We start from the raw sequence: 55,850 nt of genomic DNA on the forward strand, positions 1-55,850 counted from the left end.
TGTTCTTTGAAAGATGAGGGAAGGGAAAGAAAGACTACTTGAAGGTGAGTTTTCTTGATATTAAAGGGGAAATGAGCTGGAGGGTAGGAAAATAAGGTGAAGAGAATAAGCTTAAGATAGCTGTGGAATTGAGTTTTTTCCGGTAAGGGGAAAGATGAGAGGAAAGAGCTACGTTTAAGAAGAGAAAATAATATGGTCAAGCGAAGAATAGGTTTATGGTGGATGTCTTGGAGCCGACCGGCGAAGAAGGCCGTGATAAGCTGCGAAAAGCTTCGGGGAGGAGCACATATCCTGTGATCCGGAGATAGCCGAATGGGGTAACCCGATAGAAGTAATTCTATCATTACGCTCTTGAATAAAATAGAGAGGTAAAGCAATACTGAGTGAACTGAACCATCTAAGTAACTCAAGGAAAAGACATCAAACGAGATTCCGAAAGTAGTGGCGAGCGAAATTGGAAGAGCCCAAACCCGGTAAACGGGGGTTGTAGGGCTGCACGGGCTTACGTACAGCAAGTTTAGAAAGCGAATGTATAGCGGAAAGGTTTTGGGAAAGCCTGACAGAGAGGGTGAAATCCCCGTACGCGAAATACAGTCGTCTTGCCGGTGCAGTACCTGAGTACGGCGGGACACGAGAAATCCTGTCGGAATCCGGGTCGACCACGATCCAAGGCTAAATACGAGTTGGCTACCGATAGCGGACAAGTACCGTGAGGGAAAGATGAAAAGAACCCCGGTGAGGGGAGTGAAATAGAACCTGAAACCATAAACCGACAAGATGTTACAGCCCTTTATGGGTGGTAGCGTGCCTTTTGTAGAATGAGCCTGCGAGTTACGGTATGTAGCGAGGTTAAGGAATAGGAGTTCCGGAGCCGGAGGGAAACCGAGTCTGAATAGGGCGGAAGTAAGTTGCATGTCGTAGACCCGAAGCCAGAGTGATCTAGTCATGAGCAGGTTGAAGCAGCGGTAAAACGCTGTGGAGGACCGAACTACAATCTGTTAAAAAAGGTTTGGATGACTTGTGACTAGGAGTGAAAGGCTAAACAAACCTGGAAATAGCTGGTTCTCCCCGAAATGCCTTTAGGGACAGCCTTATACAAAATTACCGGAGGTAAAGCACTGGATGGACTAGGGGGCTTCACCGCCTACCAAACCCAATCAAACTCTGAATGCCGGTAATCAACGTATAGGAGTGAGACTGCGTGCGACAAGGTTCGTAGTCAAAAGGGAAACAGCCCAGACCGTCAGCTAAGGTCCCGAAATACTGCTTGAGTGTAAAATGAAGTGTGGATACAAAGACAGCCAGGAGGTTGGCTTAGAAGCAGCCATTCCTTAAAAGAGTGCGTAATAGCTCACTGGTCGAGTATACATGCGCAGATAATGTAACGGGGCTAAGCAGTATACCGAAGCTACGGGTCTTATGCATTAAGCATAAGGCGGTAGGGGAGCATTCCATGGACTGATGAAGGTGTACCCGTCAGGGGCACTGGAGGGGATGGAAGAGAGAATGCAGGTATAAGTACACGAAAAGAAAGGTGAGATTCCTTTCCGCCGAAAACCTAAGGTTTCCTGGGTAAAGGTCATCTGCCCAGGGTTAGTCGGCCCCTAAGACCAGGACGAAGGTCGTAGTCGATGGGAAATCGGTTCATATTCCGATACCTTTTATAATTTCGATGGCAGGACGCATGAGGCGACCCCCGGCCGGAGAACGGTTGTTCCGGTCGAAGCTTTCAAGCCGTTATAAAGGATAGTAGGCAAATCCGCTATCCAAGGTGAGAGGTGACAGCGAGTGGATCGATGAGAGAAGCGAAGCGGGGATGAGTCATGGTGCCGGGAAATACTGTCTAAGGTTAAGATTATAAAAGACCGTACCGTAAACCGACACAGGTAGGTAGGATGAGAAATCTAAGGCGCTCGAGAGAACTCGCGTTAAGGAACTCGGCAAAATGCACACGTAACTTAGGGAAAAGTGTGGCCTCTGTTTAGTAATGAGTGGAGGTAGCATAAAGCAGGCCCAGGCGACTGTTTATCAAAAACACAGCCATCTGCGAATCAGTAATGAGACGTATAGGTGGTGACACCTGCCCGGTGCCGGAAGGTTAAGAGGAGCGGTTAGCAGTAATGCGAAGCTGTCAATTGAAGCCCCGGTAAACGGCGGCCGTAACTATAACGGTCCTAAGGTAGCGAAATTCCTTGTCGGGTAAGTTCCGACCCGCACGAATGGTGTAACGTATCTGGGCACTGTCTCAACGCGAGGCTCGGTGAAATTTATATACCGGTAAAGAAGCCGGTTACCCATAGTTAGACGGAAAGACCCCGTGAACCTTCACCGTAACTTACTATTGGGACTTGGTTTATCATGTGTAGAATAGGTGGGAAACTGTGAAACTTGCTCGTTAGGGTGAGTGGAGTTGAAAAGTGAAATACCACCCTTGATGAATTAGGTTTCTAACCCGTTCCGTGAAGCCGGAATGGGAACAGTGGTAGGCAGGCGGTTTGACTGGGGCGGTCGCCTCCTAAAAAGTAACGGAGGTGCGCGAAGGTCTCCTCACGTCGGTTGGAAATCGACGCAGTGAGTGTAAAGGCACAAGGAGGCTTAACTGCAAGAGTGACAGCTCAAGCAGATACGAAAGTAGGTCTTAGTGATCTGGCGGTAGCGAGTGGAAGCGCCGTCACTTAACGGATAAAAGGTACTCCGGGGATAACAGGCTGATTTTCCCCAAGAGTTCACATCGACGGGAAAGTTTGGCACCTCGATGTCGGCTCATCGCATCCTGGGGCTGAAGTAGGTCCCAAGGGTTTGGCTGTTCGCCAATTAAAGCGGTACGTGAGCTGGGTTCAGAACGTCGCGAGACAGTTCGGTCCCTATCTGCTATGGGCGTTGGATATGTGAGAGGAGCTGCTTTTAGTACGAGAGGACCGAAGTGGACGAACCTCTGGTGTACCAGTTATCCTGCCAAGGGTAAGTGCTGGGTAGCTAAGTTCGGAAGGGATAACCGCTGAAGGCATCTAAGCGGGAAGCCCGCCTCAAGATTACATATCCCTCGGGGTTTAACCCCGCTAAAGACTCCTTGCACACTACAAGGTTGATAGGTTGCAGGTCTAAGCATAGTAATGTGTTCTAGCCGAGCAATACTAATAAGTCGTGAGGCTTGACCATATTATCTTCTCTTCTTTATCTCCTTTACTGTTCTTTCTTTCCACACGCTTAACGTACTTAATATAATAAAGCGCTTCCCACTTATTTAATAAATTTCGTTCCTTTTGTTTCGTCTTTTATTGCCCGGTGGCCATAGTGGAGAGGTCATACCCGTTCCCATCCCGAACACGGAAGTCAAGCTCTCATTACGCCGATGATACTGCTCTTTCAGAGTGGGAAAGTAGGTAGCTGCCGGGCTTTTTTTATCCTCAGCCCAAGAGAATAGTGCTTCCCTTCGCGAGATATTTCGATATTCCCCTATAGTTTTTTTTCTCTGTTTTGTATATAATATTCCTTATGAATCCCCAAGTTTCTACATTTGATAAATTGGTTAATTCTCTCTCGACAGAAGAAGCACAGACGATGCTTGCAAATATTGCAGAAAATATGAAGATGTCTGAAGAGCTGCAGACAGATTCAAAAACCGAGCCGTTGCTGATTGATGCCCAAGTAAAGAAAGGCATTAAAATAAACGATGAACCTTTTTTTATCCGTTTATGGCTGCACTTAAAGTCTTTTTTTAAATCATTGCCTGTTGAAACGGTATATGAGGAAGAACTGATTCGGCGGCTTGGGAAAGATTTGCAGCACAATTACAAACAATATATCAATATCAAAGCAAATACCTTTACCAAAGATTTTTATGAATTGTTGCGCGAATTACGCAAAACGCAGCTTTTTTTTACATCTCTTTTATCCGCTTATGATGTAGATAAAGGAAATTTTTATTTGCTGGTAAGTTCGTTTGTTGCCCCAGACGTGTATTTAAAATTAATGCATAATACGGATCCGTTTAACTGTGTTCCGACTGCACAAGCAAATGCAAATCTTCGCTCCGAATTATTAAAGAAGATAGATGAATCTTTTTCTCTTATGACGACGGAATATAAAACGGGAATGTATCAAGCTGCTAATGCAATTGAATGGATGCGGCATTTTTGTGAATTGTCGATTGATAAAGCTGTTTTACGTTTTACCGTAAACCCATCCATTGAACCTTCATGTTCCGTTTATCTGCTTGCCGCAGAGATAGGGAGCCTTGCATCGGTACTTACAACAATAAAACCAATTCCGGATGTGGTACTGCAAGCTTTATTTCTGTTATCAAAACAAGATAAATTTAATGATAAGGCTGTTAATATGAATGAGGAGTCGGTTGAGTTTGTCTCCCAAGCTTCTCATGCTTTGGAAGCGATTAAACAATTTGCGGTGAAAATTCCAATTTTAGAATTAGCTCGGTATACGTTAAAATCTATCCACTGGGAACCTCAAAGACTTGAAGAAGGTGAAGATTGGTTTCAACTTTTTAAAGTAGCGTGGAAAAAGCGATTTAATGAACGGTGGCAATTGTGGTCTGCAGAGCAAAAACGCGCACAATTAACTCGCAAAATGCTGGATTTGTTAAAGATTGATAAACTGGAACCTTTACTCTATCGTCCATGGGAAGATTTATGGCTTGTTCTTCGATTTAAACGTGAATTCTCATTTAGCTTTCTTGCTACTTTTTTTTCAACATTATATGTATCTTTTGTCCAGCCGGTATTAAAAATCCTGTTGATGGAAGGTAATTTTTATCGTCGAGAAAACCTCGCGGAATATACGAGTGCTTTTACCGTATTGGAAAAACAGCAAAGCTGTATCAGTACTTTTGAGTCCCGTTTATCTCCTGAAGGGGAAATCGGTGCGGCTTTTATTCAATTAAAAGAAAAAACAATGGCGAGTTTAAAGAGTAAAAACAGTCTTGAAGCATTAATGAAGAATATTGAAACCGAGGCTAAGCAAATTATTACTTCTTCTCAAAACGCATTTAAAACGTTGATAGCTTTATTAAACGGCTTTATTGACGGTAATAAAAACAGTGTTTATGCACCGCTTGTAAATTGGTCGATTATTCAAGGAAATGATAATGTAGACTTTAGGATGCGTGTGGAAGGTGTAAAAAACTTCTTGCAAGAAGTAACAAGTATTCTTACGGACGCCGATAAGATTGAAGGGGATGTTTAAGATATTTCTAAAAAAGGAAATTTTTAATAATGTCCTTGCTTAATGCTAAGCATGAAAACACTGTTTGCTTGACAAAAAAATATAGCAACATATACTCTATTAGGAGGAAAATATATGGCAGAATTTCTAAGTGACCGCAATTTTGAGCTTTTTAAAAACTTAATATACAACGAAAGCGGTATCACTTTTTCTGTAACGAACCGATCCATTTTAGAAAGCCGTCTGAAAGACCGCTTGCGCGAGAATAAAATGGATGATATTGATGCGTACTATAAAATTCTGACATCAAATAAAGAAGAACTTAAAATCATGTTGGATTCGGTTACTACCAATCTGACACGATTTTTTAGAAATCAACCTCATTTTGATGCTTTAATTCATTATGTTATTCCTGAAATAGTGAAAATAAAACAAGCTGCGGGACAAAAGCAAATTCATATTTGGAGTGCGGGGTGTTCCACCGGAGAAGAACCTTATACTATTGCTATGGTTATGAAACGGCATTTGCCGCCGGGGTTTACAGCTGATATTCTTGCTTCCGATTTGTCTTTTAAATCACTGATTGTCGGAAAACAAGGCTTTTATCCGGAAAACCGTGTTGTTGGGATTCCTGATGATTATCTTGCTCAATATTTAACAAAGCAAGGCAATGGTTATCAAATGAATCCTGAAATTATGCAAATGGTTAAATTCGATTATCATAATTTAAAACACGATGCTAATCGGAATAACATCGATATTCTTTTTTGCCGTAATGTGATTATTTATTTTGATGAACCTGCCCAACAGGCTGTTATTAATCGTTTCTGGGATGCGATGGCTCCCCACTCATTTCTTTTTATTGGACATTCCGAATCCTTATTTGGTATGAATACAAAGTTTGAGTTTCTTAAAACCGAATGGGCATGCCTATACCAAAAAAATGTTAAGTAGCGCGTTGATAGTACAATTATATACGGGAGTGCATATGAAAACTTTAGTGTACCTTAATGAAATGTGGGAGGTTGCTTTAATATGGAAGATATAAAAGTTTTAATAGTTGATGATTCTGCTTTGATGCGGAGTTTAATTGGAAAGATAGTAGATGGAACAGCCGGATTGACTGTTGCTGATAAAGCAATGAACGGCCGATTCGCCTTGCAAAAGTTAGAGCGAGTCCAGCCGGATATTATCGTGCTTGACCTTGAAATGCCGGAAATGAACGGAATAGAATTTTTGCGCGAACGAAAAAGGCTTAATATTGATATTCCTGTCATTATTCTTTCCAGTATTGCAAAAGAAGGTGCTCGTATCACAATGGATTGTTTGGAACTCGGTGCGAGCGATTTTGTTACTAAACCTTCCGGATCGGAATCGGCAAACTTAGCAACTGTTGCCAATCAGCTTGTTGAATTTTTGCAGGCTTATGGTAGGCAATATCAATTGAAGAAGCAAGCTTCTTCAGGGGTTAAAACGCCTTCAATGGCTCCTATACAGCATCCCTTGAATTCAACGCATTTGCAGACAATATCCCAACCGCATGCAACCGCTTCAATTTTTACAACACCTACACAAGCTACCGCAAAGCCGACGCAAGTTCGTCAGCCGGGAAAACTTGAAATTATCGCAATCGGTATTTCAACCGGCGGCCCGAATGCATTGCGTGAGGTCTTTGCAGACTTGGATCCTCAACTTCCGCAGCCTATTGCCGTTGTTCAGCACATGCCTCCGGGATTTACGTATGAATTTGCAAATAGTCTCAATAAGATATGCCCGCTGGAAGTGAAAGAAGCACAAGAAGGTGATCTTGTAAAACCGGGGCGCATCCTTATTGCGCAGGGAGGTAAACACCTTTTAGTTGAGAAAAAACCGCTTGGTGTTATTGCCCATATTTCAGATGCGCCTCCCCAAAGCGGACATCGGCCAAGTGCGGACGTATTGTTTGCTTCTGTGGCGGAGCAATTCCAAAATCATGCACTGGGAATTATTATGACCGGTATGGGAAAAGACGGAGCTGCGAGTCTTACACGGCTTTATCAAGAAGGTTCCCGTACCATTGGGCAAGATGAAGCCTCTGCTATTGTGTACGGTATGCCTCGCGTTGCCTATGAAATGGGAGGTGTTATGGAGCAAGTTTCTTTAAGCAACATGGCATCCGTTATTAACCGCTATGGAAGAGAATTTGCATAATAGTAAATAGACGAAGAGTTCTAAAACCGATGTTTTTAGAACTCTTTATCTTCAAGATAATTAAAAAATAGTTAAACCTAAAATATCCTCTATTCGGTAACAAATGATACCGTTTTTTTATCCCTTTATGATATACTTCTAACATCCCTAAAAAAATTTATGAAAATAAGAGTTTTTAGAGATGTTAACCAGCAGAGTTGGTTATGCAAGCTCTTCGAGTTTATTGATATTAACGCTTACGGTATCTTTGGAGATAGTGAGCAGTTTATCTTTTTGCATATTCATCAATTCGCGGGATAGGGAAGGACGGGGAACGGCAAGGTATTCCGCCATAGCTTCCCGGTTCAGTTTAAGCGTTATCTTAGGCTGACCGTGCGCTTGCTGTAATAGATACACAGCTATTTTTTTGCGCAGTGTAAACGAAGAAAAGATCAGCAGCTTCTGGTTTAAAAAATAAGCTTTATGCGCCAGAATAGATAAGAGGTTCCGTGTGATTTTTGTTTGTACGGATGCTAACGCTGCAGAATCTGAAAATATCGTTGCCGGAATACTGAGAATTTCAGCATCGACAATTATTCTGCACGAATAATCGTACGGGGTAGATTGCAGGAAGGCATACACTTCGCCGAAAACGGTTTCAGGTGTTTCAAAACGGTTCATGATAATCCGCTTGCCGTCGATGTCATTTTTTTCGATTTGGACAATACCTGATTTTAGGATGAACAGTGCTTTGGGAAGGTCTCCTTCAAAAAAGATAAAACTGTCTTTTTGATAGACGGCTGTTTTTGCGTTGACGGCAGTAAGATAGTTTTTAAGCTCCTCTGTAGGAATGTCTTTGAATAGCGGATTCATAGTGTCCTTCCTTCGCTGGTATGCGGTTCTGTTTTTAGTATCGGCTGCAAATATGCTGTTATAAGTTTTGATGGTTGTTTTTATAGGGGAAACGTATATGAATAATTACTTTACGATGGACGAAACGGTTTTTGATGTTACGGAGCGGTATCCTGAAATAATCCGCTATTTAGCGGGCAAGGGGTTTACGCCGCTGACGAATCCTATGATGCGTAAATTAATGGGAAAGAAAATTACGCTTGAGAAAGCTTTTTTATCAAAAAAATTGGATGTTGATTCTTGTGAGCGGGAGCTTGTCGAAATTATCGAACAAAACGCTTCAACCGGTTTTGCGCATATTGACCTCAGTTTAAAGACAAGAAACGATAATCGTATTGAACCGGAAGACGGAAAAAAAACGGTAAGGATTGAAGGTGTGTTACCGTGCCCGATACGGATTCCGTTACTGGAAAGTTTTGAATCGTTTTATTCCGGCTATGTCAAAGCACATAAAGAAGATATGGAAAAGAAAAACTATAAAATCCGGTATGACCTTAGATCGGCTAATCTCGGTATTGATTGGATAATCGACCAAGCAAGAACGGGAAAAAAAGAAAACCTTCCGGATGTGCTTCTTTCTGCGGGCTTTGAGCTGTTCTTTGATAAAAAGCTGATGGGTTCTTTTATTGAGAACAAGGAATTCCATTGCGCACTCGATACGGTCAATAAAGACTTTTGCAATGATTATATAGACTTGAGGGATGAGAAAAAGAATTATGCAATTATCGGTGTTGTTCCCGCTATTATGATTGTTAATACTGCTTTGTTAAACGGGAGAAAGGTACCGGAAACATGGGAGGATATTTTATCTCCCGAATTTGAACACTCCGTCGCTATTCCGTTTGGTGATTTGGACTTGTTTAATTCGGTCGTTCTGAATATCTATGCACGTTTTGGTGATGCGGGCATTAAAAAATTGGGTAAGGCGTGCAGTACCTATATGCACCCCGCACAAATGGTCAAAGGCGGAAATGCAGCCGCCGCTCAACCGGTTGTCAGCATCAGCCCTTATTTTTTCTCTCAGATGATAAAAGAACAAACAGCTCTTAAAACAGTTTGGCCTAAAGACGGCGCAATTGTCGCTCCCATTTTTATGTTGGTAAAAAAAGATACCGAAGAGCTTACGAAGGATTTTGTGTCGTTTTTCCTCTCCGAAAAAACAGGTATGGTTTTTGCACGGAGTGGCTTTTTCCCATCTACCAATCCGGCCGTCGATAACCGTTTATCGGACGATAAAAAATTTTCGTGGGTGGGCTGGGATTTTATCTACCGAAATGACATCGGCGCCTTATTGGAAAAAATTAAAACCGATTTTGAAACCGCTGCTGGGAGTTCCGGCAGCCGTCTTTAAAGACTCGCCGGTGTTGTAGCAATGTCGATCTCTACAACACCGATTGCGGTACATGCGGTTTAGCCTTTTACCGAGCCGATTGTCAGCCCCTTTACAAAGTATTTTTGCAGGAAGGGATACAGCAGAATAATCGGCAAGGTTGAAACGATAATGACGGCGGCTTTAATCGAAATACCGATAACCGACATATCTGCACTGCCGGCCCCATCCCCCATTGTGGCAGTACCGTTGACGATATTGCGTAAGAACAGCATAACGGGAAATTGAGATGACTTTAAGTAAATCAATCCGTTAAACCAATCATTCCAAAAGAATACTGCCGTATAAAGGCCGATTGCCGCCAAAGCGGGGGTTGAAAGAGGTACGACAATCTGCGTAAAAATTTTAAAGTAGCCGAGTCCGTCTATCAATGCGGCTTCTTCCAATTCGTGCGGAAAAGCTTTAAAAAAGTTTATTAAGATAATCAGGTGGAACTGATTGATGGCAAAGGGAAGCAGTATCGCGAATACCGTGCCTGTTAAATGCAAAGAAGAGACAAGCAGGTAGGTGGGAATTAAGCCGCCCGAAAAGAACATCGAAAAGACTACCAGCTTCATGATGATGCCGGTTCCGCGTAAAAACTTTTTTGAAAGCGGGTACGCAAAAGTAGAAGTAAAACAAAGCGCAATAAGGGTACCGAAAAAGGTATAGAAGATAGTATTACCGTACGCCTTAAAGAAATTCGGGTACGTGAATATTTGCTTATATGCTGCCGTCGTAAATCCCACCGGTAGAAACGATACTTTGTTCTGCATAATGGCTGCGGGGTCGGAGAACGACAGCGCAATCATATATATGAACGGTACAATGCAGATGAGTACGACAAACGCCATCACAATGAACAGGATAAGGTTAAACAGACCGAACGATTCTTGTCTTGAATGCATAGATCACTCCGTATTAATAGATACTTTCGTCGGTGAGGCGTTTACTGGCTGCGTTCGCAGAGGCGACGAGAAAAATTCCGATAACGCCGGTAAATAATCCGATAGCCGTTGCATACGAATAGTTTTGATTTGCCAAGCCGGTACGGTATACGAGCGTTGCGATAATGTCGCTAACGTCTGCATTGTTCGGTGTATACATAAGCAGTATCTTTTCAAAACCGAGGGTCAGCAATCTGCCGATTTCCAAAATCAGCATAACCATAATAGTCGGTAAGATGGACGGAATGGTGATATACAGGATCTGCTGCAGCTTTCCCGCTCCGTCGATTTTTGCCGCTTCGTACAGTTCTTCGTTAATTCCCGTAATCGCGGCGAGATAGATAATTGCAGTCCATCCCATATACTGCCATGTGTCGGTAAAAATATACAATACCCTAAAATAAGAAGGTTCATTCATAAAATAGATCGGCTGCATATCAAAAACATTTTTTAAAAAAAGGTTTAAAATACCGGTACTCGGCGAAAGAATTTCAGCCGCCATTGCAATGACGACGACAGTCGAAATAAAACGCGGCATATACGAAACCGTTTGCACAAATTTCTTTAAAAAAACGGAGCGTATTTCGTTTAATAGGAGCGCAAAGATAATCGGTATCGGGAAGTTGATGAGTAAATTCATCAGCGATAACGTCAGCGTGTTTCTAAATGCCCGCCAAAAGGCAGGGTCTTTAAAGAACATCGTAAAATAGCGCAATCCTACCCATTCGGTACCGAAAGCGCCGAGTCCCGGACGGTACCGCCTAAATGCAAGAACATTGCCGAAAATCGGAACATACTTGAATATGATAAAATAAAGCAATGGCAGCAGAAGCATCGCATAGAGCTGCCAGTATTGATGGAAATAGCGTTTTGTTGTGTTATTCATAAAGCATAAAAATACGCCTGCAAAGCGATGCTTATGCAGGCGCTGCAAGGGGTTATTTCCTTACGTGCTCGTTATAGAGCGTAAGGTATTTTTCAATGCCTACATTGTTCATTTCCGTAACGTAAGCATTCCAATCATTATCGAGATCTTTTTTACCGGTGATAAAATCGTTGTTCCATTTTTCAAACGTGTCTAAGAGCGGGGTACGCAAAATACCTGCTTCTTCGGCAACGGCATCATCGAACAACGGAGTGGGGGGAATAGGCTGGATCGCCATATCCATTTTTTCTACTTCTGCATTGATGCGGGCATAATTTTCGTCGTACTTTGTCATCTCTCTGCTGTTAATCCATACAAGCTGTGTCGTATCGGCGCCGCAGCCGTATTTTAACTGCATCGTCTTGTAAATGCCTTCAGGAGATTCGGTAATTTCCTTTGCATACTGAATCTTTCCGTTTTCTACCGTATAGGTTACTCCTTCTACGCCGAGGCACCAGAGCTTTGCGCCCTCATCGCTGAAGAAAATATCGTCGATTGCGCGGACGACTTTTTCAAAGTCTGCCCGTTTTGCAGTCTTTGACGGGAACATAATTCCCCATTGGGTTCTGCTCTTGGGTTGGTGATGCGCACCTGCGGGGCCTGCAAGCGGCGGATACATTTGCAGTTTAAAGCCGTCAATTGCCGATTTACCGGTAACGCCGCCGATTTGGTCATAGTAGGCATAAGTCGCAACTGCCTTACCGGTTGCAAGTTTTTGCGCCCATTTGTCTCCGTCGATGGGATCCGCCATTTCGGGGTCAAGCAGTCCTTCTTTATATAACCTTGCAAGGAAACGAGCATACGTTCTATACATTTCCGTTGTTGCACCGGCAAAATAGTTCCTTTGGGTATAGTCCCAGCTTAAAACACCGGTACCGGTTGAAGAATTTTTACCGAGGCTGATTCCGAATGACGGCATTGTCATTCTGTATAATACGCGCGGGCCGGCTAAAATCGTCAGAGGGTAGGAGTCGGGATTGTCTTGCTTATATTTCTTTAAATAGGTATAGAGGTCATCGAATGTTTTGGGCTGTGAAAGGCCGTATTTATTCAGCACATCTTCGCGTAAAATCAATCCTCCGTCATAAAACGGAACATCGAAGAGGGAAGGCAGATAGTAATATTTTCCGTCCTTGAGGCGGAGTGCATCGACATCTTTTTCCAAACCGAATTTTTTTACCTGCGCGTTAAAGTTCGGCGTCCATTCGGGATAATCGCTGATCGGGATAAGAGCACCGTTTAAAGCTAACGAACCGTTTTCTCCGGTGGTGTTTTGGTAAAGGATAACATCCGGTCCGTTACCGGTGTTTAATGCTAACGATACTTTAGTGTTGTAATCGGCAATCGGTATCGGCTCAAAATGCAGTTTTGTGTTTGAGCGTTTTTCGGATTCCTGTACGGTCAGCCAATCGGCTTTGAAGGGGAGCGTTGCATTGTCCGAATAATACAGCGAAATTTCAATCGGTTTTTCCGAATTGGTTTTGGTTGCCGATGCGCTTTTGTTAGAGTCGCATCCGGCCAGCAAGGTGCCGGCAATAAACAGCGCGGTACAGAGCTTAAAAATACGTTTCATGATTTCCTCCGAATTAAGCGGCATCCTTACAATGTAGTTTACAGTAAGATGCCCTCCGTCGGTTAACAAGACAGCCTGATTTAGGTTGTCAAAGTTAATCCTTTTGAAAAGGGTAACCTGTCATCATCCATTTGTCAAGTTTTTTTGCCGTTATGTTGTGCGATTTTTTATCAATATATGGTAAAACAACCGGCAAAAAAAACGCTAAATACCGAAGAATACACCCCTTAAAATAATTACACACTATGAAACAAGATTTTCATAGTGTGTAATGTAAACAACCCTATTCCTCTTTCGGATATCGTTTTTTTATCTCTGCGATCTTTTCAAGCCATTCGGATTTATCTATGTCTCCGCGCATTACCTGCATACCGAGCGGATCCGCTTCTTGCCGGTACGCCGCCTCTCGCTGCCGGTCAATGTATGTGTTATATTCTTCCTTGCTGATAAGCCCTTCTTGGTACAACTCTTTTTTAGTCTTTTTGACGATGTAATCACCTTCGATTTTTTCATCGGCTTTGAGCTGAATAAGACCGGCTGCGACCTTTTCGCCTTCACTCATATCTTCAAAGCCTGAACCGTCTTCATTCAACTTTTTGCCTTTCGGCACTGCCATAAATCCTTCTTTAACCAGCTGTGTAAGCGGCTTTTTAGTACCTGCCTGTAAGTCCGTGTACATACGGATGTCATCACCGATATTGGCTTGAAAGTTTGAGCCGTAAATATAAGTTATTCCTTCTTTTTCCTTCTTAGGCTTTTTGCCGATAACACGGTTTATAATAATATTGTTTTTAACTTCTAAACGCTCTACATATTCCATATTCTTCCCCCTATTAGTCTTTTACCAATACCCAGATGGTAAAGGTCAAGTTGCGAGATCGATTTTCTTCGGCGGTTGGAACAACACGACTAGCATTGAAAATTAAATTGCCAGTAAGACCTTGTCCGTTTCCATGAGACCTTCCACCATACTCATTCCAAGTAGATAGACTAAATAAGGGAGAAGAAGATGCAGAAAGCATATCTGTATAAAAAAAAGTTTGAAACCCTTCAATATTTCTAATCGCATCTCCCTGCTCATCATCTTGAAAGATATACGCGCCATTCCTGATTTGCTCTTTCGTTAATCTCTTGGCGCTAAACGCCTTAGCATTCCGCCCTTTGGATCTAAAGAAGTTACCTTCATAGCTGACTTCATGCCAGCTATAGCCTTCAAAATGAAGGGAGGTATCTTCCAGCGGGCTCGGCATTCCCGGCCATTGGACATAGCCGGTTTGGAAGATTTGAATAAAGCGTCTATCAATCGCATCGGCGAGTTGGGAGGTTGATGTATTATTTGGAGTTCCGCCGCTTCTTTTAATCAATCCTGTGAGGTTATCTAAAATCAGATTGATAGTCTCTGCCGGAATAAAACTCGGCGGAACCAGCGGATCGTTAAAATCGCCGTTGGTAAACTTTCCGGAAGCATCGACTCCCGGCCACATTACTTTCTCTCCATTGAGCGTAAGTTCCTGATTGTCAGGATACATATCCATAGAACAACTCCTTATCATATAAAAAATAGCATACGGTAGAGGCTGGAACGACCATCTTTATGGCTGTTTCAATATCTTTTCTTCGATTTGTCGGACTATAACCGGGTATTGCTATAAAAGCGACTTGTTTAGAACGAATAGAACCGATACGTTTTTGACCAAATACAGCGGCACCGAATGGGGCAGGTGTAAAGGGATAGAAAATAGTTATTTCAACTTTTACCGTATGTTTTAGCTCCTCAAGTGAATGAAAGAGCTTATCTGCCGGAAAGGTATAGGTAAAAAAAACAATCTGATTGGCAAGGACGGATTCTTCTAGAGCCGCTTCAAATTCTTTTGTTGTAGCGAGCTTTTCTCCTCCGAGCACAGATACTGAAAGTGCTGAAAACACTTTATAGTCGCCGAGTCTTGCACATCCGAAAGACGCATAACCGAAACAGGCAGGGGTGAACGGATATGAAACGGTTATGTTGACACCATAAAGAACGGCAATCTCTTGTAATACCGGCTTACTAATAAACCCTCTTCTCTTGCTTAAAAGCAGTGAGCGCCGCATCTGTAGCGGTAGGTGCGGATAGACTGAACCAAGCAAGACACGCTCCCAGTCGTCTATGGTGGTATCTGCTGTCTTGGGTGTGGCTTCCTGCATCAGACGCGGGAAGCGGCTTTTGAAGCGGTAGAGTTCTTCTGCTTGAGCCTCGACCCATTGAGAGAGGTCGCTTTCCGGATCATCAAACTGTGCATCCCAGTACACACCGAGCGGAAAAAGCTTTTTAATGGCAGCCGCATAATCGGCTTGAGTACGAAGGAGATTACTTAACGGCAAAGCGCACCGTCCCCCATACCGGATATTCCAGTATGGTCGTGGTAAATTCTCCGGCGACCCCATTGGCGAGTTCAACCTTTGCAAAGCTGATTTTTACCCCATCTACGATCGCATCGCGGAAGCTACCTTCCGTATAGCGGACACCGGGACGAGCTGAGGCGTTTAGATAGGTTTTAAGGCGGTTTTCGACGATGCCGTGATTTTCGCTGCTGCTTTCGGTAGCAAGTAAGGTAATTGTCATGTCGATAGGACGCAGGGATGGTGTGCGTACCGTATACAGAACCGGCGGAGCGACGGAATCAATGTATGCGGTAACAACTGAAAGGTTCCCTACCTGTGAGATACCGTGAAAGTGATCGCCTGAGATAACCTGTATCAAAAGAGCGCCGAATACGCCGAAATTTTTAAACTCAAAGGCTTTCGATACATCAGCTGAGGAGTCAACCGCCCACGCGGCAAAGTCTCCGATTTTGCCGTACCGGGTAGTGTTGCGGAGGGCAAGCAGTACCCGTGAAAGGTATTCTTCATCGCTTTCAGCATCAACGCCGCCTTTGATGCCGCCTAGTACCACCGCTTCACTGGAAAGACCAACGGGAAGCGCTGAGGAAAGTTTGAGCTTTTCTCCGGCGGCAAGATTAGAAGCGACGCCCGCCTGTTCGGCATGAAGCCAGATAACAGCTTTCCCAGTGCTGTCTATTTTGAAAGCAGTATCGGTAAAATAGCGCTTACCGGAAGCGGAGGTATAGACAAGTCCCGCCGGTACTGCCGTTCCTGTAACGCCTTTAATTTCCGCTTGTCCGATAGCAGCGACGGCATACAAAGGCGGTACCCGGTCAGACCAGTGCATGCGCAGATAGTCACCGGTTGCCGTATCCGGAAAGAGCTGATCGGCTAAAAATGACAGGTCGCCAAGGAGCTGATGATACATCCCCGCCTGTACTTCCGATAGAACCCGAATCAAATTATGCCGGGCGGTTTTATCGAGCGGCTTAAAGCGACTCATATATGCGCTGTACATACGGTCGAGTAAGACCGGTAAGGATTCTCTAACCAATGCCATACCATACATCCTTTATAAATACCGAGCTTCCGTCAGGCTGGACAACAGTTACCACATAGCGGATTTCATTCTTGCCGGTGCGCTCGGCGGTACATTCAATCGAGCGGACTAAGCCGTCCGTTTTAAGCCACGCAAGGCTTTCTAAGATATATGAGCGCACCTTTCCGGCGCTGGTGCCGTCAAGTTTTCCTTCTTCCTTGAGTATCCATAATTCGGAGCCGAAAGTAGGATCCGCCCACCAACGCCCTTTATCCGTGCCGATACTCATTGCCACGAGTTCCTGTATATCCGTCCAATTTTCAAGCCGTACCGTTTTGCTATTATCCATAAAAAACCGCCTCTTTAGCTGCCGCCGTGCTGCACTTTTGTATTTTCAATCTGCGAGAAGTCGGCAAGCTGCAAAGGACTTAATGCCCCATTTAATGCCGTTTGAAATGCTGACGGAGCGCCGTTTCCTGCTTCGGGAACCGGAACTTGTAACACCTGTACGAAGGCTTTTAAAAAGGCATTGGTCTTTTCAAGTTCTTTTTTCAGTTCTGCTATTTTGATAAGACCGCCGTGTTCCGTGCCATTCAGCTCAACCGTTTTATCAGAGCGGGTAATGACAAAGCCGCCGTCTTTGCTCCAAAGGGATGAATCCCCATCTTGTAACTCAGGAGCACCTTCCGCAGAGCATATTGGCAAAAGCAGAAAGGAGCCGGCATTTCCCCCTTGAGTGAATATGAGCGCTGTTCCTGCTTTGGCTTTTGCGATAAACCCATACGGAAAGACTTCTGCCGCTTCGAGTGTACGGCCGAACTCGGTTTGCACCGTAACCGTTTCCTTATCGCGCTTTTTGAAAACACCGACATTAAAGAGATTTCTCAACCGTGCATAAAGATCGGATATTTTCATTTTATCGAACCTTTACAGGAGTGATATTGTGCCGTTTTGCAACTTGCTCAAGGAGCGATGATTTCTTCCCTTTTAAGCCGCTTTTTTTATCCTTAAACACAGTCCCCTCTTTTCCCATATATACTTCAGGATTAACAAGGCTGATGGTGCAGTCAAAGACGGAAGGCTCCGCACGGTATTCAACCTCGCTTATCATCATAGTACAGTCAAGACCGGCGGAAGGTATGTAAACGGGGATTAAAAAATTCGGATTAAAGAAGAGTTCTTTTTCGTACGTTGTATCAAAGCTCTTGATTTGCGCATCGGTTAAACCCCAGCCGGAAACCGTTACCGTTGTTGTCCGTCTTCTGCGCCGGTATAATTCAATCTGTGCTCGCCGGTTTACCTTTTCTTGGTCGAGCTTAAAATCCGAAAGGTTGAGCGTCAAAATACGGTTATTGTTACAAAGCGGATCGATGGCGCGTCCTTCAAGTTTGCTGGAAACGACAACATATTCATGGAACTGCTCCGCCCCCGATTCGGTGGTCTCTACCGATTTGATATTCATCCCTTCCGCTAAAATAAAATGCCATTGACTCGCATCTCGTCCACTTTTCGTCAGATATAATTCACCTGCTTCATTTGAGGTAAACACATAGCCTTGATTCTCCGCTGCATTTACCAGCTGCGTCCAAGGCGATTCACAGTCCCATGCAAAGACGGGAATTGTTTCGGTGTAATCAACTCCACGAGGCAAATGCTGTACTTCAATACCGAATGAACCCTTTGCAATTGTTTCGGCCACTTGAAGTAGTGTTGCACTTTCCGTCTTTCCCGTCCATGTTGAATCGATAATATCGCGGGCAGGCGAGCGGCCGAGAACGGTGATATACTTGCGCCCTGAATCGGTGGTGTCGGTAATTTCGTCGATGCGTACCGTCGTAACACGTAAGTTACCGCTATTATGCGTAATGAGCTTATTGTAAAAACGGACTTCTATCGTATCGTGTTTATGGAGAAGGTCTTTTTGACTAATCGGGAGTTCAAGCGTAAGGCTATGGCATATTTCATCGAGCGACTTTTTAATATGCACTCGGTTCCATTGAAGCGGCTTAAAGACCTTACCCCCTGCCGGAGCAACGTTAATAACAATGCTAGACATAGCGGATAGCTCCTTGTATGACAAATGAGTCTTCAATGATGTTTAATGCGCGTAAGATTCGCTCTTCTGCGCCGAGATACTGCGCTAAGGCTAAAAGCGGCATGCCGCGTCCTAATGTGATAGAAAGTTCTTGCGCAAGCTGTTTTGCCGCCAGTTCTTGAGAAAGCGCTTGCCTTAGTTCCTGTACGGCGCTGTATACGGCCGGATCATTAAGGTCAATACTTTTTTCGAGCCGGTCATAGAGTGCAAAGAGGTTTGCCGTGCGGTTATACGATTGCTCAGGCATTTCCGGTAAGAGCTGTGCCGCTGTGTAGAGCGCCACCGTTTTATACAAATTTTCCGCCGCTTGCTTGGTCGCAATCTGCTTAACCGTTACCGCTTCGACCGGCAACTGATACTTATCGGCGGGGAGCAGGCAGAAAAGCAAATTCTTTTCATTGTTTTTAATCCTGAAAAATGCGGCCGTTTCTTCCGATGCATTCTTTATCTCTAACACGCTTGCTACCATCTTTCCGGCAACACCAAATAACGCAAGGGCGAGTGTTTTAGGACTGCGGATTCCCTGTGCGATAAGATTAGTGATTTGAGCGGCCGCATTCGTTATCTCGTTGAGTTTTTGAAAGCCGCCTTGAATCCGTCCAACTGCTTGCAGCACGGAAACACGCATCAGGTTAAACGATTTAAGGAGCGTTTGCTCATCGAGGTTGTTTTTCAAAGATTGTACAAAAGAAGTTTCTGCAGCATTCTTCACCGCCTCCGCTGCTTCCGGAATCGTTTTACTCAGAGAACCGGAAAATTCCCAGCGGTTTTGTACCGGATAGCCTGCACGGGTAAAGGTGAGAGAGACCTTGCATTGCCCAAGCTCTTTTGCAGACTCATCAATATCCCAGTTGATAACGATAACCGGAAAGCGTCCCCAAAGCGGTAATGTCAAATATCCCGGTTCATCGTCTGTCGTCGGAATGCGCACGGCTTCTACAAGCACATTGCGATTTTTAATGTACTCATCGCCGCGGATGAAGCCTGAAACGGTAATCGCTTGCGGCTTTTCGTTTAACTGCATTGAAGACCAAAGCCCATAAAACGGATATTCGGCAGTATCAACGCTTGCGCCGCCTGAAACCTTGAGGCTTTCATAAATAAACGGTACTGCTTCTTTATTCGGCGCTTGATAGCTCGTCTGTGCCGGAGTGTCGCTTGTAAGATAGGAGAAACGATTGTCCCCGTCTCCTTTTACCGCTCCATACGCCATCCGCCAGTTTTCGCTTAAAGGCGCCGGCAATGAGGCATCCCAGTTATTGATCATTTAAAACGCTTCCCTTGCTTCTTGAATGCGGCCGGTATTATACTGAAACGGCGTGGAGTTCCGCTGCACTTTTGCAGAAACGGTCGGCCGCTCACCGGAAAGATTGATATTAAGATCCATAACGGCATTGCCGGTAAGCTCTGCCGTTACTGGTGCTGCAGGGAGTTGCTGAACCGATTCAAGTTCTTCTCGTACCGCAGCGCTTTCAGGAATGACTTCATCCTTGCCGACTGCTTCGCCAATCTTCTCCCCGACCGTGCGGCCGAGCTTTCCACCAAGCCAACCGACGAGACCTCCTCCAGCCATACCGATCGCTCCCCCTATTGCCGTACCGATGCCGGGAGCAATAAATGTTCCGATTGCGGCTCCAATTTTACCGGCAGCAAAAGCACCGGCGGCAACACCGAGACCTGTGCCGACTGTTGTACCGATTGCATCACCTATCGCGCCGCCTTTTTTCTGCGCTTTTTCTTTACCGCTTAAAGAGTCATCGGCATTAATACTGCGAACCTCATCGATAGCAGCGAGTGTCTTCACCATCCCTGTTGTAACGGTTTGCAGCACACCCATTTGAATAGCGCCGTTTCTAAAGTTCTGCGCATTGGCATCCATAATTCCTCCAAGCGTCGGTGTTCCTGCTGCGCCGCCTGAAGCAGCTTGAGAAAGACCGTTTGAAGCCCCCATACCGCCTTGTTCCATATTTGTAACAAATACCGGAAGACCGCTTGCAGCCCCTGCTCCATTTCCGGGAAGAGCTCCGCCGAGTGCCGCTTGCATACTGCCGCCCGTGAGTGTTCTAATACCGCTTGAAATAGAGCCGATAAAACCCGATACTTTTGCGAGTCCTTTCACGGCAACGATTGCGCTAAGTCCGTATTTTATCGTGTTAAATACTTTCTCCAGCCGTTCAGGTTTTTCTGAAAGATACGAAAGTAAATCATTTAACCGCTCTAATGGTTTTGCTAAATTTGTATCTGCAAATTTTAAAAACGTTGTTTGAAGGTTTTGGAGATTTGCCTTCATTGTCCCTGCCATGCGCGCAGATTTTGCTTCAAGGGCACCAGTCGTATCTCCTAAGCCCTCTGTGAGTTTTTTATAATTTTTGCCGTAGTTTTGAAAAGCACGTACCGCCTTCATACTCGTAACGCCGAACACTTCCGATAAAAAATCGATATTGCCTTCTTTTTGTGCGACAGCCAATACATCGTCCATAATCTCGGCAAGGTCTCTAAATTCTCCGGCACTATCACGGACGCGGACACCAATAATCCCCAGCTTTTCTTGTTTATTAGGATCGGAAAGTTCTGCAATAACGGCATCCAAAGCGGTTGCCGCAAGTTCTTCATTTTTTGTATCTGCGACAAGTATCTGCATAACGGCGTTTAATTTTTTTACATCTTCAACGGTACTTCCTATCGTAGAATACGAAGATAAAACAGCCTTTCCCGTTTTTGCAAATTTTTGAAACGTATATTCTCCCTGATCTCCTTGTTTTACCAAATCGTCCATCAGTTGGGAGATTTCAGCAGCTGCAAAACCTTTTTTTTGAAATTCAGAGAATACATCCCCCATTTCTTCACCGGCTGCACCGGATGCCTGCAATGCAACTGCGATATTTTTAATATTCGCCTCGACGTATTCTAAGCTGCCCGTTTTTGTCATAACGACATCAAGGGCATCGACAATTTTTGACGGGTCTATTTTGATATTCGGGTCTTGCGCTGCTTCAAAGATTTTCTGCTTTAGTGCATTGATTTGTTCTGCAGAAGCATCGGCAGTCATACCCATACGGGTAAGGCGGGCATCAAGGTCAATAATTTGGTTTGAAGCAGCTCCAAGAGAAAGGGATACGCCGATGGCTCCGAGCTTTGTTTTCATCCCGGAAAATACGCTATCGATTTTATTGACTGCAGCAAGCGTATCGGAAGAAAACTTTTTTGTTGCCGTTCCCATTTTACCGAGTTCTTTTGAGTATAAGTCTTTTAATGTCAGTAAAACGCGGGCTTTAACGTCCGCCATTTAGGTAATCCCCCGTAATAGTTTCGTATTCCGCACCGCCGCCGTATGCCATCTTTTTAATTGAAGCCATGAAAAATCAAGGATAATTTCATACGGCAGCGACGGCATCATGCACATCAATTCCGTTACAATTTCAAAAATGAATTGCTGAACTTCTGCAGCGGTTAATCCGCTGCCTTGGTAGGGTTTTGCTCATCTGCGTTGTTTTCCATTTCGGCTTTCACTCCGAAAAAGACTGCATATATTTTTTGCAGTTCAACACGGATAAGCGCCCAATCTTCAATGTGTAGATTTGCCAATAGCGCTTCCGATTCCCCGGAAAGCGCAGAACAAAGGGCGACATCTGCTGCAATGGTATTAACTCCGTAGGCATCGGTGCGCATAAGATGACGAACATGGGGGTCTTGTAAGGTTAATTCTGTAATGGTTCTTTCACCGAGTGAAACCGGATGCTTTAAATAAAAGGTCTTCATCTCTCTCCTCCCTTATGTCAACTTCTGGCTTTTTGCCGAGTTGTATACTACTTTGAGTTCTCCCTTAGAAAGCTCAACCGCTTCCGTTACCCACGCGGCAGGCATATAGTGCTGACTGCCGCCTGATAATATGATGGTAAGTGTATCGTTGGAGACATTTGCAAATGCTTGCGGATCGATGGCGGCGTTCAGTGTCAATGACAGTTCTGCCGCGGTCGGGGTTTCCACGTAGCCGGTATTTTCGTGTACTTCGCCGACTTGCGTTTCCCGCTTAAAGCTTGACGGCTTAAAAGTCGCACCTCCTTCTTTGAGCGGCAATTCTCCTAAGCTCGTTGATATGACTCGCGATACTTTTAATAGCTGCATACTTCCTCCTATCTTCTATTCCTATTTGAATTGATTTAAACCGGCGCCGATTAAGAACTGTCCGATCAATACCGGCTGATGGATATACTCAAGCCGTGTTTTACTGCCTTTCTTTACTTCAACATGAAGAGATGCCTTATAGCTTTCAAAGTCTTGGCACCAATTCTTCTGCCCGATAAAGATGGTTTGATACAAATCCGCAAGGAAGCTCCGCCAAATCCCCGGAGTCATTACCTTGGCTCCAGCCCCGAAGTTTTCCTCCGTGCTTGCCAGCTTCCAACTCTTAAAGCGTTTTTTTGCTTCCGCATTGATGTAGGTTCTAACTGCATCAACGGTTTCAACCACTTGGATATCCAAATAGCTCGTGTCCCTTCCGCCGTCTGAGTTTTCCGTGTAGCTGGTTACCAGCCGCTCAATTAAGACAGTTCCCATCGGATCAAGCCGCCATGTGGCAACGCCTGTTTCAAGGAGTTTTTGCCGCTCATTAAAAGAGTACTCCCCATCGGCTGCTAAGCCTTTGACTTTGGTGTCGTAGGTATTCGCGCTCGGATCATCTGCTAAAATGCGGCAGGCAGCAGCGGTAAAACGGCTAGCCCAGATACACGGAAGCGTCGCATCATCTTTCTTGCGCGGGATAAGGCAGATATGCGGAGAGTTGACCTTTGCCGCTTGTGCGAGGATAGAACCTGCTTCCGTTGCGCTTCCTAATGCACCGGAAAGCGTAATAAAGGCGCGCCCGCCGATTTGCCGCGTTGCAGCGTACCGGCTTTCCAGTTCTTCCGCTAACAGCTTGATGCTTGCCTCATCGTCAAAATCAAAGACGATATAGTTCCACCGTTTTGCACCAAGCCATTCGGGTAACTTTGAAAGGTCTGCAACCCCGGCACCTTCTGTGACCGTGCCTTCCGTTACGCTTACCCCCGCTGCATGACTTTGCACTGTTACCGTGTTGACATTTCCGCACGCACCTTTATAAAGGGAAGAAAAAATAATCTTGGTGTTATCTCCGCTGTCGATTGCCGCTTCAACGGAATTATTTTCAAGCCCGTTACAGGCAGCCACGAGCGCTGCGGCAATTTTATCGGCGCTCTGTCCTTCACTCACTGCCGCCCACACACCGCGTCCGTTTATCAGAAGGCGGACACTTCCGGCTCCGGCGCTGACTGCTTGTACGGTGCACTCTTTTTTCCACACCGTTCCGGCTATAGGCTCTGCAACCGGCAACAGGTACAGCTTTTCAACTTTGTTGACCGATAAAAACGCTTCTGCCATAAGAGCTGCCGGGCTTCCGTATCCGCATGCATCCGCTGCAGCAGAAGCAGTCAAGACATTCACCGGAACCCCTTCCGCCGCTTTGCCGGTTTTGGTTTTGAGCGCGACAATGAGCGCGGTTTTAATATCGCCGGTTTCCCCGGCAAGGCTGTTATCAATTTCCTGATACTGTCCCGGCACTAACAGATTTGCCGGAATTTGTGTAAAGGCGATTGCCATATTCTCCTCCTTCATTTCAGATTGACAGCATCATCAGCCGTTTGTTTTCCAACGGTAAGATGTGCGTCATATCCTTTGAACCAATCCAAATCATCAGGCAGCACGATTACGCCGTCGTCGTTAACCGCCCGCGCACGAAGTTTCCAGCGCACCGCCCAAAGCGTCGCATTGATTTTATCGAGCGAACCGGTGTACAAACATTCGGCGTTGATACTTCGCCCGCCGCCGAAAGAAACGGAAATATTCAGTCCTTTAATTGCACCGACTACCGCAGAAACGAGCGATAAGGCACCGTTGTACAAGCGGTCGTGATTATCCGCGCGGTATAACACCCAACTGACAAACTCGATAAAGCAGTCATCTTCAACATCTTCATCGCGGATATGTGCAAGAGAGGTGATTACCGCCGGAGTCTTTTGCATGAGGCGGCGGATTTCCGCTTCATCAAAATTGCCCGGATGGGAGCTTACGGTTATCCGCTTATCGTGTGTGAATGCTGCTTGCAGCTGCTTAACTACTGCATCGCGTATATCCAAATACGTTACCGTCATCCGATCTTTCCTTTAAGAAACAGTGCCGCAAGTTCAGTTAAATCGGCAATATCGTCAGTGCTTAATCCGAGGTACGGACGAGCAGGGATATTCCGCGGTTTATAGCCCCATTGATGGACGGCGGCATACTCCATAACAGAGCCGACCAGTACATCCCAGCTGCTTTTGCGCTGCACGTCGATTGAAGATTGCAGCATCCCCGAACGGTGTAAAAGAGAAACGACCGATTCAAGCCCTTTCGCTTTTAGTCCGCGCAGCGTGGACGCGGCATAATCCTGCCATTGGACACCTTCAGGATCGAGTTGCGTTTCAAGGATTCTTGAACGCGATTGCTCGACAATTTCTCCTCCAAGTCCTTTCATCAGCGCTTGCCGGTCAGCGGCTGAAAGCGCGGAATGATTGAGCACCTCTGCCAGTTTTTGGATTTCGCCGAGATCGACGGTAACCATCGCGCCGCTCAAATTATCGCTCCTTTTTTCCAGTAGCGCGGATCATCTGCATCTTCGGCACCGCCCCCGATAACAAGGGATGCTTCCTGTAAGTCAGGCCCGGATAGTCCGCCTTTAAATTCCCGGTCTATCTTTTCTAACAGCTTTATGCTGTCTTTATACCAGTCCCGCGTATCTTCGCTTGAGGTTACCGTATCGGTTAAACGGTGCACGGCGATGTCAGCGCACATTCCCTTTAAGGCAGCATCAAACTGCGCAGGGATGGGATTGATAAGTTCCGCATCTTTTAAGAGCCACGGAAGCTGTGCAACGATTATTCCCGTTGCGTCAGATAGCGCAAGATCGATACGCGCCGTATCGAGTTCGCCGTTTTCATTCAGCGGTAAACTATTACGCGGGGTGCGCTGTTCCAGTTCCATGGCGGTTAAAAAAGACTTCATCCGATCGTCTTCCCGTCAAGCCACGGATCGTTTTGTAAGATTTCTGCAACCTCTTCCGTAACTTCGTATTCAGCATCAACCGGCGTGAAGCGTAAGCCCGCACGAAAGTATGAAGGCTTGCCCGTTTTACTCCGGCACCGAATGCGGACTTTTTTCGTGACGGAATCGCCGCTATTGCTGCCGGAATTTTCAGTTCCTGCGTTGTTCTCAGGATTGCTGTCGCCTTGATTTTTCGGCGTTTTTTCTCCTGAAGGTTCAGCGGGAGTATCTCCGCCAGTGTTTTTTTCTTGCGCAGTCTTTTTCGCATCTTCTACAGCTTTCGCCGTTGCAAAAAGTTTATCCTGTGCTGTCTGCACAGCTTTTTCAATCCCTTCGAGTTTTTTCTTGAGCTTTTCATCATCAGGCTTGCTTTCAAGTTCTTTTTTTGCGTCATTCCGTTTCTGAGCGAGTGCCTCTAAGTTTTCTGCGGCTTTCTTTGCTTCCGCTTCCAGCTGTTCGAGAATCTTTTCAGTCTTTTCCATCCTTCACTCCTTACATCCAATGGCAGACGATGAGCTTCACGCGGTTATAGTTGATGTTCGATTCCCCGCCGGACAAATTCTGTTTTAAAAGAATTGATTCCGCCGCTGCACGGTTTGAAGCATCGACAATCAGATGCGTCGGGCGAAGCCCAAGCGGATCACCGCCGTCGCGTTTGAACGTTTCCATCATGCCGTAAGCCTTTTGGAAGTTGTCTGCGGTGAGCGCTTCTTTCGAAGCGACCGCCTGCTGCCAAAGACCATAGCCCCAGTTCCCGCGGAAACGGATACCGTAAAGGTATTTGTCTTTCATAAAGACGGTTTCATTTTGCGTGTCTTTGATTTCATCAAATTCAGGGGCGAACCGTTCCTGCATGATAAACGGCTTTAACGGGCGGTTAAGGTCGAGCAAGAACCACGGCTTGCCGCTTCCGGCACCGAGGATGTTTGACGTTTGGGTGTTGCTGCCGGTGCCGTCCGGTTTTTCATAGACCGGATGATCGGTATCGAAGAAGTTTTGCCCGTCATAACACAAGGCGGTAAAGCCGTCGGTAATGAGCTTTGCAATTTGCCGCCAAAAGAAGTCAACCGTCTCTTGCCCTTGCGTTTGTGCAAGAACGCGGTACTGACCGAGGTTATCATCTTCGATATCGGTACGGTCAATGCCGAGTGTCGCTTCATACTTTTTGTTTTCGATGGCGTAGGAAAACTCCTTCATGTCATTGATAACCCGGTCGCCGACCCATTCGCGCATGTGCGGAAAACTACCGAGCCATGCATACGAGTTTGATTTCGTGTTGCTCGTTACAATCGTAACCAGCTCCTTATAATCTTCACGGTTGAGCGCCGCGTCAAACGCTTGCCGGAACTCGGCACGCACCATTGTGCGTAAGCCTTGCAGCGTACTGTCTTTGATCATCATAAATTATTTCCCCTCCTTAATTTTGAGCCATTCCTCTTTCGTATAGCCCATCGCTTTACACATATCCAGCTCCTCCGCATTCAGTTCCGTGTGCGTTTCGCTTGCAGGCGGTAAACCTGCGGCAGCTGAAACACCGGCCGGTATAATTGCAGGGGTGCTTTCCATAATCTTTGCAAAGTTTGCCAAGCCTTCTTCACTTGCACACATGGCAAGATAGGCATCCTTACTTGCAGGAGCGATCTTGCGCTCGCTCACCGCTTTTTCAACAGCGATAACAGCTTTCTCTTTCAGCTGTGCGGCATTCTGTTCTACAAGCAGCGTTTCTGCTCGCACTGCCCGCTCTTCCATTTGCACCAAGTCCGCACGCGGAGCATACGCGGTAAGGTCAACCGGCCTTGCGCTGTTGAGCTGCGTTTTTAACGCAGTGATTGCCGTAAGCACGTCGTTTTCCGTTGCGTCTTCACGAAGTCCCAACGCCGCGCAGATTTCTTTATTCATTCCTTTCTCCTTTGCCGGATTATCCGCCGGCGCGGTCTGTGTACTGTTTAATATGGGAAGGTTTATATTCGGTGTATTGGTAAGACCTGCCCGTAAGATGCACTCTATCGCTCCGTTTGCACTCACCGTAAAAACGGGAGAGATGTAGCGATATTCTTGATTCTCTAAGGCAGCTTTTCCCCGCGCCGTCCAAGAAACAGCTGCCCAAATGGAGCCGTCTTCTTTTGCAGTAATAGCGCTGAACCAGCCCATTGCCGGAGATTCTTCTCCTTTCGGAGCGCGTAAATCCGTGGCATGGTTTTCGTCGATGATGTGCTGAGGCAAATACTCGTTTGATTTTTGCGCAATCAGCTCCGGATTGTTTTTAATCCAGCGCCGCCCGTCGCGCCCTGCAACATATTCGCCTGCCGGTAACAGCTGTATTGTTTCGGGAATTTTCCCGCTTTCAGCATTCAGGCATAAAAAAAGGCTGTCGGTGTTCATACCCGACAGCCTATCTTGTTTTTTTCCTTATCATCAGATAATCAGTATTAAAATTTACTCTTGCTTTTTTTCATACGAGCCGTCAAAATTAAACTCATTTTGACGCAATGCATCTTGCCCTTCGTGATAGAGCCGGTACATTTGATTAAACGACATGCCGTATTCCCGGCAAAGGTCGCGCATTGAATCAACCGAACCGTTATATCTTTGCGCAATCTCTTGGGCAATCTGTTTTCTAAATGCCGTTTTTTCTACCGGGATATACCACTGCACGCCCCCGTAAAACCGCGCAATAATTTCGTATATCCGCTCCGCATCGGCGTCTCCTACCGCGTCAGCTAACACGCCGTAGATTTCTTGCCCAATGCGGGATTGGGTTCTTTTCTGTTGCGGTATGTATACCAGCTGCCCGCCGAACCAACTACTTAACGCTCTCAGTGCTCGCAGTGCCCGCTCTCTTTCTACCCCTCGTCCGGCAAGCACCCGCAGCATTTCCTGCATTAAGTTTTCCACCCATCTCCTCCTTATTCGAAAAGTTCAAATTTCAATTGCATATCAGGAACATAATCACAGCAGCCGCTTGACATCTCAAGCACATATCGTATACGTGGTTCATTTCTGTCAAATATTCCGCAAGGACACTTAAGCGTTCTGTAATTCAAACAATCATCGCAGTCCGCTTTTTTCCGCTTCGGTTGTAGAATCGTTTCCGCTTCGTTCATATACAAAAGCCCCCTTATAATGATTTTAATTCCGGCATTCCATCAGGATCATAACCAGCCTGTACCGCAATATCGCGGACGGCTAGAATGACTTTTTGTGCAGTCTTTACATCAAGCCACCGCAGGTAGGGAACACCGGTAATACGCTTGATAAAACGGTTGAGAGCCGCTTCCGTTTTTACCCGTGCGGAAAGCTCCCATAAACCTTTGATGTATTGTATCTGCTCCGCCGTCGCCCGCCCGACTTCTTCCGCACTTGCAGCCATCTTTTTTACCTGAAAGCCTAAACGCTTAAACGCCTTGAGCACTGCTTCAAGTTCGGCAATAGTCAGTTCCGTACTGCTCGTTTTACCGGTTATCCCTTCAAGCAATGCGCGGTATTCTTCTTCGGTCAATCCGATCTTTTGCTTACCCACATGAATAAGCCGGATGAGCTGTCCTTTCTTGGTTTTATATGTTCCACTATTCATACTGTTCATGCTCCTTAAAGTGCCGTTAAACGAGCTTCTGCACCAAAGCCGATACTTTTCTCGACATACGCGCTCCTAAGCCCTGTAAGCCCCTTGCGCTGTACAGCGCAAGGCGTTCATCTTTACCCTTCGATACTGCGTTCTGCCCGTGCCTTTTGTGCAGCCGACAGCTGATTTTTATTCATGTAATACTCCATCGCATAGGCGGCAAAATATTCAGGTTTGCCGAATTTTTTCTCCCGTACATACGCAGCAATCTCCTGATAATTTTCAATCTTGACCCGCAATGTTTTTACCCTGTCAGTTTGCTCCGTCATATCATTGAGTCCGTTTATGATAAGGTAGCGAGCTAATGCAGCAGGTTTTTCAAACCCATCTACTTTTGCCTTTTCGCTTAAACACGCCAGAAGCTGATCATCTAATGTCAGCGACATCTTTCTTTTTCCACCCATAGTTACTCCACTCCTTACAAAGAATTGACGATATCGGCATCGACAATTTGACCGCCGAGTTCTGCCGCAAGGTTCATTGCCCGCCGCATCCAGTTGTTGACTAAAAGCGGATAAGCAATACTGTAGACAAGCTGCTGACTGCGTGTTTGCCGCCTAAGCTTTAAGGCAAGCGCTTCACAGCCTTCATCGGTGATGATACTCTTGCGCTCTCTTTTAAGACGAGCAAACTTTACATCAAGATAAGCGGCAATATCTTTTCCGCTTCCAAGAGGAGCTAATTCCAGCACTTCCATACGCCGGATAACTTCGCGCGCTTCCCAGTTTTTTGCTTCATCGAGTTTGCCCTTCATTTCTGGCTGCCCAATCAAAATAATTGCCAATAACTTTTTAAAGCCGTCTTCCAATTCCCAAAAGCGTTTTAAATATTTGAGCGTTTGAATATGCAGGTCGTGTGCTTCTTCAATCATGAGTACATGGCTCCAGCCTGCACGGCTTGAATTGGTCAGTATCCGCTCAATTTGCCGCGCCTTCCCTTCAAGCGTCCGCTTCGGCTTTTCTTCCGAGCAGTCCAGAATAATGGCATCGCAGATACTGGCAGCGGTAAGACGCGACTTGTCGATAATGCGCGGGGTAATGACCCGCACCTTTTGCCCTTCCGTTTGCATTCGGTCTATGGCATACCGCCGTAAGGTTGTCTTACCGGAGCCGGACTCTCCAATGAGCGCAAGCATTCCGCCCGCCCGCGCAGTCTGATACAGATACTCCGCAATAAATCGGGTATCTTCGCTCATGTACACATCCGCCGCTTTTGTTACGTCTCCCGTAAACGGATCGGATACCACTTTAAATGCTTTCCTCGCCTGTAGTGTCAGCATACCTCATCCTCCTTGTTATTATGTTCAATCCATCAGCTTTTGAATGTCTTCCGGTTTTACGCCCATGCCGATCAGCAGCAAGGTACAATAGCCAATGATGCCGGCAACATCATTGATACGCGGAGCGCTTTCAGTATTTGCCATAATGCGCCCGATCTTATCATCAAGCCGGATTAAAATAGAATTGACCGCATCGCCTTTGTAAAAAATCTGTTTCGGGTTTAATGCGGAATCTCCATACTTTTGATTTTTGTATAACAGTAAGTCCCGCATCGCTCCCGTAATTGCGATGATTTTCTCTTGGGTTTCTGTGTGCGTACTCATATTATTTCTCCTCCAATAGTTTTATATCATTAGTGCCGATAAGCCGTATGCCGCCCGTCCACAGCTGTGTAGCTTCTGCTGGAGAAACTTCAAAAAGTTTATTACAGTGTTGTTCTTCGTTTTGCTCTTTCATTCTTCAATTCCTTCAATCAGTCGGGAAAGCTCGGCAACTGCAGCGGCGATATTGGCGCTTTTGGTTTGAATTGTCTGCATCAGTTCGGCGAGTGAACAGTCTACCGCATCGGAATCGTCTTTTATCCAGGAAATATCCAGACTGGTTTTATCCCGTGCAAGCAATTCATCGACGTGATATTTACGCCATCTTCCCGTCGGATTTTCTTTGCTCCATGTTTCTTTTCTGTCTTCAAGACGCCCCGCGCAGTAGCACTTTACAAAGTCTTCAAGGTCGGAACGTTTAAGCGGTTTCGTTGTAAGTGTGTGTTTAATTCCTGTCCGGTAATCGTAATACCATGTCTCTTTTGTCGGACTTCCTTTTTCAAAGAACAGTACATTTGCTTTTACGCCGTTTGCGTAAAAAATACCGGTCGGTAAACGAAGGATCGTATGAAGATTAAAATCTTTTAAAAGTTTTTTGCGAAGAATTTCTCCGGCACCGTCTGCAAAAAGCACATTATCGGGAAGAACGATTCCGGCTCTTCCGCCGTCTTTTAACATGACCATTATATGCTGCAAAAAATTTAACTGGTTGTTGCTTGTCGTTACAATCAAATCGGAACGCATGGTCGAAATATCCACACTTCCTGCAGGGCGAGCCCCAAACGGAGGGTTGGCAAGAATCACATTTACAAGATGTTCGGGTTCGTGTTCCAAACTATCTTCACATTTAATCGGTGTGGTATTCACTCCAATATCGTGAAGATAAAGATTCATAGAAGCCAATGTTACGACAAGAGGCGTAATGTCATTTCCGCTCAGTGCCTGCGTTTGTAAGAAATCCACTTTACTCGGCTCGTCGCTTTGTTTGCGCATATAGTCATAGGCGGCAAGCAAGAAGCCGCCGGTTCCGCACGCCGGGTCGGCAACGGTCTCTGTAATCTTCGGTTGAATCACATCAACCATCGCATTAATCAAAGGACGCGGTGTAAAGTATTGCCCTGCTCCGGATTTTTTATCCTGTCCGTTTTTTTGAAGAATACTTTCATAAATTGCGCCTTTTAGATCTCCGTCCATACTGAACCAGTTTTCTTCATCAATCATTCCGATCAGTTTTTTAAGAAGAGCCGGTGTTTTAATCTTATTTTGCGCTTCCGTAAAAATTGCGCCGATAAGTCCATCAGATGCCTGTAAAATTTCAAGAATCTTTTCATATTTTTCAAGTTGATCGCGTCCGTCCAGTTCAACAAGGTCTTTCCATTTGCTTCCGTCAGGAAGTGCGCTGCCTAAACCGTAAGATTCTTTCTCAAAATCCATTTTTAGAAATAAGAGATATGTCAGCTGAATAATATAATCGGTAAATCCGACGCCGGCCGCTGCAAGAACGCCTGTCATGTTCCAAACTTTTTTCGTAAGCGTCTGTTCCGGTTTTGCTATACTCATTTTTTCACCAACTCATTTGTGCATTTAAAAGATTTACCTGCTCATCTTTTGTCCGCATGGTATAAATCGCTGTGGTTGCAATATTCGAATGACCTAAATAAGAGCTGACAAGGGAAATATCATTGCCCGTTGCTTTCAGCATTTTTATAGCAAAATAATGACGAAATGCATGAGGATGCATGACTTCTTTTCTTACTCCTGCTTTGCAGCCAATAGACTTCAGCTGCATAGCAGCCGCTCTTGTTGTCAGCGGCTTCCCGTATCGAGAAAGAAACAAAGACTCGTCTGCAGCTTTCTCGCGGAAAAACTCTTTTGAATCTTCTATCAGGTTTTTGGGAATTAATATTAAGCGTTGTTTCCCTTTAGAGTGCATCCGTGCACAACCTTCAATCAGACAAATTCCTTTTAATTTTGTTAATTCCGATATGCGCATTCCCGTACCGGCAAGGAACCGAACAAGCCAATAGGCCTTCTGATTATGTTGTCGTGCATATTCACATACTCGTCCGTATTCTTCATCATTGGGAACATTCTCAACGTACAATTGTTTTTGTATCTTTATTCTTTTTATTTTTTCTTGCGGCCGTCCTATAAAATCTGCATATTTATTTAAGGCAGTAATCCGTAATGCGATTGTTTTTGATTTTCTACATCCTATAAGCCATTTTTTATATTGAATCGCATTTGTTTTATTGAATTCAGTAAATTTTGAAAAAAACTCTTTCAGTGAATACCGATACGAGCTAATCGTATTTTCAGATAGTTCGCATTCATACAGGTAATCTAAAAAATCATCATAAGGTGTCATACCGTCCTCCCTTTTGTTTGCCGCCGTATCCGCCGATATTCACGCGTTTGCGCCTTTAATCGTTCGCGGTTCTTTGCCCGGTATTCCCGCTGCTTACAAAGATACGCTTCGTACTTTACCGGATCAGCCTTAATCTTTGCAAACCGTTGCTTTGCGTAAGCAGCTTTTTTTGCCTTTTCTGCAGGATCGTTTTTTTTCCGTTCGTAGTTTGCTTTATTATGGAGTGCGTAGACTTTCTCACGTCCTATAAGTTTTCCTTTCGCGAGGGCAACTCGTGCACGAAGTAAGCATATTTCCCGCTCTTCGCGCGACATTGCTGCTGTATGTCCTAGACTAGCCATAACGGTTAATTCTCCTCGTGAAACGCGCTCAAGATTTGAAGGCTCAAAGTTACGACTATTGCCGTCCATGAAAAGGACGACCATTCCTTTTGCACTCTCACCCGGATGGTGTTGTTCCCACACATACCGCTGATACTGCATCCATTGATTCGGTTCTCCGATCTTTATCTGCACATAGCCTTTTTTTTCTTGCAAGCTGCCGACTGGTTTGTGTCGATGGTGTGTTTCACCTCGATGATAGTTTGCACTATTGCATGCATCAATCTTAAAACCTTTACTGTAACAGTTGGTCTTGAATGCATTTATGCCAAAGTCCGTATGAAACGTTGCATTAAGATCATCGACTATGTGCTGAATCTGAGTGTATCCATGTTCACGGATGGGGCAGCGCTCTTTAATCCAGTTATCAATTTCTTTCGTCCACTTAACCGTACTCATATCACACCATTACCTATTTCTTTTTCCAGTCGATTTCTTTTGCGTCAAGCGTCTCCGGCAACTGTATCGACATTCCCATATTGTCAGCAACGCGAACCGCATCAAGTTGAAGCCGTGTTAATTCCGTAATTCGCCCGGCAATGCTGTTTACTGCATCAGCACGTTTAATAGCAATCTCAACTTTCGCATTGTCGATATTCCCATTTTCATCTTTGAAGCTATCCTCATCTTGTAATGCTTCAAGTTCTGCAAATAGTGCATTGTGTAGGTCAATTATTTTATTTCTCATTCCTCATCCTCCTTACAAAAAAAGTTATCCGAGTTGCGCAAGTTCCTCGCCGTGCGCATACTCTGCCGCAAGTGCGTCAATGACTTGCGACGGTACATTGTTTTCATACTCCGCTTTCATCCGCTCAAGGAAGCCGTCCGGCACATAGCCCAGCCGTGCTTTTATCCGCTTTGCCGCTTCTGCGCCGCTGATCAAAATGTCGTGCATCTGCACCGAATCGACGGTGATTTGCGTTCCCGTTTGCGAGCGGATAAATAAGCTCTTGGCATCGATATGCGAATGAGCGGTCAAGCCTTTGCCCCCGGTAATTTCAGTAAACGGGCGCTCCTTTGTGCCTTTTGCAAGTGCGGTAAGTTCCTTGTTGGTTGCTTCCCGATCGGTAAAGCCTGCTGCTTTGTAGTTGACCCCGGGTACGGGAGCGGTTATGTCAAAACCGTTTTCGTCATACTCAATCGGTTCAACTTCATACGCAACAAGTTCGCCGTTATACTGAAAGCTCACGCGTACAGTCGGCGTTGCAGAAACAAGCACCGGCTGTACATTGACCGTCTGCCCAACGGTAACGCCGCGAAGTCCTTGCAGACTATAGCGAAGCGATTCTTTTACGTGCGGATGGACAATACTTACCGAAAGGTCGCCTGCAACGCGGCGGGTTTGAATACCGGCGGTAAAAATCTGCCGACAGATAACCGGATCGGGCAGCTCCCGAAGTTGCTCCGGTAAGATGCGCTGCCACAGTTCCGTCCTGCTGCCGATTTTCTTACCGTGCCGCGTAAGGCGCGTGTCTTGCCCTTCGATAAGGTTTGCGTTATACGCAGCGCACCACCGCTCCGCAGCTTCATTGAGTGCCGCAAAGCTATGAACCGGCTCCAGCTTTAAGCGGCTTTCAAACTGTGTTTCAACGATATTGTTGCTGACTTCTACTTGTCCCTTTGCCCGCGGATTTCCCGGAAGGTGCGGCTGTGTTTCTACTTTAAGTGCGGTAAGCGCTGCCGTTACCGCCCGCGCCGTGTTGCCCGTACCGCAGTCCCAGATTAAAAGCTCCGGCAATCCGTGAAACACGTAAAGCGGGTTATGCTTTTGCCCCCACGCATACAGTAAAAAGTCGTACATATTTACCGCCGACTCGCCCATCGCCGCGTAATACCGTACACAGATGGAGCCGGAGGTGTGGTCGGTGAGTACATACCGCCAGCACTTGAGTTTTCCTTCCCGCGGGTTCTTATTTTTGTACACTTCATCAGCATCGTAGAGCTTTTGCTCGCCGTTCGGTGCAAACCAGATAAGACAGACCGACGGGTCAGCTTGGTGTACTTGATTGGGATAAAGCGTCCGCATAGTACGGTGCGGGCGGGGAATTTCCGCCTCTGCAAGGGATAGCCCGTTCTCCACTAAAAGCTCCCGCAAGCGGCTATCGGCAATCGGGATATTGATACCGTTTGCCTGTAAAATAGAGCGGGCAACCGGAACGCCCATCGTTGCCTTGCCGTTTTTGCGTACGCTGTTGCGCAGTACCGAAGCGATCAGCTTGAGTTCTTCTTGCGAGATGCCGGAAGAGCCTGCATCTTTGCGCTCCTTTCTGCCGGACTGCCATCCGGCTTCTTTAAGCACTTTGTAGGCTTTCGCTTGTGAAAACGCAAACATCCGGCATAATTCCGCAATGACCGCCTTGCGCTCCGCCGCGCTTTTTGCCCCTTCCATCTTTTTAACGTACGCCTGATACATACCGCTAGTCCTCTACCGGCTCCGCATACTGCATCTCTTCCGCCTCGGCGTTTGTCTCAGCGCGAGCGGGACAGATGTTTTCAATCATCTCATCGAGCGTATCGCTGTAATCAAAAATGGAAGACAACAAGCCTTCCGGCTCAAGGGTGATAAAACCTTGCAGTTGGGTAATATTGACATCAGGAATTTCCTGCGCCTGTATGATGGTAAGCATCAGGTTATGCAGCGCATGACTCGCCTCTCCGACTTGCAGAAAAAACTTCTTTTTAAGTTCATCGAGCGCAGCTTGCGCAAGCTCTTCCTTAGTCGGCGGCTCGCGGTAGCGTAGCTCCATTTCAAGCTCGTTGAGTTTTTTCTCTTTTTGACTGATTGCCGCCTCTTGCGCATCCCGCTCTTCCTTGCGCTTTTTCTTTTCTTCACGGAGAGCGGCTTCAAGGTCTTTACGGTTCATCTGTTTAATCTCGTCTACGGTGCCGACTCCGGCAAGGGAGCCTGTTTCTTCCATCTGGGTTATCTGCTCATCGTCGAGAACAGAAAGAATTTGGAGTTTTGTACGACCGAAATTCGAAACTAGTTTCGAATTTGAAAACCGGCGAGCGGCAGCCATTGCGTAGTTTGCGATTCTCCAAGAAACCTCTAAGCTTTCCATAGCAGCATGGAATTGTTCCGATGTTTCGTGAGCCTTTATCAAAGCTAACTGCTGACCAAGTGCAATAAAAGCTTGACCTGCAGTAGTTTCTGCATCCCTAGCTCGAGACATACAGACAAACAGATTGTAAGATTCCCCCTCCGGCAGATACTTTGAATCAAGTTCTTGTACAGATATTTCCTGTTCGTGTTGGCGCTGTGCCGCGACTTCCATCGCTCTTATATCATCCGACACAACAATTTCATTTTTTTGTCTTGGCATTCAACACCCCCTGTAATATGTCTCTGAAAATTTCGTCCATAATCGACATAACAAAATCCTCGCTAAAGCCTTTCTTTTTTACTTCTGCAAAAAACGTTTCACGGTTCGTCTGTTTGAAAGCCATACAAAGCTGAACCCCTAATTCGCGGCGAATCTCGGCCATCTTTACCGCTAAATTAAAAGCCTCGTTGAGCCGTTCATCTGCCGATTTGTTGTTTTTAATTTTCAAACCGTTTCGAACTTCATCAGCCGTAAGGTATTTTTCAAGACAATAAACCGATACCCTTGCACATTGTGCTTCACTATTGCATTGCGCTTGCATACTCCGCCTCCTCCCGTGCTATTTCCAATTTTGCTTGCTGGAACGCTCTCATAATATGTCCGGCTATTCCTCCGAACTTCGGAGAAAGTCTCCACCGATATTGTGAGTTGCGAGCCACATACCCATATCTTTCAAATACTGCCATATCCCGACAGACATTTGCTTCCGTTGTTTTCAATAAGGTTGCAAGCTCTTTGTTATTTAAGCCTGATACTTGATGGGCATAAAGCAGTTCGATTATCTCAAACACCCGCTCCTGTGCATTCAGCTTTTTCATCTGAGCGCCTCATCTTTGATATAAAGCCCTAACCGGACAAGCCACGCCCAGCCGAACACTTCTCCCAATTCTTTCAGTTTTATACCGAACCGGTATTGCCATCCGCTCATCATTCCCTCCTTCCTTTACAAGGCAGCAACATCAAGTGGTATTTGCTTATAGCTGCCGTCTTTCTGCCGCTCGTAAAAGCGCATATAGGTTTTGCTGGAAACCACCTGCACGCTGTCTGTAATTGCCTGCATTGCTTTCAGCCATTTCGGATCGCTGATATCAAGTCTGCGTAAACCGAGGACTCGTGCCGTGCTGATATTCCCCTGCTTGTCTACCGCAAAGGCGTTATCGATGAGTGCCCTCAATTCAGGGCGCGCGCCGGTTGCCCACTCCTTAATGCATTCGTCTATCAACTGCTTGGCAATTTGCAGCTTTTCGTTAAATTGCAGATTGTCGTTTACGGCGATTTTCAGCATGTACTGTCCGTTATAGGTGGTGAGGGTAATGTTCCCTTTTTTACCGCCCCAGCTGATTCCGTGCTGCTCACTCGAAAGGCTCAAGAACTCTTGAATGTCGCTCCAGATGCCCTGCTTAAAAGACACGAGCGCGTCCCGCATTGCAAAGGTCTTTGTCATAATTGCTTTGACGGTTTGATCGCGTAAGATGTCGATGTCCTTTACCATCGAGACCGGCACCTCACGTCCTTGCGAGTCGGTCATAAATTGTTTATCCATTTCTTTCCCCCTTTTATTTGCCGCAGATACGTTCAAAGAATGCGATGACCTGGTCGCATTCCTCGACGGCTTGTTTTTTGCCGAGTGCGGAAGCACCGCTCCGCCAGCACCGTAAAATTTTGTATACCTCTCCTTTCTCCTTATACAGGTCGTTAAGAGACGGCTCCTTTAAGCTGATATACACCGGCTTTTCTGCTTCCAGTTCCCATTCATTGATGGTGTGTTCCAGTCCGCTTAACGCCTTATCAAGCGGGTGTATTCCCGTACTTCCGCTCATACGCTGCCCCCTCCTGCTTGCGGTGGTCTTTCACGCGCAGCTTCAAGCCGGAGCAACAGGGCATCAACCTGTTTTTCATAAAATTCTAAGAGAACCGGTTTTTCTTCAACTGGTTTACAGTACACTATTTGACAGCATTGTAGTTGCCGCACTGCGTATTCAAGCAGAGAATACAGCTCCATCAATTCATCATTCATCATCTTCCTCCCATTCTATTTCAGCACCGCACCACGGGCAAAAACAGATTTCATACTCATACTTCAGTTCAGCATTGAATTCCTTGCCGCAATTTTCACAGCGACCCAATGGACAGTGTATAGCCATCTTGTTACCTCCTCGCACATCCGGTAGATTGCCGATTACACGACATTCTCCTTTGTTGCCCGTTTTGCAGCGTCAAGCACTGCTTGCCAGTTTGCAAGGCCGAGTTTATCGGCGGTCTTTTGCTGAATGCGGGCGGAAGTACGTCGGCCGTGGATAACCGCGGCGACCGAACTGTCACGGACGTCCAATTCTTCTGCAATGTCGGTATAAGAAACGTTGATAAGGGAGAGCTGGTACTTAATCCAGCCACCGTACATGTGCCCGATGGTTCTGTTTTTGGGCTTGTGGATTTTCTTTTTTTGTTCTATCATAAAGTCATCCTTTGCCTGTCTTTACAGGCGTGTGTTGTTGAGAAAAGCGAAAGAGGTCTGTGTTTTTCGCTTTTCTTTTTTTACCGGCTTGAGATTGCTTTAGTTCTAGCCGATATTTTTATAATATTCTCATATTCCAAATATGTCAAGAGAAATATTCTGAAAATGGGAATAAAAGTGGTGTTTTAGGAGAAAGTATTTGGATTTTGGGAATAAAATAGCTTTGATTATAGAAACGTTAAACACTAATCAAGCGGCTTTTGCGAAACTTTTAGGAATTTCAACAGGTGTTGTTTCAGAATTTGTAAACGGAGTACGAGAACCCTCTAAAGGTTTTTTGTTTGGATTATCAGAACTAGGTATTAGTCTTGATTGGTTTATAACCGGTGAAGGTCGCATGTTCCGTGTTCCGCATACAGTAGGGGATCGGCTGAAAGAAGCTCGGTTGGAATGTAATTTAGATATAGAAACTGTGTCAAATTTATTAGAGATATCGTTCACAGAATACCAAAGTTATGAGAAAAATGAGATAGAGCCATCAGCAGCAATTCTCGAAAAACTAGAAAAAATTTTTAACATTAACAGCGTCTATATCCGAAACGGACACGGTAATATGTTTACTAATATACCAGGCGGCGCTCTTATTAATGGGAAATTAGTATTAAATCCTGAGACGCCTCCTGAATATAAGCGACAATATAAAATCCCTCATATTACGAGGACAGAAAATTCATCTTATGCTGAAATCGCAGATGTAGATAAATCTTTGATGGATGAAATTTATGATTTGAAAAAGCGGATTGAACAATTAGAACAGTCCAAATAGGTAGCAGTTTGCTAAACCATAGTGAGCAACAACAGCAACAATAAAAATATAAAATCAGGAGTTATCACTTATGCATGATATTAAAAAAGTTTGTATTTGTTTGGTGTATCTTCTTTTTTTTTGCTTCTTTGCGAGTGCAGAGAATTTTGATGCAAAGGAACAAAGGGATAATGTTATTACTTTTTTTCAAGACGTTGTAACACTGTTTTGTAATCTCGGAAATACATCTCTAACAACTTTTCAAGATGAGTGGTTGGAAAATGGAATAGAAATGCTTGACTCTGTACTAGAAGGTTTGACATATAGTGATTTTCAGAAAAGTATAGATTTAATTAAAAATAACATGGAAGCCATTGAAAACTCTGGAGAACTTTCATTGATTGAACTAAAAGATTTTAAACAAATTATGTCTGATATAAACGTATTGCATGTATGGAGTATCAAAAATTGTAAATTACCTGAAAATAAAAAACTTACTTATAGTGTTCCTGAAATTGCTATATTAGAGAGTAATGCTCAAATACATAAATCTAACATACAAACTTACGAACAGAATTTATCTGCAATGCAACCACCTGAAGAAATACAAAAAATTCTTGCAGAAGAAACTCAAATGCTAAAGGACTTACGTGAAAACAACAAGAGGAACGCAGAACTGGAGAATCATGTTATTCAACTGGGTGCAGCGTATGCAAATGCTTTATCCAATCAGAAAAGATGGAAAGAAGGCATCAAAGATGAACAAAAAGCCCTTGATAGTATTCCTATATTAATTGAAAAATATAAAGAAGAAGCGCGCTTACAAGCTGAAAAACAATATAAAAAAGAAATAGTCAGTAAAATAAACAATATTCAAACATGGATTGATTTTTTTAATGAAAAAAATGAAACCCTTACTGAATTTTTACAGTTAATAGACACAAAAGGTACAATGAGGGAAAAATTAAACTATATTGTTCCTTCGAAAGATTTAAAAAAATATGAAATTAAATTGAATACATTTATTAGAGATTGGAAATTAGAATGACTAAACAAAAAACGCTTATTTTTGCATTGCTGTTTGCTGCTGTTGCCGGTATCTGCGCAACCGATACCGATAAGAAGGTGTACATAACGGATACGGGGAAAAAGTATCACTGCAAGGACTGTAAAACGTTAAAAAAGTCCAAGCACCTTACGGAGCTTACGGTTAAAGACGCACAGGCGAAAGGGTATACGGCTTGTAAGGTGTGTAAGCTGCCTGAAAAGTAGAGGAGAGGAAATATGAAGAAAATAACAATGACTGTCTACGAAATACATTATGTAGAACAGCATATACAGACCCCTGATTTAAGCAGAGATTTATTCAATTGCTTGAATGCAACAAATACAGCTCGTGATAGACTAATGCTGTTATCACATGATGAAGCAAATAAAGACAGTGATTTCATAACGACATTTACTTCGAGTAACGGTTTTCTTTTTGGTTCTTTTGCACGACTTACAGAAAGAGAAGAATCTTCTGTCCCCAAAACAGCCTTAGATAAAAAAACGGTATCCCTTAATGAAATGATAGCAGAATCACGGGATAATTCTGTAGGTTCTATAAAAATATCGTCGTTTTTTTGCATCTACAAAACCTTTCTTGTTATAACAAATAAAAAACAAACACTAAAACCGTTAGAAAATTATGTTAATTGGTTTCTTGAGCAAAAGGGAATTAATGATGGTCGTATTTCCTTTATACCTAAGAAGAACACTGCAACGGTATTACCAATACATGATATAAAATCAGTGCAAATTAATGACGGCTACATAAATGCAATAGACGAAATCAAATCTCAGTCAATGCATCTTAAAGAAAGTATTCTTAAAAAGCTCATGGATGTAAAAGGAATAAAAGATTTTGATGAAGAAAATTTGGTTTCTGCTATTCTTACGTTAAAATTTAAGCAAAAAAATATAAAAAAAGAGAAAGCACTCGATACGGCATTGAAAATAATTGATGATGATAATATTATTATCATTGGGAAAAACGGAAGACGTATTCGTGGTTCACAATACTTAGTAAGTGTTGTGAGAAAAATTGAGGAGCTAAAAGATGATATATTTAACGAACAAGAAATTGAAACTGAAATGCGTAAAATATTAAAGGATATAGAAAGTGGGAAGGTGGTTTCTTAGGATATTTATACTGTTTCTTCTTTCTATATGTACGGCATCTATTGGTATATCATTTACTGCTGACTATTTTCATACTATGTTCAGTGTTATTGGAATAATGTTTTCTGTTTCACTGAGCCAGGTGCTCACATTTTCTTTTTCAGACATTACAAATGAAGATTTTGTAAAAGAACATCGCAGTCAATTACTTAAAATTCAAAATACTTTTATCGGTCTATTCTCATTTGCAGCACTATTTTTCTTCCTCTCATTAAGACTAAATGAACAATGTACATTAGGTTTTTTTATTTTCTCATACAATAGTTTCTTTGGTCTTTATAATATTTTTTGTCTGTTATACTTTGTCATTAATTTTATAGGATTAGTTAATCTAAGAAATGAAATAGATGATCTTATAAGAAAAACAAAAAAATAAACATGGAATACAAGGGCGAACTCCCCGAAACAGAATTTAAAGCGGATTTTTAAGGATTGTTGTTTCCGTTATTCTGTGCAAGAAACGCCTTAACCGAATCTTGTTCGTCTTTTGTTATCGGTCGGCTTGCGTTAATCTGTATGCCGAGCCGGTCATCCCTATCGATAAAATACCGGTCTTGGCCGATCATGTGCACATCGTATCCAGCTGATTCCAATAATGAAATGAGCTTATCATAGTCGATTTTCTTCATACCGATACTCCTAATTATATACAAACATAAAAAAAGCGAGACAGCTCGTAAGCTGCCCCGCTTAATACTAAACCCCTGTTGCAGCAGTATGCGCTTTTACAAAGGCTGCAAAATGTCTTATCGGCCACCACAGGGCAATGACAGCGCCTGCGATGATGCACAAAGGCAAGACGATTGCACCGACTTTTGCAAGAGCAGCAGACGGGACAAAAGCAATGACAAGCAATAACAATGCGCACAGGGCAATAAGCACTAATGAGAAAATACTGATCAATGCTTTTCCAAAACCTTTCATGCTTCCTCCTTTAGATGATAAAGATGCCGGATATGAGTCCTCCGGCGGGGACATTTTCCTTTGTAAGGAGTTTTCCAACATGAGCGGACACTACATATCGGACGAGGTTGGTTATACTGTAGCAAAAAAAGAGCGGTGAGGTGTTTTAACAGTGATTAAAAAAAACGAGTTGATTTTTAGAGGCGGATGCGTTATGCTTCTTGTATGATGAGCAAAGGAAGACCCCCTGTATAGGAGCGAGGGAAGCGTAAGGCGAGGGCAGTCGGTTCGAATCCGGCCGCCTTTGCTCATCGTATTTTTTTCATTTCGATGATACGCTGATATTCATTACGGCCTCTATCCAGTTCGGTTGAAAGGTCAAGTTCATACATCGTATCGATTTTCGGCAACATTAAAGAAACGCCTTTATGTCCCTTATTTTTCATACTCACATCGACGGCGATTTTCATATATTTACTTTCAGTTTTTTTCTTTAAGAAAATAAGTTTTTCACCGTCATAATAGATTGATGCATCAATAAGATAATCCATGATGTTATACCAATCAAACACATCGGGAGCATTGCCGGTTTCTGCGTGGCGCTTAGAGTATTTAGCACTCTGCACTAATCCGGCTTCCAAGAAGATAAGATTTTGATTACCGATATTGATATTCTCTTTTGCGAGCGCGGCTTGTGTTTTTTGATCCAAAAAGCCGACCGGTGTTATATACTTTTTATCAAGGGTACGTGATACGGCATTATCAATAAAATCAATATGTGCAGCCTTTGCCGCAGTGTTTGTCATCAGTGTTTGTACAACGGCATTAAACTGTTCCGGTATTTTATCAGATGCTTTTTTTATACACTCCGCTAAAACGGCAGTATTTCTACTCATCTTCCCTTGGTTCCAGTTAAAGCCCGGCGTAATACCTTTGGGAATACGTTCAATAGTTCCCTTGCGCTCGTTAAAATACGTGCGGTATTCTTCCGGCGGCGCTTCGGTTTTTACCCTGAGGATTCCGCCTCCTGAGCCGTCGGCTTTCGGCGGTATCTTTATGCCGTCCCGCTCATAGCGCCTTTTTCTCGGCTCCGAGACTGCCCTTGTATGGCACTTACAACGATATCCGTTCGGCGGTAAATGGTTATCCCACCAAGGGTCATCCTTCGGCAAAATAAGACCGTTCCATGCGAGGTGCTGTTCACGGTGTTTTTTGGCATTACCGATACAGTACATAAGATAGGGATGCAGATCGCTTGCCATTGTGCGGTCATATTGAGCTTTCTGAAAAGCGCTGCGCAAATTGACATCGTAGATAGTTTTAAGCCGCCGGTCGCTTCCGAGCTGTGCATCAATTTCTGCTCCGGTAAGCGGATCGGTCATCTTCTTTTTGCCCCACCAACCCTTCTGTTGCAGTGTCGGCTTTAAATTCTTTTTAAAGTGTTCAAAGCTGTGCCCTTCTTCAAGCGCTTTTTTACCCGCCTTTTTAATATCGCTTAATACATCAAGCTGCATCGCCTTTGCAACGGTAAAAGAGGTAGCGTGTTCTTCGTTCCAGACATCCTTATACGAAAAACCGACTTTTAAATTTTTATCTTTGATGTAGTTGAGCGCATCTTCAGGGATAAGAGACTCAGGCATTTATTCATCTTCCTTATCAAAATGGGCATCGCCTTCGGCACGTGCCTTAAAAAATGCGATTGCCATTGTGCGGGCTATTTTTGCGGGATCCCAGCCAGTTACCAGCTTTTCAAGTTCCGCCTCAAAGCTCGTAAAGTCGGTCGCTTTATCCGCCGCTTGTTCCAGTACTGCTGCAATATCGTCGGTAATAGCGATAAAGTCTTGCTCGTTTTCTTCCGGCAGTTCATCATCATCGCTTGTGTAGGAAGAAACATCACTTGCATTGAGTGCAATGGAGCCGGAGAGCGCCCCGTGCGTGTTCAGTTCCGTTTGATACGGATTCGGCGCAGTGAGTATCTCATCGTCTTTTTCAGGAGCAGAAAGCCCTAACAGTGCGTGTATTTCCTGCGCTTTTACTTTTAAGCCCAGCGGTACGAGCTTGGTAACGGAATCGACAATGAGCTGTACGTTTTTCGGTTCGACGTATTTGATGCAGAGTTTCGGATAGCGTTCCTGTTCGCCGAAATTAAAATTGACATACGGGATAACAAGGTCGCGGTTTAAGGTTTGCTCAAGCTGGCGCACATCCGCTTTTAAGATATCCTGTCTGACCGTCTGCTGGTCTTGGCTGTCTCCGAGCTTGCCCGGAGTGCCTTCGGCGCTTGCTGTCTGTCCGAGTACCAGCTTTGAAAGCTGCTTATCAACCCACTCGGCAATGTCTTGATACACAGTTGCATTGCTCGCCGTTGTTTTACTTTCGATAATATCGATGAGCATTGAATCGGGGATCACCGCGCCGACATCTGCGCCGATTGCGGCAACGGCACGCTTTAAGGTTGCAATATCTTCTTTTGTTGCCTTGCGTCCGTATTTACCGATTCTCACCGGATAGCCGAAGCGATCGGCGAATGCTGCCCAACTACTTACGTCATACGTTTTAATCAGCCAATAAAAGAGCGCGGTAAAACTCAAACCGGAGGTAATCTGCTTGCCGCTTAGCAGGTTCGGCTCATGCACGATAAACTTGTACGGCTCAAGCGGATGCAGCTCCATACCGTAAGGATCCCGAAGCGATAGTACACCCGTTTCTTTATCGTACGCGAACCAGCGCGGATCACGGAAGTAAAAGGTTTGCGGTTTCCACCGCGAGCCGGAAGTCTCCCAGATAATTTCATTGACGCTAAAGCCTTTGCCTAAAGCGTCGAGCGTGTTTTTAATTAAATCCATACAATCGGCGTGCTGCGCAATATCTTCACTGACGGCATCGGCGATTGCAAGGCTTTCTTTATCATCGCTTTCTGCTTGCACATACAGTTCCAGTCCTTCAACGGCGTGTTTGCGGGTTGAAAGCACTGAACGGTAATGCGCATCGCGCTCTTCCAACTCTCCGGCAATCTCCAAATACTCCGCCGGAACGTCTCCGCGGCGCACTGTATCTAAAAGAGATGCCAGCTTCTCCGGGGTAAGCCCTGCAACTAAACCGCCCGACCATAAGTCGCGGTTAGAGTTGGCAACCGGCGTTGCCCGCTGTTCGGTTAAGCCGTGCGTGTTTTTTCGTTCTGTAGTGCTTCCGGCTTTGCCGGTTAATCGTCCCAGCCATCCCATGGATCAACTCCTTTTAGTCCAAATGTGGTTCTTGTTTTAACCGGCTCATACGCGTAGGTCTGATACCCTGCTTCATAGCTTTGCAGCTCTGCATAGTGAGCCATTACTTTTGCGATACACGCATCGCCGTGCCGTCGTACCCTGCTTGAGCCGGTACGATCTGTAACCAGCGGCACTCCCTGTACAACTTTTACCACCGTAAAATCATCACGGATAAAAAGATCATCCGGCACGCTTGCTGTTTTTTCTTCAAACGCGCTTTTTAATTTGGGAAAATACTCGGCGTACCATTTGCGTGAAAGCATCACTTGATACACATACCCCGGCCATTCCTGCGCGGCAAGTTCGGCAATCATCTGTCCGTTTCCCCGTGAGTCAAAGGCGGCGCCTTCCAAATTACTCACGGTATTTCCGACAAGCTGTATCAGCTGCCATTGTTGGGCAAACGGAATATTGCGCAATTCAATGACGCAGAGTGTTTGGGAAACACCTTCTTTGAGTATTCCATCAAGCCAGATAACGGTTAAGTCTCCGGAGCGAGCAAAGTCTTCACCGATAACAACCGGATTGCGCGTTCCTTGTAAAACCGGCTTTATCTCTTTGAACCATTTTTGAATGGTACGCTCCCGCTTCCATTCGTTTTCAAATGTGAAGGTATCGCTTTCGGTAAACCGGAATACCGGCGCATCTTTTTTGATACTGTCAATGAGGGAGCGCGGGAAATACTGCGTCCCGTTTGCACGCGGCACACAATATAATTCTTCATCCGCGCCATCGCCGTAATCTTTAATGAGCGAAGCAAGCCACGCTGCTTCTTTTTCCGCACTCCATACCTCTCCTTTGACTTCACAAATGCGCTTGTATAAACCATCACTCAAGGCATCATCAATCGTGGTACGGTGCAGCGAGTACTCTTTTTTGCCATCGTGAATCTCTTTGACTAAATCATTAAACGGATTATCTTCCCCGTCATGGGTACTCAAAATAGCAACCGAGCCGCCCCACATCAAAAGCGCTAACGCTGCTTTTAACAGTTCCGATAAATCATCGCAGAATGCCGCCTCATCAATAACGACATGTCCCTGCTTTGAGCGAAGCGAGCGCGGTACAGACGGCAGTCCCCAAATCTCAAACCCTGAATCAAAGCGGATTTTATAAACGGTAATGTCTTTATCTTCATCTTTGATCACCGTCTCTTCCATATCGGAGCAGGCGATGTTCAATAGCTTTGCCCAAAATGCGGCATCATTGACAAACTGCTGCGTCATTTCTTTTGCATACGAAAGATAGTAACAGTTCATCCCGCCGTCAGTGCGTGAAAGCGCTGCCAGTAATACCGCATAGAGCGCTTCTACATACGAAGCTCCGATACGGCGGCTTTTTTCCCAGACCTTTACTTTTGATGTGTCTTGGAGCCAGCGGCTTTGGTAGTCAAGTAAGATGTTTTTGCTTAATGCTTCCGAGATGGTCATGCTTGTATCCTAAACACTTCGGCAAGAATGGTTTCCATTGCCTCTTTACTCACGCCTTTTTTCTTCCCAACCGCTTCAACCTTTGCTGCCGTCTCTTTAAGGATGAGCTCTTTGATGGCATCTTCCCGCTCGGCATTAAGCTTTTCAGCATGTTCCAATTCCTTCAAGCCGCGAGAGACTTTAAAAATCACTTCGGTCATGAGCTTCGGATCGACATCCTTGCTTTCCTTTAATTCTTCCAGTTCACAGATAAGGTCAAAAGCGACAAGCCGTATCTGCTCATTTACTACTTTACCCAGCTTGTTCCGCGTGTCGCTGCCGTACTTTTCTAAATAGGCTTCCGCAACCTCGCGAGCTTGTCGGTTTTTTTCGGCAAATTTTTTCATTCTAAGTGCATAGCGGTTAAGTGAGCTTTTTGAGATTAGCGGCTCTCCCGCTTCCGCATTGATGGCATCAACGATTTCAAGCTGGGTTACGTCCGGCCGGTTCAGTAGCTCGATCAGGCGCTTGCGTAACGGTTCTGGCAGCTTATCAACGGCACTTTTCTGTCCCATCTTTTTACCCTCTCGTAAAGCGCTTAATCCATAAAAGGCGGCTCAATGCCCTCTACTCGGCAATAGCCAAGTGCGACATCCAGCCCTGCGCGGGTAAGGTGCGCTAATACAAGACCTTTATCAGAAAGCCGCTCTGCCATAACAAAGCCGCGCACTTCAAGCCAGTTGATAAGCGTATTCACATCAGCAAGGCTGACCGTATGTCCGTATGTTTTTAAAAGCCGCTGGAGCATTTCGTTTGAAAGCGTCCTGCTTGCGTCTTTTTCAAGTCCCTGTAAAATGATACTGCGTTGGTTCGGTAAAAATATATGTTCCATCTTCCTTAAATCTCCTTTCTGCGCATTGTTTGTGTCGGCTATCTCCGCGGTGTGTTATTGATGAACCAGCCTTGAATCTGCTTCAAAATATTATTCATGCCTTTCATCTCTCCTTCGATATTACTTAACCGCTGGCCAAGACCATCGCTTACGGTCTTTTGAAGTTCCGCAACGACATCCTCAAGTTTTTCGATGCGCTCTTCTTGCTTTTTAATCTTTGCATCGGCGGAGTTTTGTACGCCGGCTATTTTTGCTTCAACCTTCTTTTTATGATTTGCCCAAAGCCCGCCGAAAAATCCGGTTGTGGCTATGAAGCTGCCGATACAAGCAAGGATAAATTTGACTATTTCCATCTGTTTACCATTCAAGGCTATCTTAATTGCAGCGCAATTCCGATGCCGACTCCTCCTGCCAATCCGATACTTACCCCGCCTAAACTCCATAGCCACTTTTTGCGCCGTTCCGCTTTCAAAAGTGTTTCAAAGCCTTCCGCTTGTGTTTTCCAATATGCAACATCGGGTTTATATTCAAGGACTCCTTGTTTATAACCGGCGTTATACGCTTCCGTGATACTCTTTTCCGCTTCTTCAACGACAATATCAAGGAGTTCCTGAACTTCCAGCCCCGTGTAGTTTCTCGTTAAGTCGATGCTGAACTTCGAGCCGGAAGCGGTCGGTGATGGATTGCTTTTCTCGGCGTAAAGTGTCAGCACAAGCGGAAGCAGCAGCAAGATCGCTCGCAGGCGTTTGTTCAATTTCTTGTCTCGTGTGTTCTTTTGCAGCATGAGATTTCTCCTCTATTGTTTGCTCATCTTCTTTACTACGGCGGTTCAACAGGATAAACCCGATAACGGCAGCCGCCGAAGCGATGACTGCCCAAAGAATAATGCCTACCTGTTTAATCTTAGCGAACATCGTCGGGCTTTCCTTTGAAGATATTGTTTATCCAGATCGACGCATCAACTGGCAAAAACACCCCTTTGCAAAAGCCTCCGGCGAGCAGTGCATCAGTCATTGCAATATGCGTAATGCCGCACGCATTCAAGATAAATGATACAATAACCAGTAAAATACCGACTCCCGCCATAATGTTGGATACGGTTTTCATGCTGATTTCCTTTTTCGCTTCTGCTTGTTGTTCCACAATGCTACCTCCGTTATGAGTTTTATTTTTAAGCGGCGGTATCTCCAGCCGCTTCATAAGGTCTTCAAAATAGCGAGATTCTTTAAAATCCCTTGAGACGATTTGTCAGCAGTGTTAGAGTCCCCTTCCTTGTACGGATAAGATACCTGCGATTTCGTCTCCGGCTTGTACGCCGTGTGCTTTTAGTGTTTGATTGAAAAGTTCCAAGTCTTTGGATGAGAGAATAAAGCAGCCCGCACTCCATGCGTAGGTCGTGTCTGTTCCTTTTGAAAATGAGAACCGATCATGTATCAGCCAGCGGCCGGTCTGGTAGCCGCCTTTCGTAGTCTGCATCGCGTTACGGTCAATTTTTTGTCCGTCAATATCGACCGTCTGTGTAATAGCGTGGATTTGTCCATGAAATTTCCGCGGAGGCACGAAGCACCGCACGGTAAAATCTCCGGCGGCAATGCTGTCTCCGTAAGAAACGGTATCTCCGGGCAGCATATCACCGAAGCAATAATTTGCAACGCTCTGACATTTGCATTTGAAAAGCTCGGTATCATCATTCAGCAAAATGAAATCGTCGAGGCTATTATTTTTCCAGTTATTTGAAAAGCTATCAGGTTTATCCGGTTCGGCTTTGAAATCGTAAGATTCTACATACCGGATTATATGAAGATGCAGCATAGTAAGGCTCCTTATCTTGTCAGTCATGTAAGAGCCTAGTATTTTTTTACATTAAATATCAGATAACGATTATTAAAAAAGTAGCCTTTTTACCGGAATATACTCAAGAAAATACCGGTCATTTAATTACACCCTATGTAATCCCTCTTTCATATTTTTCCCATTAAATCCCGCCTTTTCCCGCTAAATCCCGTCTATTCTCCGGCATTAGGCATTCTATTTGATGGCGCATAGAATATGGGCTTGCGAAGATAGAATAACCGGCTTATACTAGACCGATATGCGGTTTTTTGATAGGTTTTTCCGCTGGGTAAAAGGCCCCCAAATATATGCGCTGGTCGGCGGCAACGGCACGGGGAAAAGTTTTAGGGCACGGCTTGTTGCCCAAAGATACGGAATAGATTTGATTATCGATGACGGATTGGTCATTAAAGGCGATAAAATACTTGCGGGACATTCTGCAAAACGGGAAAAAACATTTTTGGCGGCAGTAAAAGTCGCGGTTTTCGACGATAAGCAGCATCGGGATGAGGCCGCAAAGGTGCTTCATCAGTTCAGCCGAAAGAAAGTGCTGATTTTAGGCACATCCGATAAGATGGTTAATAAGATTGCGGCGCGGCTGCAAATTCCGCCCCCGCAAAAAATTATCCGCATTGAAGATATTGCGACAAGGGAAGAAATTGAAACCGCCATCCGGAGCCGCCGGCTTGAAGGAAAGCATGTTATCCCCGTGCCGTCTGTTGAGGTAAAACGGAACTATCCACAAATATTTTATGATAAAATACGGCTGCTGTTCCGTAATGCAAGTACAGGGCACTTAAAAGAAGAAGAAACGTTATTTGAAAAATCGGTTGTGCGTCCTGAGTTTTCTAAAGTTTATTCGGCTCAAGTTTCCGATACGGCTTTAAAAGAAATGGTGATGCAGTATACAGTGCAGTATGACAGCGCTGTAAATATTAAGAAAATTACCGTTCAAACCGAGGATAACGGTTATAGAGTCATTATGATGGTGGATATGCCTGCCGGTCCCGATTTGGCGGGCAGAATATTGGCATTGAAGGACTTTATCATAAAAAATATCGAACGGTATTCAGGGATTTTTATAGAAGACTTTAATATCGTATTAAATCAGATGATCGATATACAAACGGAGGCCTAAAGTGGCACGAACATTAATACCTTTATGGCAACATTGGCAATTTGCGGATAGTTTTGAAGAACAATACCTGCAACGTGATTGCGATGAAACACATTTTACCGAAATACAGCTTCCGCATACGGTGAAAGAACTACCGTATCATTATTTTGATGAAAAAATATATCAATTCCATTCCTGCTATAGAAAGAAGTTTGCCGTATCCCCTCAACTGCAAGATATGCGCCTTTTTATCGACTTTGACGGAGTGATGTGCTATGCAAAGGTCTTTGTAAACGGGCAGTTTGCCGGAGAACACAAAGGTGGGTATGTTCCTTTTTCCGTTGAGATTACTCAATATGTTGACTATGGGGAAGAAGAAACAAATGTACTGGCCGTGTACGTCGATTCGACGGAGCGGGCGGATATTCCTCCATTCGGCGGGATGGTAGATTACCTTTGCTACGGAGGTATTTACCGCGATGTTACCTTGCGTGCGGTGCCTCACTGTCATATCGAATCGGTTTATGCCCGGCCTGTATCCGTTTTAACGGCGGAGAAAAGCTTGCAGGTGGACATCGCGATTGCACACAGCGACCGGATGAATAAGCCGATTAATATTTTGATAGCACTCTTTGATTCCCGAAATAAAAAACGGGCGGAGTTACATAAATCGCTTGTCGTGTCCGTTCCGTCCCTTACATTATCGATGCTTATGGATGAATTAACCGGCTTAAAATTGTGGACGCTGGAAAAGCCCGAGCTGTACCGTGTTGAGGTATCTTTATTGGAAGACGGCGCGGTATGTGATAGCGTTTCAACCCGTATCGGTTTCCGCGTTGCCGAATTTACTCCGGAAGGTTTTTTCTTAAACGGAAAGCCGCTAAAGCTGCGCGGTTTAAACCGGCATCAGTCTTTTCCATACATCGGTTACGCGATGCCTCAGCGGGTACAGCAAAAAGATGCGGATATCCTAAAGTATGAACTCGGTGTCAATATCGTCCGTACCTCGCATTATCCTCAGTCGCCGTATTTTTTAGACCGCTGCGATGAAATCGGGCTGTTGGTTTTTGAAGAAATGCCCGGCTGGCAGCATATCGGCGATTCCGCGTGGCAGGATATCAGCTGCGAAAATATCCGGAAGATGATTGCCAGAGACCGGAATCATCCTTCTATTATATTGTGGGGAGTACGCATCAATGAGTCGCCCGATTGCACGGATTTTTACCAGCAGACAAATATGATAGCCCGTGAACTCGATCCGTACCGACAAACCGGCGGTGTCCGATGTATCGAAAAGAGCGAATGTTTTGAAGACGTTTATACGATGAACGACTTTATTTACGGCTCGCAAGGATTACCGGCATGCACTGCAGCCGGAACGGTGCGCGCGCTTCGATTTCAGCGCGAGGTTACCGGACAGCCGGATTTGCTTCCATACCTCGTAACCGAATTCGGCGGGCATATCTACCCGACAAAACGGTTCGACCAAGAAGAACGGCTGATCGAGCATGCAAAACTTCACCTTGCGGTACAAAATGCCGCCGCCCTCGACCCGCAAAAGTGCGGCGCAATCGGCTGGTGCGCTTTTGACTATAATACTCATGCAAACTTCGGTTCGGGCGACCGTATTTGCTACCACGGCGTGATGGATATGTTCCGCATTCCTAAATTTGCCGCAAGCGTGTATGCAAGTCAGCAGCCTGCAGAAAGCCGCCCGGTGTTGGAACCGTTAACCCGCTATACCGTCGGGGATCGTGCCGTCGGCGGGATTGCGCCGCTTACCATCTGTACGAACTGCGAGGCAGTCCGGCTTACCATCGGGGAAAAAGATTTGGGGCTTTTCTATCCTGCCTTTGACCGCTATCCCGGACTTGAGCATCCGCCCGTTATTATCGATAACCTTCCGAGTGTGTGGGGCGGCGCATGGGAAGATGCCGTATTCATCGGTTATCATAACGGTAAAGAATGTATTACCCGACGGTTTGCCGCAAACCCCATACCGGCACAGCTTGTACTTACCGCCGATGAAACGAAGCTCCGTGCCGACATCCCCGACGCAGTCCGCTTTGTTGTGCGGCTGCTTGATCAGGCGGGCAATGAATTACCCTATAGCTCCGAGGTAGTGCAGATTAAATTAAAAGGCTCCGCGAAGATTATCGGACCGCAGGGATTTGCCCTCATCGGCGGCTCCCGCGCTTTTTGGATTAAGACGCTCGGCAACGTCGGTACGGTAAAAGTTTCCGCGCAGACAAGCGAATTTAAAAGCGAAACCGTTTCCGTCCGCATCCGGTAATTTCAGAATCGGCATTCGTGCCGCTTCCGTAAGCCTTTTGAAATAGCCTGTTGAGTAGTGTACATCCATGTACACTACTCAACGACGAGTTTGCGTTGCAAACTCGCTACTGCTTATAACCACGGACATCCTTGTCCGTTCTGAAACGGCGAAGATTGTCAGTAGCGGCATGGATGCCGCTTGTGCTAAGCAGAAGCGATGTTTCGGTTGTACCGAAACTCGCAGCCAAAAGTGTACAAGGATGTACACTTTTGGCGTAGCGACAACGCAGATGTGCCGTATATTTCAAAAGAGATGGTTGACATACCCCCATATCTAGTGTTATTATAGCAAATATAAGCATAATTAACGCTATATGGATAAAGTTATATAGCGTTAAAATAACTCTATAAAAGGCGGGTGAGAAATCATGAGAACAAGAGAAGCAATCGATGCCGATATTGCAGCTGCGCAGTCGGAACTGCAGAATGTACACGGTACTACAACGGAAGTATATGCACGCATAGTCGGTTATTACCGTTCCGTCCGTAACTGGAATAAGGGCAAGCGTGAAGAATTTTCGGAGCGGAAAATGTTCGAGCGCGAAAATCCGAAAACACACGTATATGCCGGTCAAAGTGCCGTATTAGACATGGGGACAACGTCCGTTCAGTATCCTGCGTTTTTCGAGGTATATACACGGAAAACGTGTCCTAATTGCCCGCCTGTCAAAGACTATTGCAGCAGTCTCGGTATTGCCGTCCGGTATATCGATGCCGATACCGAGGAGGGTATTAAAGCGGCTGCAAAGCACGGAGTACGCTCATGTCCAACCGTTATCATGTATAACGAGGCGGAAAAAGAACTTTCGCGTGCATATTCCGTTGCCGATCTTAAAGCCCATCATTTTACCCCTTATACGGCCGAAGCGGTTATCGCTTAAGCTATGAATGTCGGCCTGCAGAAAACCACGCTTGTAAACTACCCGCATCGGGTTGCGGCGGCGGTTTTTCTGCCGGGCTGTAACCTGCGCTGCCCCTATTGCTATAATAGTGAGCTTGTGTGCGCATCGATTTTCGAGGGACCGATGCGTAATCCGCTGCAGTCCGGCAACAATGACTACGTACCTATTGAAGCAGTCTATGAGCATATCGAAAAGCGGAAGGCTGTACTGCAAGGGCTGGTTATTTCGGGCGGCGAAGCGTTGCTGTCGCCGGTTTTGACGGAACTTATCTTACGGGCGAAAAAGGCCGGCCTTGCTGTCAAGCTTGATACAAACGGTTTATTGCCGGATGCCTTATCTATGCTGCTGCATGATAAAACGCTTTGTCCGGATATGATAGCCATCGATATAAAAACCGATCCTGCCCGTTATCATGAACTCAAGTTCTGCCGCCCTGCCGGTACTGCTCCGGTATCTCTAGAACCGGGAGCGGTTCTTAAACGGACGCTCATGCTCTTACGTCAAAAAGAAACGTTTTGCCGGCCGGTAGAAATAGAGTACCGGACGGTTCTTGTACCGCCGCTTATTACCGCTAAAGATATATGCGCTATTGCAGACGTGCTTCCTTCCGATGCCGCATGGTTTTTTGCACCTTTTTTACCGGGAAACTGTCTTAATCCTAAATGGAATGCTATCCGCCCCTATACTCAGGCGGAAACGGAAGAACTTATCCGGTTTGCCGCAACGAAGATACCCAATAGCCGTTTACGATAATTGTACGATAATAATAATAGTTGATTGACGAGAAATTGATGTATGAGGGTGAAAATGGGCCCAGCTGGACTTGAACCGGCGACCCGCGGATTATGAGTCCGCTGCTCTAACCAACTGAGCTATAGGCCCAAGAAAGCACAATACTAATGTATTTTACCGCTTTAGTCAAGGGTATCTGAAAGGGTAAAGGCATCGGCCTTTGGACTGCATACTTGACG

63 protein-coding genes, 1 tRNA gene and 2 rRNA genes are annotated in these 55,850 nt (G+C 45.1%); 14 read left to right on the forward strand and 52 right to left on the reverse strand.

The genetic code is table 11. The annotated features are described in order from the left end of the window. Positions 1-194 precede the first annotated feature (194 nt). From HMPREF1222_RS00005 to HMPREF1222_RS00025, 5 genes are all read left to right on the forward strand, one after another. A 23S ribosomal RNA gene (locus HMPREF1222_RS00005) occupies positions 195-3,159 on the forward strand. 122 nt (positions 3,160-3,281) lie between these two features. Next, positions 3,282-3,396 (forward strand): 5S ribosomal RNA (gene rrf / locus HMPREF1222_RS00010). 99 nt (positions 3,397-3,495) lie between these two features. Next, complete coding sequence (locus HMPREF1222_RS00015; protein ID WP_016517651.1) at positions 3,496-5,202, forward strand: DUF5312 domain-containing protein; 1,707 nt, start codon at positions 3,496-3,498, stop codon at positions 5,200-5,202. A 114-nt stretch (positions 5,203-5,316) separates the two neighbouring features. Beyond that, a complete protein-coding gene (locus HMPREF1222_RS00020) occupies positions 5,317-6,135 on the forward strand; it encodes a CheR family methyltransferase (protein WP_016517652.1) in 819 nt (272 codons plus the stop codon). Between the two features lie 81 nt (positions 6,136-6,216). Then, positions 6,217-7,371, forward strand: coding sequence for a protein-glutamate methylesterase/protein-glutamine glutaminase (locus HMPREF1222_RS00025; protein WP_016517653.1), 1,155 nt, complete (start codon positions 6,217-6,219; stop codon positions 7,369-7,371). Between the two features lie 201 nt (positions 7,372-7,572). Here the strand turns inward: HMPREF1222_RS00025 and HMPREF1222_RS00030 are convergent, their stop codons facing one another. After that, positions 7,573-8,223 (reverse strand): Crp/Fnr family transcriptional regulator, encoded by a 651-nt coding sequence (locus HMPREF1222_RS00030; RefSeq protein WP_016517654.1) that lies wholly within the window; start codon positions 8,221-8,223, stop codon positions 7,573-7,575. 97 nt (positions 8,224-8,320) lie between these two features. Here HMPREF1222_RS00030 and HMPREF1222_RS00035 point away from each other — a divergent pair, with 97 nt between their 5' ends. Beyond that, positions 8,321-9,613: an ABC transporter substrate-binding protein gene (locus HMPREF1222_RS00035; protein ID WP_016517655.1), complete on the forward strand. Its 1,293-nt coding sequence runs from the start codon at positions 8,321-8,323 to the stop codon at positions 9,611-9,613. A gap of 59 nt (positions 9,614-9,672) precedes the next feature. Here HMPREF1222_RS00035 and HMPREF1222_RS00040 read toward each other — a convergent pair whose 3' ends face one another. The 39 genes from HMPREF1222_RS00040 to HMPREF1222_RS00230 form a co-directional block, all read right to left on the reverse strand. Next, positions 9,673-10,539 carry a carbohydrate ABC transporter permease gene (locus HMPREF1222_RS00040; protein ID WP_016517656.1) on the reverse strand — a complete coding sequence of 289 codons (867 nt, stop codon included), beginning with the start codon at positions 10,537-10,539 and terminating at the stop codon, positions 9,673-9,675. A 13-nt stretch (positions 10,540-10,552) separates the two neighbouring features. Beyond that, on the reverse strand, positions 10,553-11,512 hold the full coding sequence (locus tag HMPREF1222_RS00045) for an ABC transporter permease (RefSeq protein ID WP_016517657.1): 960 nt from the start codon (positions 11,510-11,512) through the stop codon (positions 10,553-10,555). A 4-nt stretch (positions 11,513-11,516) separates the two neighbouring features. Continuing rightward, complete coding sequence (locus tag HMPREF1222_RS00050; RefSeq protein WP_016517658.1) at positions 11,517-13,076, reverse strand: extracellular solute-binding protein; 1,560 nt, start codon at positions 13,074-13,076, stop codon at positions 11,517-11,519. Between the two features lie 283 nt (positions 13,077-13,359). Then, positions 13,360-13,896: a hypothetical protein gene (locus tag HMPREF1222_RS00055; protein ID WP_016517659.1), complete on the reverse strand. Its 537-nt coding sequence runs from the start codon at positions 13,894-13,896 to the stop codon at positions 13,360-13,362. Positions 13,897-13,909: 13 nt separating this feature from the next. Further along, positions 13,910-14,611 (reverse strand): hypothetical protein, encoded by a 702-nt coding sequence (locus HMPREF1222_RS00060; RefSeq protein ID WP_016517660.1) that lies wholly within the window; start codon positions 14,609-14,611, stop codon positions 13,910-13,912. Next, entirely contained in the window at positions 14,595-15,500 is a 906-nt protein-coding gene (locus tag HMPREF1222_RS00065; protein ID WP_081636863.1) for a putative phage tail protein, read from the reverse strand. The genes HMPREF1222_RS00060 and HMPREF1222_RS00065 overlap by 17 nt, the downstream gene beginning before the upstream one ends. Beyond that, complete coding sequence (locus HMPREF1222_RS00070) at positions 15,424-16,497, reverse strand: baseplate J/gp47 family protein (protein ID WP_016517662.1); 1,074 nt, start codon at positions 16,495-16,497, stop codon at positions 15,424-15,426. Before HMPREF1222_RS00070 ends, HMPREF1222_RS00065 begins: the two co-directional genes overlap by 77 nt. Beyond that, positions 16,484-16,825, reverse strand: coding sequence for a phage GP46 family protein (locus tag HMPREF1222_RS00075; protein WP_016517663.1), 342 nt, complete (start codon positions 16,823-16,825; stop codon positions 16,484-16,486). Before HMPREF1222_RS00075 ends, HMPREF1222_RS00070 begins: the two co-directional genes overlap by 14 nt. A 14-nt stretch (positions 16,826-16,839) precedes the next feature. Then, positions 16,840-17,391: a hypothetical protein gene (locus HMPREF1222_RS00080; RefSeq protein ID WP_016517664.1), complete on the reverse strand. Its 552-nt coding sequence runs from the start codon at positions 17,389-17,391 to the stop codon at positions 16,840-16,842. 1 nt (position 17,392) lies between these two features. Further along, positions 17,393-18,532 (reverse strand): hypothetical protein, encoded by a 1,140-nt coding sequence (locus tag HMPREF1222_RS00085; protein WP_016517665.1) that lies wholly within the window; start codon positions 18,530-18,532, stop codon positions 17,393-17,395. Further along, positions 18,525-19,838: a DNA circularization N-terminal domain-containing protein gene (locus tag HMPREF1222_RS00090; RefSeq protein ID WP_016517666.1), complete on the reverse strand. Its 1,314-nt coding sequence runs from the start codon at positions 19,836-19,838 to the stop codon at positions 18,525-18,527. The genes HMPREF1222_RS00085 and HMPREF1222_RS00090 overlap by 8 nt, the downstream gene beginning before the upstream one ends. After that, a complete protein-coding gene (locus HMPREF1222_RS00095) occupies positions 19,839-21,857 on the reverse strand; it encodes a phage tail tape measure protein (protein ID WP_016517667.1) in 2,019 nt (672 codons plus the stop codon). Positions 21,858-22,021: 164 nt separating this feature from the next. Beyond that, the gene (locus tag HMPREF1222_RS00100) at positions 22,022-22,330 is read right to left on the reverse strand and encodes a phage tail assembly protein (RefSeq protein WP_016517668.1); all 309 of its coding nucleotides are present in this window, start codon (positions 22,328-22,330) and stop codon (positions 22,022-22,024) included. Between the two features lie 12 nt (positions 22,331-22,342). Then, positions 22,343-22,696, reverse strand: coding sequence for a phage tail tube protein (locus tag HMPREF1222_RS00105; protein WP_016517669.1), 354 nt, complete (start codon positions 22,694-22,696; stop codon positions 22,343-22,345). A 21-nt stretch (positions 22,697-22,717) separates the two neighbouring features. Continuing rightward, on the reverse strand, positions 22,718-24,187 hold the full coding sequence (locus HMPREF1222_RS00110; RefSeq protein ID WP_016517670.1) for a hypothetical protein: 1,470 nt from the start codon (positions 24,185-24,187) through the stop codon (positions 22,718-22,720). 11 nt (positions 24,188-24,198) lie between these two features. Next, positions 24,199-24,738, reverse strand: a complete 540-nt coding sequence (locus tag HMPREF1222_RS00115; protein ID WP_016517671.1) for a hypothetical protein — start codon at positions 24,736-24,738, stop codon at positions 24,199-24,201. After that, entirely contained in the window at positions 24,735-25,199 is a 465-nt protein-coding gene (locus HMPREF1222_RS12340) for a phage virion morphogenesis protein (protein WP_051122490.1), read from the reverse strand. Before HMPREF1222_RS12340 ends, HMPREF1222_RS00115 begins: the two co-directional genes overlap by 4 nt. Further along, on the reverse strand, positions 25,196-25,627 hold the full coding sequence (locus tag HMPREF1222_RS00125; protein ID WP_016517673.1) for a phage protein Gp36 family protein: 432 nt from the start codon (positions 25,625-25,627) through the stop codon (positions 25,196-25,198). Before HMPREF1222_RS00125 ends, HMPREF1222_RS12340 begins: the two co-directional genes overlap by 4 nt. Further along, positions 25,624-26,148: a hypothetical protein gene (locus HMPREF1222_RS00130; protein WP_016517674.1), complete on the reverse strand. Its 525-nt coding sequence runs from the start codon at positions 26,146-26,148 to the stop codon at positions 25,624-25,626. Before HMPREF1222_RS00130 ends, HMPREF1222_RS00125 begins: the two co-directional genes overlap by 4 nt. Before the next feature lie 10 nt (positions 26,149-26,158). Beyond that, positions 26,159-27,067: a Mu-like prophage major head subunit gpT family protein gene (locus HMPREF1222_RS00135; RefSeq protein WP_016517675.1), complete on the reverse strand. Its 909-nt coding sequence runs from the start codon at positions 27,065-27,067 to the stop codon at positions 26,159-26,161. Between the two features lie 3 nt (positions 27,068-27,070). Then, the gene (locus HMPREF1222_RS00140) at positions 27,071-28,048 is read right to left on the reverse strand and encodes a phage protease (RefSeq protein WP_016517676.1); all 978 of its coding nucleotides are present in this window, start codon (positions 28,046-28,048) and stop codon (positions 27,071-27,073) included. Between the two features lie 54 nt (positions 28,049-28,102). Then, positions 28,103-28,561: a Mor transcription activator family protein gene (locus HMPREF1222_RS00145; protein WP_016517677.1), complete on the reverse strand. Its 459-nt coding sequence runs from the start codon at positions 28,559-28,561 to the stop codon at positions 28,103-28,105. Between the two features lie 223 nt (positions 28,562-28,784). Then, positions 28,785-29,240 (reverse strand): regulatory protein GemA, encoded by a 456-nt coding sequence (locus tag HMPREF1222_RS00155; RefSeq protein ID WP_016517679.1) that lies wholly within the window; start codon positions 29,238-29,240, stop codon positions 28,785-28,787. 122 nt (positions 29,241-29,362) lie between these two features. After that, the gene (locus tag HMPREF1222_RS00160) at positions 29,363-29,692 is read right to left on the reverse strand and encodes a hypothetical protein (RefSeq protein WP_016517680.1); all 330 of its coding nucleotides are present in this window, start codon (positions 29,690-29,692) and stop codon (positions 29,363-29,365) included. 14 nt (positions 29,693-29,706) lie between these two features. Further along, complete coding sequence (locus tag HMPREF1222_RS00165; protein ID WP_016517681.1) at positions 29,707-30,567, reverse strand: ExeA family protein; 861 nt, start codon at positions 30,565-30,567, stop codon at positions 29,707-29,709. 24 nt (positions 30,568-30,591) lie between these two features. Further along, positions 30,592-30,891 (reverse strand): hypothetical protein, encoded by a 300-nt coding sequence (locus HMPREF1222_RS00170; RefSeq protein ID WP_016517682.1) that lies wholly within the window; start codon positions 30,889-30,891, stop codon positions 30,592-30,594. A 1-nt stretch (position 30,892) separates the two neighbouring features. Next, on the reverse strand, positions 30,893-31,024 hold the full coding sequence (locus HMPREF1222_RS13220) for a hypothetical protein (protein ID WP_016517683.1): 132 nt from the start codon (positions 31,022-31,024) through the stop codon (positions 30,893-30,895). Continuing rightward, the gene (locus HMPREF1222_RS00175; RefSeq protein ID WP_016517684.1) at positions 31,021-32,448 is read right to left on the reverse strand and encodes a class I SAM-dependent DNA methyltransferase; all 1,428 of its coding nucleotides are present in this window, start codon (positions 32,446-32,448) and stop codon (positions 31,021-31,023) included. The genes HMPREF1222_RS13220 and HMPREF1222_RS00175 overlap by 4 nt, the downstream gene beginning before the upstream one ends. A gap of 4 nt (positions 32,449-32,452) precedes the next feature. Further along, a complete protein-coding gene (locus HMPREF1222_RS00180) occupies positions 32,453-33,256 on the reverse strand; it encodes a tyrosine-type recombinase/integrase (protein WP_016517685.1) in 804 nt (267 codons plus the stop codon). Further along, positions 33,253-34,035 (reverse strand): HNH endonuclease, encoded by a 783-nt coding sequence (locus HMPREF1222_RS12345; protein WP_016517686.1) that lies wholly within the window; start codon positions 34,033-34,035, stop codon positions 33,253-33,255. The genes HMPREF1222_RS00180 and HMPREF1222_RS12345 overlap by 4 nt, the downstream gene beginning before the upstream one ends. Before the next feature lie 13 nt (positions 34,036-34,048). After that, positions 34,049-34,324, reverse strand: a complete 276-nt coding sequence (locus HMPREF1222_RS00190; protein ID WP_016517687.1) for a hypothetical protein — start codon at positions 34,322-34,324, stop codon at positions 34,049-34,051. Between the two features lie 24 nt (positions 34,325-34,348). Further along, positions 34,349-36,049, reverse strand: coding sequence for a DDE-type integrase/transposase/recombinase (locus tag HMPREF1222_RS00195; protein WP_016517688.1), 1,701 nt, complete (start codon positions 36,047-36,049; stop codon positions 34,349-34,351). Between the two features lie 4 nt (positions 36,050-36,053). After that, positions 36,054-36,959 carry a hypothetical protein gene (locus HMPREF1222_RS00200; protein WP_016517689.1) on the reverse strand — a complete coding sequence of 302 codons (906 nt, stop codon included), beginning with the start codon at positions 36,957-36,959 and terminating at the stop codon, positions 36,054-36,056. Continuing rightward, positions 36,940-37,281, reverse strand: coding sequence for a hypothetical protein (locus tag HMPREF1222_RS00205; protein ID WP_016517690.1), 342 nt, complete (start codon positions 37,279-37,281; stop codon positions 36,940-36,942). The genes HMPREF1222_RS00200 and HMPREF1222_RS00205 overlap by 20 nt, the downstream gene beginning before the upstream one ends. Next, the gene (locus HMPREF1222_RS00210; protein ID WP_016517691.1) at positions 37,262-37,558 is read right to left on the reverse strand and encodes an IclR family transcriptional regulator; all 297 of its coding nucleotides are present in this window, start codon (positions 37,556-37,558) and stop codon (positions 37,262-37,264) included. The genes HMPREF1222_RS00205 and HMPREF1222_RS00210 overlap by 20 nt, the downstream gene beginning before the upstream one ends. A gap of 125 nt (positions 37,559-37,683) precedes the next feature. Next, positions 37,684-38,283, reverse strand: coding sequence for a DUF3164 family protein (locus tag HMPREF1222_RS00215; RefSeq protein ID WP_016517693.1), 600 nt, complete (start codon positions 38,281-38,283; stop codon positions 37,684-37,686). Positions 38,284-38,296: 13 nt separating this feature from the next. Then, positions 38,297-38,560, reverse strand: coding sequence for a hypothetical protein (locus tag HMPREF1222_RS00220; RefSeq protein ID WP_016517694.1), 264 nt, complete (start codon positions 38,558-38,560; stop codon positions 38,297-38,299). After that, complete coding sequence (locus tag HMPREF1222_RS00225) at positions 38,557-38,760, reverse strand: hypothetical protein (protein ID WP_155997521.1); 204 nt, start codon at positions 38,758-38,760, stop codon at positions 38,557-38,559. Before HMPREF1222_RS00225 ends, HMPREF1222_RS00220 begins: the two co-directional genes overlap by 4 nt. Before the next feature lie 159 nt (positions 38,761-38,919). Further along, positions 38,920-39,195 (reverse strand): hypothetical protein, encoded by a 276-nt coding sequence (locus tag HMPREF1222_RS00230; protein WP_016517697.1) that lies wholly within the window; start codon positions 39,193-39,195, stop codon positions 38,920-38,922. A 199-nt stretch (positions 39,196-39,394) separates the two neighbouring features. Between HMPREF1222_RS00230 and HMPREF1222_RS12350 the strand changes: the two genes are divergently transcribed. The 4 genes from HMPREF1222_RS12350 (at position 39,395) to HMPREF1222_RS00250 (ending at position 42,184) form a co-directional block, all read left to right on the forward strand. After that, positions 39,395-40,021 (forward strand): helix-turn-helix domain-containing protein, encoded by a 627-nt coding sequence (locus HMPREF1222_RS12350; protein WP_016517698.1) that lies wholly within the window; start codon positions 39,395-39,397, stop codon positions 40,019-40,021. A 70-nt stretch (positions 40,022-40,091) separates the two neighbouring features. Next, on the forward strand, positions 40,092-41,048 hold the full coding sequence (locus HMPREF1222_RS00240; RefSeq protein ID WP_016517699.1) for a hypothetical protein: 957 nt from the start codon (positions 40,092-40,094) through the stop codon (positions 41,046-41,048). Then, entirely contained in the window at positions 41,045-41,272 is a 228-nt protein-coding gene (locus tag HMPREF1222_RS00245) for a hypothetical protein (RefSeq protein ID WP_016517700.1), read from the forward strand. The genes HMPREF1222_RS00240 and HMPREF1222_RS00245 overlap by 4 nt, the downstream gene beginning before the upstream one ends. A gap of 12 nt (positions 41,273-41,284) precedes the next feature. Beyond that, positions 41,285-42,184, forward strand: a complete 900-nt coding sequence (locus HMPREF1222_RS00250; protein ID WP_016517701.1) for a hypothetical protein — start codon at positions 41,285-41,287, stop codon at positions 42,182-42,184. A gap of 464 nt (positions 42,185-42,648) precedes the next feature. Here the strand turns inward: HMPREF1222_RS00250 and HMPREF1222_RS00260 are convergent, their stop codons facing one another. From HMPREF1222_RS00260 to HMPREF1222_RS00310, 11 genes are all read right to left on the reverse strand, one after another. Next, entirely contained in the window at positions 42,649-42,852 is a 204-nt protein-coding gene (locus HMPREF1222_RS00260; RefSeq protein ID WP_016517703.1) for a hypothetical protein, read from the reverse strand. A gap of 67 nt (positions 42,853-42,919) precedes the next feature. Further along, positions 42,920-43,147 (reverse strand): hypothetical protein, encoded by a 228-nt coding sequence (locus tag HMPREF1222_RS00265; protein WP_016517704.1) that lies wholly within the window; start codon positions 43,145-43,147, stop codon positions 42,920-42,922. A 287-nt stretch (positions 43,148-43,434) separates the two neighbouring features. Continuing rightward, complete coding sequence (locus HMPREF1222_RS00270) at positions 43,435-44,766, reverse strand: phage head morphogenesis protein (protein WP_016517705.1); 1,332 nt, start codon at positions 44,764-44,766, stop codon at positions 43,435-43,437. Then, on the reverse strand, positions 44,767-46,350 hold the full coding sequence (locus HMPREF1222_RS00275; RefSeq protein WP_016517706.1) for a DUF935 domain-containing protein: 1,584 nt from the start codon (positions 46,348-46,350) through the stop codon (positions 44,767-44,769). Beyond that, entirely contained in the window at positions 46,329-47,822 is a 1,494-nt protein-coding gene (locus HMPREF1222_RS00280; protein WP_016517707.1) for a hypothetical protein, read from the reverse strand. The genes HMPREF1222_RS00275 and HMPREF1222_RS00280 overlap by 22 nt, the downstream gene beginning before the upstream one ends. Next, complete coding sequence (locus HMPREF1222_RS00285) at positions 47,819-48,376, reverse strand: phage protein Gp27 family protein (RefSeq protein ID WP_016517708.1); 558 nt, start codon at positions 48,374-48,376, stop codon at positions 47,819-47,821. The genes HMPREF1222_RS00280 and HMPREF1222_RS00285 overlap by 4 nt, the downstream gene beginning before the upstream one ends. Before the next feature lie 23 nt (positions 48,377-48,399). Further along, positions 48,400-48,693 carry a VpaChn25_0724 family phage protein gene (locus tag HMPREF1222_RS00290; protein ID WP_016517709.1) on the reverse strand — a complete coding sequence of 98 codons (294 nt, stop codon included), beginning with the start codon at positions 48,691-48,693 and terminating at the stop codon, positions 48,400-48,402. A gap of 38 nt (positions 48,694-48,731) precedes the next feature. Next, the gene (locus tag HMPREF1222_RS00295; protein ID WP_016517710.1) at positions 48,732-49,046 is read right to left on the reverse strand and encodes a hypothetical protein; all 315 of its coding nucleotides are present in this window, start codon (positions 49,044-49,046) and stop codon (positions 48,732-48,734) included. A 17-nt stretch (positions 49,047-49,063) separates the two neighbouring features. Further along, entirely contained in the window at positions 49,064-49,477 is a 414-nt protein-coding gene (locus HMPREF1222_RS00300; RefSeq protein WP_016517711.1) for a hypothetical protein, read from the reverse strand. A gap of 119 nt (positions 49,478-49,596) precedes the next feature. Further along, positions 49,597-49,836, reverse strand: a complete 240-nt coding sequence (locus tag HMPREF1222_RS00305; RefSeq protein ID WP_016517712.1) for a hypothetical protein — start codon at positions 49,834-49,836, stop codon at positions 49,597-49,599. A 114-nt stretch (positions 49,837-49,950) separates the two neighbouring features. Beyond that, entirely contained in the window at positions 49,951-50,505 is a 555-nt protein-coding gene (locus HMPREF1222_RS00310) for a hypothetical protein (RefSeq protein ID WP_016517713.1), read from the reverse strand. 280 nt (positions 50,506-50,785) lie between these two features. Here HMPREF1222_RS00310 and HMPREF1222_RS00315 point away from each other — a divergent pair, with 280 nt between their 5' ends. The 4 genes from HMPREF1222_RS00315 to HMPREF1222_RS00330 all read left to right on the forward strand — a co-directional run bounded on the left by HMPREF1222_RS00315 (position 50,786) and on the right by HMPREF1222_RS00330 (position 55,632). Further along, positions 50,786-51,664 (forward strand): hypothetical protein, encoded by an 879-nt coding sequence (locus tag HMPREF1222_RS00315; protein WP_016517714.1) that lies wholly within the window; start codon positions 50,786-50,788, stop codon positions 51,662-51,664. A gap of 1 nt (position 51,665) precedes the next feature. Further along, the gene (locus tag HMPREF1222_RS00320; protein ID WP_016517715.1) at positions 51,666-53,936 is read left to right on the forward strand and encodes a glycoside hydrolase family 2 protein; all 2,271 of its coding nucleotides are present in this window, start codon (positions 51,666-51,668) and stop codon (positions 53,934-53,936) included. A 409-nt stretch (positions 53,937-54,345) separates the two neighbouring features. Then, positions 54,346-54,858, forward strand: a complete 513-nt coding sequence (locus HMPREF1222_RS00325) for a glutaredoxin family protein (RefSeq protein ID WP_006189310.1) — start codon at positions 54,346-54,348, stop codon at positions 54,856-54,858. 3 nt (positions 54,859-54,861) lie between these two features. Further along, positions 54,862-55,632 (forward strand): radical SAM protein, encoded by a 771-nt coding sequence (locus HMPREF1222_RS00330; RefSeq protein WP_016517716.1) that lies wholly within the window; start codon positions 54,862-54,864, stop codon positions 55,630-55,632. 55 nt (positions 55,633-55,687) lie between these two features. Here the strand turns inward: HMPREF1222_RS00330 and HMPREF1222_RS00335 are convergent. Beyond that, a tRNA-Ile gene (locus HMPREF1222_RS00335) sits at positions 55,688-55,761 on the reverse strand. Positions 55,762-55,850 lie beyond the last annotated feature (89 nt).

Origin of the sequence: Treponema vincentii F0403 (assembly GCF_000412995.1) — a bacterium.
GTDB lineage: Bacteria > Spirochaetota > Spirochaetia > Treponematales > Treponemataceae > Treponema > Treponema vincentii.

Excerpts from the sequence above, each read along its gene's own strand:
- HMPREF1222_RS00015 (WP_016517651.1), top strand. The coding sequence starts at position 3,496 with ATGAATCCCCAAGTTTCTACATTTGATAAATTGGTTAATTCTCTCTCG.
- HMPREF1222_RS00020 (WP_016517652.1), top strand. The coding sequence starts at position 5,317 with ATGGCAGAATTTCTAAGTGACCGCAATTTTGAGCTTTTTAAAAACTTA.
- HMPREF1222_RS00025 (WP_016517653.1), top strand. The coding sequence starts at position 6,217 with ATGGAAGATATAAAAGTTTTAATAGTTGATGATTCTGCTTTGATGCGG.
- HMPREF1222_RS00030 (WP_016517654.1), bottom strand. The coding sequence starts at position 8,223 with ATGAATCCGCTATTCAAAGACATTCCTACAGAGGAGCTTAAAAACTAT.
- HMPREF1222_RS00035 (WP_016517655.1), top strand. The coding sequence starts at position 8,321 with ATGAATAATTACTTTACGATGGACGAAACGGTTTTTGATGTTACGGAG.
- HMPREF1222_RS00040 (WP_016517656.1), bottom strand. The coding sequence starts at position 10,539 with ATGCATTCAAGACAAGAATCGTTCGGTCTGTTTAACCTTATCCTGTTC.
- HMPREF1222_RS00050 (WP_016517658.1), bottom strand. The coding sequence starts at position 13,076 with ATGAAACGTATTTTTAAGCTCTGTACCGCGCTGTTTATTGCCGGCACC.
- HMPREF1222_RS00055 (WP_016517659.1), bottom strand. The coding sequence starts at position 13,896 with ATGGAATATGTAGAGCGTTTAGAAGTTAAAAACAATATTATTATAAAC.
- HMPREF1222_RS00060 (WP_016517660.1), bottom strand. The coding sequence starts at position 14,611 with ATGGATATGTATCCTGACAATCAGGAACTTACGCTCAATGGAGAGAAA.
- HMPREF1222_RS00065 (WP_081636863.1), bottom strand. The coding sequence starts at position 15,500 with ATGGGGTCGCCGGAGAATTTACCACGACCATACTGGAATATCCGGTAT.
- HMPREF1222_RS00070 (WP_016517662.1), bottom strand. The coding sequence starts at position 16,497 with ATGGCATTGGTTAGAGAATCCTTACCGGTCTTACTCGACCGTATGTAC.
- HMPREF1222_RS00075 (WP_016517663.1), bottom strand. The coding sequence starts at position 16,825 with ATGGATAATAGCAAAACGGTACGGCTTGAAAATTGGACGGATATACAG.
- HMPREF1222_RS00080 (WP_016517664.1), bottom strand. The coding sequence starts at position 17,391 with ATGAAAATATCCGATCTTTATGCACGGTTGAGAAATCTCTTTAATGTC.
- HMPREF1222_RS00085 (WP_016517665.1), bottom strand. The coding sequence starts at position 18,532 with ATGTCTAGCATTGTTATTAACGTTGCTCCGGCAGGGGGTAAGGTCTTT.
- HMPREF1222_RS00090 (WP_016517666.1), bottom strand. The coding sequence starts at position 19,838 with ATGATCAATAACTGGGATGCCTCATTGCCGGCGCCTTTAAGCGAAAAC.
- HMPREF1222_RS00095 (WP_016517667.1), bottom strand. The coding sequence starts at position 21,857 with ATGGCGGACGTTAAAGCCCGCGTTTTACTGACATTAAAAGACTTATAC.
- HMPREF1222_RS00100 (WP_016517668.1), bottom strand. The coding sequence starts at position 22,330 with ATGAAGACCTTTTATTTAAAGCATCCGGTTTCACTCGGTGAAAGAACC.
- HMPREF1222_RS00105 (WP_016517669.1), bottom strand. The coding sequence starts at position 22,696 with ATGCAGCTATTAAAAGTATCGCGAGTCATATCAACGAGCTTAGGAGAA.
- HMPREF1222_RS00110 (WP_016517670.1), bottom strand. The coding sequence starts at position 24,187 with ATGGCAATCGCCTTTACACAAATTCCGGCAAATCTGTTAGTGCCGGGA.
- HMPREF1222_RS00115 (WP_016517671.1), bottom strand. The coding sequence starts at position 24,738 with ATGACGGTAACGTATTTGGATATACGCGATGCAGTAGTTAAGCAGCTG.
- HMPREF1222_RS00125 (WP_016517673.1), bottom strand. The coding sequence starts at position 25,627 with ATGAAGTCTTTTTTAACCGCCATGGAACTGGAACAGCGCACCCCGCGT.
- HMPREF1222_RS00130 (WP_016517674.1), bottom strand. The coding sequence starts at position 26,148 with ATGGAAAAGACTGAAAAGATTCTCGAACAGCTGGAAGCGGAAGCAAAG.
- HMPREF1222_RS00135 (WP_016517675.1), bottom strand. The coding sequence starts at position 27,067 with ATGATGATCAAAGACAGTACGCTGCAAGGCTTACGCACAATGGTGCGT.
- HMPREF1222_RS00140 (WP_016517676.1), bottom strand. The coding sequence starts at position 28,048 with ATGAACACCGACAGCCTTTTTTTATGCCTGAATGCTGAAAGCGGGAAA.
- HMPREF1222_RS00155 (WP_016517679.1), bottom strand. The coding sequence starts at position 29,240 with ATGAATAGTGGAACATATAAAACCAAGAAAGGACAGCTCATCCGGCTT.
- HMPREF1222_RS00160 (WP_016517680.1), bottom strand. The coding sequence starts at position 29,692 with ATGGGTGGAAAAAGAAAGATGTCGCTGACATTAGATGATCAGCTTCTG.
- HMPREF1222_RS00165 (WP_016517681.1), bottom strand. The coding sequence starts at position 30,567 with ATGCTGACACTACAGGCGAGGAAAGCATTTAAAGTGGTATCCGATCCG.
- HMPREF1222_RS00170 (WP_016517682.1), bottom strand. The coding sequence starts at position 30,891 with ATGAGTACGCACACAGAAACCCAAGAGAAAATCATCGCAATTACGGGA.
- HMPREF1222_RS13220 (WP_016517683.1), bottom strand. The coding sequence starts at position 31,024 with ATGAAAGAGCAAAACGAAGAACAACACTGTAATAAACTTTTTGAAGTT.
- HMPREF1222_RS00175 (WP_016517684.1), bottom strand. The coding sequence starts at position 32,448 with ATGAGTATAGCAAAACCGGAACAGACGCTTACGAAAAAAGTTTGGAAC.
- HMPREF1222_RS00180 (WP_016517685.1), bottom strand. The coding sequence starts at position 33,256 with ATGACACCTTATGATGATTTTTTAGATTACCTGTATGAATGCGAACTA.
- HMPREF1222_RS12345 (WP_016517686.1), bottom strand. The coding sequence starts at position 34,035 with ATGAGTACGGTTAAGTGGACGAAAGAAATTGATAACTGGATTAAAGAG.
- HMPREF1222_RS00190 (WP_016517687.1), bottom strand. The coding sequence starts at position 34,324 with ATGAGAAATAAAATAATTGACCTACACAATGCACTATTTGCAGAACTT.
- HMPREF1222_RS00195 (WP_016517688.1), bottom strand. The coding sequence starts at position 36,049 with ATGTATCAGGCGTACGTTAAAAAGATGGAAGGGGCAAAAAGCGCGGCG.
- HMPREF1222_RS00200 (WP_016517689.1), bottom strand. The coding sequence starts at position 36,959 with ATGCCAAGACAAAAAAATGAAATTGTTGTGTCGGATGATATAAGAGCG.
- HMPREF1222_RS00205 (WP_016517690.1), bottom strand. The coding sequence starts at position 37,281 with ATGCAAGCGCAATGCAATAGTGAAGCACAATGTGCAAGGGTATCGGTT.
- HMPREF1222_RS00210 (WP_016517691.1), bottom strand. The coding sequence starts at position 37,558 with ATGAAAAAGCTGAATGCACAGGAGCGGGTGTTTGAGATAATCGAACTG.
- HMPREF1222_RS00215 (WP_016517693.1), bottom strand. The coding sequence starts at position 38,283 with ATGGATAAACAATTTATGACCGACTCGCAAGGACGTGAGGTGCCGGTC.
- HMPREF1222_RS00220 (WP_016517694.1), bottom strand. The coding sequence starts at position 38,560 with ATGAGCGGAAGTACGGGAATACACCCGCTTGATAAGGCGTTAAGCGGA.
- HMPREF1222_RS00225 (WP_155997521.1), bottom strand. The coding sequence starts at position 38,760 with ATGATGAATGATGAATTGATGGAGCTGTATTCTCTGCTTGAATACGCA.
- HMPREF1222_RS00230 (WP_016517697.1), bottom strand. The coding sequence starts at position 39,195 with ATGATAGAACAAAAAAAGAAAATCCACAAGCCCAAAAACAGAACCATC.
- HMPREF1222_RS00240 (WP_016517699.1), top strand. The coding sequence starts at position 40,092 with ATGCATGATATTAAAAAAGTTTGTATTTGTTTGGTGTATCTTCTTTTT.
- HMPREF1222_RS00245 (WP_016517700.1), top strand. The coding sequence starts at position 41,045 with ATGACTAAACAAAAAACGCTTATTTTTGCATTGCTGTTTGCTGCTGTT.
- HMPREF1222_RS00250 (WP_016517701.1), top strand. The coding sequence starts at position 41,285 with ATGAAGAAAATAACAATGACTGTCTACGAAATACATTATGTAGAACAG.
- HMPREF1222_RS00260 (WP_016517703.1), bottom strand. The coding sequence starts at position 42,852 with ATGAAGAAAATCGACTATGATAAGCTCATTTCATTATTGGAATCAGCT.
- HMPREF1222_RS00265 (WP_016517704.1), bottom strand. The coding sequence starts at position 43,147 with ATGAAAGGTTTTGGAAAAGCATTGATCAGTATTTTCTCATTAGTGCTT.
- HMPREF1222_RS00270 (WP_016517705.1), bottom strand. The coding sequence starts at position 44,766 with ATGCCTGAGTCTCTTATCCCTGAAGATGCGCTCAACTACATCAAAGAT.
- HMPREF1222_RS00275 (WP_016517706.1), bottom strand. The coding sequence starts at position 46,350 with ATGGGATGGCTGGGACGATTAACCGGCAAAGCCGGAAGCACTACAGAA.
- HMPREF1222_RS00280 (WP_016517707.1), bottom strand. The coding sequence starts at position 47,822 with ATGACCATCTCGGAAGCATTAAGCAAAAACATCTTACTTGACTACCAA.
- HMPREF1222_RS00285 (WP_016517708.1), bottom strand. The coding sequence starts at position 48,376 with ATGGGACAGAAAAGTGCCGTTGATAAGCTGCCAGAACCGTTACGCAAG.
- HMPREF1222_RS00290 (WP_016517709.1), bottom strand. The coding sequence starts at position 48,693 with ATGGAACATATATTTTTACCGAACCAACGCAGTATCATTTTACAGGGA.
- HMPREF1222_RS00295 (WP_016517710.1), bottom strand. The coding sequence starts at position 49,046 with ATGGAAATAGTCAAATTTATCCTTGCTTGTATCGGCAGCTTCATAGCC.
- HMPREF1222_RS00300 (WP_016517711.1), bottom strand. The coding sequence starts at position 49,477 with ATGCTGCAAAAGAACACACGAGACAAGAAATTGAACAAACGCCTGCGA.
- HMPREF1222_RS00310 (WP_016517713.1), bottom strand. The coding sequence starts at position 50,505 with ATGCTGCATCTTCATATAATCCGGTATGTAGAATCTTACGATTTCAAA.
- HMPREF1222_RS00315 (WP_016517714.1), top strand. The coding sequence starts at position 50,786 with ATGCGGTTTTTTGATAGGTTTTTCCGCTGGGTAAAAGGCCCCCAAATA.
- HMPREF1222_RS00325 (WP_006189310.1), top strand. The coding sequence starts at position 54,346 with ATGAGAACAAGAGAAGCAATCGATGCCGATATTGCAGCTGCGCAGTCG.
- HMPREF1222_RS00330 (WP_016517716.1), top strand. The coding sequence starts at position 54,862 with ATGAATGTCGGCCTGCAGAAAACCACGCTTGTAAACTACCCGCATCGG.